The organism is Microbacterium testaceum StLB037 (genome assembly GCF_008763945.1).
Classification (GTDB): domain Bacteria; phylum Actinomycetota; class Actinomycetes; order Actinomycetales; family Microbacteriaceae; genus Microbacterium; species Microbacterium testaceum_G.
Genome location: NZ_VTQH01000001.1, coordinates 1741139 through 1798639 on the forward strand (window position 1 = coordinate 1741139; position 57501 = coordinate 1798639).

At 71.3% G+C, this 57501-nt stretch carries 49 protein-coding genes (1 of these 49 running past the window's edge); 27 read left to right on the plus strand and 22 right to left on the minus strand.

Annotated elements, in window-relative coordinates; translation table 11 throughout:
- The 6 genes from F9B98_RS16135 to F9B98_RS08145 all read right to left on the minus strand — a co-directional run.
- Positions 1-194, minus strand: a 194-nt coding sequence (locus tag F9B98_RS16135) for a hypothetical protein (protein ID WP_225310262.1), incomplete at its 3' end; no start/stop codon positions are given.
- A gap of 181 nt (positions 195-375) precedes the next feature.
- Positions 376-1383, minus strand: a complete 1008-nt coding sequence (locus F9B98_RS08125; RefSeq protein ID WP_150955394.1) for a S24/S26 family peptidase — start codon at positions 1381-1383, stop codon at positions 376-378.
- A gap of 4 nt (positions 1384-1387) precedes the next feature.
- Positions 1388-1978, minus strand: coding sequence for a TasA family protein (locus F9B98_RS08130; protein ID WP_150955397.1), 591 nt, complete (start codon positions 1976-1978; stop codon positions 1388-1390).
- Between the two features lie 131 nt (positions 1979-2109).
- The gene (locus tag F9B98_RS08135) at positions 2110-3711 is read right to left on the minus strand and encodes an MFS transporter (RefSeq protein ID WP_150955400.1); all 1602 of its coding nucleotides are present in this window, start codon (positions 3709-3711) and stop codon (positions 2110-2112) included.
- Between the two features lie 85 nt (positions 3712-3796).
- Entirely contained in the window at positions 3797-5170 is a 1374-nt protein-coding gene (locus tag F9B98_RS08140; RefSeq protein ID WP_150955403.1) for an MFS transporter, read from the minus strand.
- The gene (locus F9B98_RS08145) at positions 5167-5553 is read right to left on the minus strand and encodes a MarR family winged helix-turn-helix transcriptional regulator (protein WP_225310263.1); all 387 of its coding nucleotides are present in this window, start codon (positions 5551-5553) and stop codon (positions 5167-5169) included. Before F9B98_RS08145 ends, F9B98_RS08140 begins: the two co-directional genes overlap by 4 nt.
- Positions 5554-5715: 162 nt before the next feature.
- Here F9B98_RS08145 and F9B98_RS08150 point away from each other — a divergent pair, with 162 nt between their 5' ends.
- The 7 genes from F9B98_RS08150 (at position 5716) to F9B98_RS08180 (ending at position 15113) form a co-directional block, all read left to right on the plus strand.
- On the plus strand, positions 5716-6564 hold the full coding sequence (locus F9B98_RS08150; protein ID WP_150955409.1) for an alpha/beta fold hydrolase: 849 nt from the start codon (positions 5716-5718) through the stop codon (positions 6562-6564).
- Positions 6565-6854: 290 nt separating this feature from the next.
- Complete coding sequence (locus tag F9B98_RS08155; RefSeq protein WP_150955411.1) at positions 6855-7703, plus strand: carbohydrate ABC transporter permease; 849 nt, start codon at positions 6855-6857, stop codon at positions 7701-7703.
- On the plus strand, positions 7700-8632 hold the full coding sequence (locus tag F9B98_RS08160; protein WP_074694735.1) for a carbohydrate ABC transporter permease: 933 nt from the start codon (positions 7700-7702) through the stop codon (positions 8630-8632). Before F9B98_RS08155 ends, F9B98_RS08160 begins: the two co-directional genes overlap by 4 nt.
- Positions 8633-8674: 42 nt before the next feature.
- Positions 8675-9991 (plus strand): extracellular solute-binding protein, encoded by a 1317-nt coding sequence (locus F9B98_RS08165; RefSeq protein WP_150955414.1) that lies wholly within the window; start codon positions 8675-8677, stop codon positions 9989-9991.
- Position 9992: 1 nt separating this feature from the next.
- Positions 9993-11813 carry a BNR-4 repeat-containing protein gene (locus F9B98_RS08170; RefSeq protein ID WP_150955417.1) on the plus strand — a complete coding sequence of 607 codons (1821 nt, stop codon included), beginning with the start codon at positions 9993-9995 and terminating at the stop codon, positions 11811-11813.
- 65 nt (positions 11814-11878) lie between these two features.
- Complete coding sequence (locus F9B98_RS08175; RefSeq protein ID WP_150955420.1) at positions 11879-14134, plus strand: FAD-dependent oxidoreductase; 2256 nt, start codon at positions 11879-11881, stop codon at positions 14132-14134.
- An 85-nt stretch (positions 14135-14219) separates the two neighbouring features.
- Positions 14220-15113, plus strand: a complete 894-nt coding sequence (locus F9B98_RS08180; protein WP_150955423.1) for a LacI family DNA-binding transcriptional regulator — start codon at positions 14220-14222, stop codon at positions 15111-15113.
- A gap of 44 nt (positions 15114-15157) precedes the next feature.
- On the opposite strand, the gene F9B98_RS08185 is transcribed toward F9B98_RS08180, so the two are convergent.
- On the minus strand, positions 15158-15952 hold the full coding sequence (locus tag F9B98_RS08185; protein WP_150955426.1) for a DeoR/GlpR family DNA-binding transcription regulator: 795 nt from the start codon (positions 15950-15952) through the stop codon (positions 15158-15160).
- Between the two features lie 47 nt (positions 15953-15999).
- On the opposite strand from F9B98_RS08185, the gene F9B98_RS08190 reads away from it, so the two are divergent.
- Together F9B98_RS08190 and F9B98_RS08195 are read left to right on the plus strand one after the other, a co-directional pair.
- Positions 16000-16998 carry an acetylxylan esterase gene (locus tag F9B98_RS08190; protein ID WP_150955429.1) on the plus strand — a complete coding sequence of 333 codons (999 nt, stop codon included), beginning with the start codon at positions 16000-16002 and terminating at the stop codon, positions 16996-16998.
- Positions 16995-17966: an acetylxylan esterase gene (locus F9B98_RS08195; protein WP_150955432.1), complete on the plus strand. Its 972-nt coding sequence runs from the start codon at positions 16995-16997 to the stop codon at positions 17964-17966. The genes F9B98_RS08190 and F9B98_RS08195 overlap by 4 nt, the downstream gene beginning before the upstream one ends.
- Positions 17967-17989: 23 nt before the next feature.
- Here the strand turns inward: F9B98_RS08195 and F9B98_RS08200 are convergent, their stop codons facing one another.
- Positions 17990-18811, minus strand: a complete 822-nt coding sequence (locus tag F9B98_RS08200) for a hypothetical protein (protein ID WP_150955436.1) — start codon at positions 18809-18811, stop codon at positions 17990-17992.
- A gap of 1042 nt (positions 18812-19853) precedes the next feature.
- Between F9B98_RS08200 and F9B98_RS08205 the strand changes: the two genes are divergently transcribed.
- The 6 genes from F9B98_RS08205 to F9B98_RS08230 are packed head-to-tail and all read left to right on the plus strand — an operon-like array spanning position 19854 to position 26849.
- The gene (locus F9B98_RS08205; protein ID WP_150955439.1) at positions 19854-21053 is read left to right on the plus strand and encodes an inositol-3-phosphate synthase; all 1200 of its coding nucleotides are present in this window, start codon (positions 19854-19856) and stop codon (positions 21051-21053) included.
- Positions 21050-21916 (plus strand): SCO3242 family prenyltransferase, encoded by an 867-nt coding sequence (locus F9B98_RS08210; RefSeq protein WP_150955442.1) that lies wholly within the window; start codon positions 21050-21052, stop codon positions 21914-21916. The genes F9B98_RS08205 and F9B98_RS08210 overlap by 4 nt, the downstream gene beginning before the upstream one ends.
- Positions 21913-23418: an EboA domain-containing protein gene (locus F9B98_RS08215; RefSeq protein WP_150955445.1), complete on the plus strand. Its 1506-nt coding sequence runs from the start codon at positions 21913-21915 to the stop codon at positions 23416-23418. Before F9B98_RS08210 ends, F9B98_RS08215 begins: the two co-directional genes overlap by 4 nt.
- Position 23419: 1 nt before the next feature.
- Positions 23420-24304 (plus strand): TatD family hydrolase, encoded by an 885-nt coding sequence (locus F9B98_RS08220; protein WP_150955448.1) that lies wholly within the window; start codon positions 23420-23422, stop codon positions 24302-24304.
- On the plus strand, positions 24301-25470 hold the full coding sequence (eboE, locus tag F9B98_RS08225) for a metabolite traffic protein EboE (protein WP_225310264.1): 1170 nt from the start codon (positions 24301-24303) through the stop codon (positions 25468-25470). The genes F9B98_RS08220 and eboE overlap by 4 nt, the downstream gene beginning before the upstream one ends.
- The gene (locus F9B98_RS08230) at positions 25467-26849 is read left to right on the plus strand and encodes a nucleotide pyrophosphatase/phosphodiesterase family protein (RefSeq protein WP_150955451.1); all 1383 of its coding nucleotides are present in this window, start codon (positions 25467-25469) and stop codon (positions 26847-26849) included. Before eboE ends, F9B98_RS08230 begins: the two co-directional genes overlap by 4 nt.
- A gap of 180 nt (positions 26850-27029) precedes the next feature.
- Here F9B98_RS08230 and F9B98_RS08235 read toward each other — a convergent pair whose 3' ends face one another.
- The 3 genes from F9B98_RS08235 to F9B98_RS08245 form a co-directional block, all read right to left on the minus strand.
- Positions 27030-28034 (minus strand): sugar phosphate isomerase/epimerase family protein, encoded by a 1005-nt coding sequence (locus F9B98_RS08235; RefSeq protein WP_150955454.1) that lies wholly within the window; start codon positions 28032-28034, stop codon positions 27030-27032.
- A gap of 38 nt (positions 28035-28072) precedes the next feature.
- Complete coding sequence (locus tag F9B98_RS08240) at positions 28073-29263, minus strand: Gfo/Idh/MocA family protein (RefSeq protein ID WP_150956025.1); 1191 nt, start codon at positions 29261-29263, stop codon at positions 28073-28075.
- Between the two features lie 93 nt (positions 29264-29356).
- Positions 29357-30406 carry a substrate-binding domain-containing protein gene (locus F9B98_RS08245; RefSeq protein WP_150955457.1) on the minus strand — a complete coding sequence of 350 codons (1050 nt, stop codon included), beginning with the start codon at positions 30404-30406 and terminating at the stop codon, positions 29357-29359.
- 287 nt (positions 30407-30693) lie between these two features.
- Here F9B98_RS08245 and F9B98_RS08250 point away from each other — a divergent pair, with 287 nt between their 5' ends.
- The 3 genes from F9B98_RS08250 to F9B98_RS08260 all read left to right on the plus strand — a co-directional run bounded on the left by F9B98_RS08250 (position 30694) and on the right by F9B98_RS08260 (position 34500).
- Positions 30694-32169 (plus strand): sugar ABC transporter ATP-binding protein, encoded by a 1476-nt coding sequence (locus F9B98_RS08250; protein WP_150955461.1) that lies wholly within the window; start codon positions 30694-30696, stop codon positions 32167-32169.
- Positions 32166-33218, plus strand: a complete 1053-nt coding sequence (locus F9B98_RS08255) for an ABC transporter permease (protein WP_150955464.1) — start codon at positions 32166-32168, stop codon at positions 33216-33218. Before F9B98_RS08250 ends, F9B98_RS08255 begins: the two co-directional genes overlap by 4 nt.
- Positions 33219-33318: 100 nt before the next feature.
- Positions 33319-34500, plus strand: a complete 1182-nt coding sequence (locus F9B98_RS08260) for an ROK family transcriptional regulator (protein WP_150955467.1) — start codon at positions 33319-33321, stop codon at positions 34498-34500.
- Positions 34501-35381: 881 nt separating this feature from the next.
- Here F9B98_RS08260 and F9B98_RS08265 read toward each other — a convergent pair.
- From F9B98_RS08265 to F9B98_RS08280, 4 genes are all read right to left on the minus strand, one after another.
- Positions 35382-36584, minus strand: coding sequence for a hypothetical protein (locus F9B98_RS08265; protein WP_150955470.1), 1203 nt, complete (start codon positions 36582-36584; stop codon positions 35382-35384).
- Between the two features lie 74 nt (positions 36585-36658).
- A complete protein-coding gene (locus F9B98_RS08270) occupies positions 36659-37930 on the minus strand; it encodes a hypothetical protein (protein WP_150955472.1) in 1272 nt (423 codons plus the stop codon).
- Between the two features lie 17 nt (positions 37931-37947).
- Complete coding sequence (locus tag F9B98_RS08275) at positions 37948-38928, minus strand: sugar phosphate isomerase/epimerase family protein (protein ID WP_150955475.1); 981 nt, start codon at positions 38926-38928, stop codon at positions 37948-37950.
- A 135-nt stretch (positions 38929-39063) separates the two neighbouring features.
- The gene (locus F9B98_RS08280) at positions 39064-42597 is read right to left on the minus strand and encodes a PQQ-dependent sugar dehydrogenase (protein ID WP_150955477.1); all 3534 of its coding nucleotides are present in this window, start codon (positions 42595-42597) and stop codon (positions 39064-39066) included.
- A gap of 417 nt (positions 42598-43014) precedes the next feature.
- Here F9B98_RS08280 and tatA point away from each other — a divergent pair, with 417 nt between their 5' ends.
- Positions 43015-43254, plus strand: coding sequence for a Sec-independent protein translocase subunit TatA (tatA, locus tag F9B98_RS08285; RefSeq protein ID WP_150955480.1), 240 nt, complete (start codon positions 43015-43017; stop codon positions 43252-43254).
- Positions 43255-43309: 55 nt separating this feature from the next.
- Complete coding sequence (locus F9B98_RS08290) at positions 43310-43882, plus strand: twin-arginine translocase TatA/TatE family subunit (protein ID WP_150955483.1); 573 nt, start codon at positions 43310-43312, stop codon at positions 43880-43882.
- Here the strand turns inward: F9B98_RS08290 and F9B98_RS08295 are convergent.
- A complete protein-coding gene (locus tag F9B98_RS08295; protein WP_150955486.1) occupies positions 43783-44718 on the minus strand; it encodes a LysR family transcriptional regulator in 936 nt (311 codons plus the stop codon). The two genes, F9B98_RS08290 and F9B98_RS08295, sit on opposite strands and share 100 nt — an antisense overlap.
- A 71-nt stretch (positions 44719-44789) precedes the next feature.
- Between F9B98_RS08295 and F9B98_RS08300 the strand changes: the two genes are divergently transcribed.
- The 3 genes from F9B98_RS08300 (at position 44790) to F9B98_RS08310 (ending at position 47927) form a co-directional block, all read left to right on the plus strand.
- Positions 44790-45776 (plus strand): DMT family transporter, encoded by a 987-nt coding sequence (locus tag F9B98_RS08300; protein ID WP_150955489.1) that lies wholly within the window; start codon positions 44790-44792, stop codon positions 45774-45776.
- A 151-nt stretch (positions 45777-45927) separates the two neighbouring features.
- Complete coding sequence (locus F9B98_RS08305) at positions 45928-46977, plus strand: biotin/lipoate A/B protein ligase family protein (protein WP_150955492.1); 1050 nt, start codon at positions 45928-45930, stop codon at positions 46975-46977.
- 11 nt (positions 46978-46988) lie between these two features.
- Positions 46989-47927, plus strand: coding sequence for a DNA-methyltransferase (locus F9B98_RS08310; RefSeq protein ID WP_225310265.1), 939 nt, complete (start codon positions 46989-46991; stop codon positions 47925-47927).
- Positions 47928-47960: 33 nt separating this feature from the next.
- On the opposite strand, the gene F9B98_RS08315 is transcribed toward F9B98_RS08310, so the two are convergent.
- Positions 47961-48935 (minus strand): MauE/DoxX family redox-associated membrane protein, encoded by a 975-nt coding sequence (locus F9B98_RS08315; protein WP_150955496.1) that lies wholly within the window; start codon positions 48933-48935, stop codon positions 47961-47963.
- Positions 48936-49141: 206 nt separating this feature from the next.
- On the opposite strand from F9B98_RS08315, the gene F9B98_RS08320 reads away from it, so the two are divergent.
- Complete coding sequence (locus tag F9B98_RS08320) at positions 49142-50125, plus strand: LLM class F420-dependent oxidoreductase (RefSeq protein ID WP_150955498.1); 984 nt, start codon at positions 49142-49144, stop codon at positions 50123-50125.
- A gap of 136 nt (positions 50126-50261) precedes the next feature.
- On the opposite strand, the gene F9B98_RS08325 is transcribed toward F9B98_RS08320, so the two are convergent.
- From F9B98_RS08325 to galT, 3 genes are all read right to left on the minus strand, one after another.
- Entirely contained in the window at positions 50262-51722 is a 1461-nt protein-coding gene (locus F9B98_RS08325; RefSeq protein WP_150955501.1) for a carboxylesterase/lipase family protein, read from the minus strand.
- A gap of 122 nt (positions 51723-51844) precedes the next feature.
- Complete coding sequence (galK, locus tag F9B98_RS08330) at positions 51845-53008, minus strand: galactokinase (RefSeq protein ID WP_150955505.1); 1164 nt, start codon at positions 53006-53008, stop codon at positions 51845-51847.
- Positions 53005-54180: a galactose-1-phosphate uridylyltransferase gene (gene galT / locus F9B98_RS08335; protein ID WP_191966714.1), complete on the minus strand. Its 1176-nt coding sequence runs from the start codon at positions 54178-54180 to the stop codon at positions 53005-53007. Before galT ends, galK begins: the two co-directional genes overlap by 4 nt.
- Positions 54181-54229: 49 nt before the next feature.
- Here galT and F9B98_RS08340 point away from each other — a divergent pair, with 49 nt between their 5' ends.
- Entirely contained in the window at positions 54230-55195 is a 966-nt protein-coding gene (locus tag F9B98_RS08340; protein WP_150955511.1) for a LacI family DNA-binding transcriptional regulator, read from the plus strand.
- Positions 55196-55204: 9 nt separating this feature from the next.
- Entirely contained in the window at positions 55205-55495 is a 291-nt protein-coding gene (locus F9B98_RS08345; protein WP_150955514.1) for a hypothetical protein, read from the plus strand.
- 131 nt (positions 55496-55626) lie between these two features.
- Here F9B98_RS08345 and F9B98_RS08350 read toward each other — a convergent pair whose 3' ends face one another.
- Positions 55627-56043, minus strand: a complete 417-nt coding sequence (locus F9B98_RS08350; protein ID WP_150955517.1) for a VOC family protein — start codon at positions 56041-56043, stop codon at positions 55627-55629.
- 96 nt (positions 56044-56139) lie between these two features.
- On the opposite strand from F9B98_RS08350, the gene F9B98_RS08355 reads away from it, so the two are divergent.
- On the plus strand, positions 56140-57105 hold the full coding sequence (locus F9B98_RS08355) for a helix-turn-helix transcriptional regulator (protein WP_150955520.1): 966 nt from the start codon (positions 56140-56142) through the stop codon (positions 57103-57105).
- A 272-nt stretch (positions 57106-57377) separates the two neighbouring features.
- Here F9B98_RS08355 and F9B98_RS08360 read toward each other — a convergent pair whose 3' ends face one another.
- Positions 57378-57501 carry the final stretch of an ABC transporter substrate-binding protein gene (locus F9B98_RS08360; RefSeq protein ID WP_150955523.1) on the minus strand. 1211 nt of this gene lie beyond the right edge of the window, so only the last 124 of its 1335 coding nucleotides appear in the window; the start codon falls outside the window, past its right edge; it ends in the stop codon at positions 57378-57380.

Genomic DNA, 57501 nt, shown 5'->3' on the forward strand with positions numbered 1-57501 from the left:
CGCGCATCCTCAGGCGGGAGGGGGCGGATGCCGCTGAGTTTGTGCAGATTGCTGAGCTTGTGCCGCGGTTTCACAATCTCAGCGATTCGCGCAACCTCAGGCGAGAGCGGGCGGATGCCGCTGAGTTTGTGCAGATTGCTGAGCTTGTGCCGTGGCTGGACGCGCGGCAGCCGCAACCTCAGCGATTCGCGCATCCTCAGGCGGGAGGGGGCGGATGCCGCTGAGTCTGTGCAAATCGCTGAGGATGCGCGAGGGCGCGGGCGCGAGCGGGTTTTCACAACCTCAGTGATTCGCGGACTCTCAGCCACATCGGGGCGGATGCCACTGAGCTTGTGCAGATCCCCGAGGATGCGCACCCGGCGCACCGCCCCCGGGTCACCGGCAGTACGGCCGGCCGAACCCGAAGAGCACGCCGCCGACGGGCGCGCTCTCGCCCGACTCGGCCGACCACTGTTCGCCGATATTCGTGCGCACGGTCACCCGGTCGGTGCGGAACAGCGAGTACGAACCGTCGTTCGGGACGCGAGCGGCGCGGGCCCACGGGGGGATGCCGCTGGCCACGACGCGGCCGTTGACGAGCAGATCGAAGCTCCGGGGCTCCCACCCCTCGTACGCCCAGGTCACCACGGCCCCGCCGTCGTTGTAGCAGCCCAGCGCCCGGGGAGGGGACACGCGGCCGGCGGCGACGGTTCCGGATGCCGAGGAGGGATCGCTGAACGAGGCCGAGGCTGGAGTGCTCACGGTGACGCCCGCGATCGCGAACGCGACCGCGAACCCGAGCGCGCGCCCCACCCGACGCGACCGGGAGGCCCGGGCGCGGAGGGCACGGCGGGTGAGCGGCTGGGCGTGGGCGGCGTCGTCGTGCGGCGGGGTCGGTTCGTCGGGGTCGTCGTCTACGCCCCGGCGCAGCGCGACGGCGAGGCACAGGGCGAAGCCGGCGACGGTGGCGGCGAGCGGCACGGCATCGCCGGTGCGGAGCCACGTGATGGGCAGACCGATCCACGGCACCCGGAGCACCCCGACGCCGAGGACGGCGTCGGGGTGCAGCGGTGTGGAATCGACGCCCGGATTGGCGTCGCCCTTCGTGACGAGGGCGCCCTGATCATCGAGGTGGTCGATGCGATGCAGGCGCAGGCGGTCGACCCAGTCGGGGTCGGTCGCGAGCACGACGCGTCCGGGGAGGAGGGCCTCACGCGGAACGGGTCGCGACACGACGACGTCTCCCACCTGGATAGCGGGCGTCATCGACGCCGTCATCACGGTGGTCGGCAGCCACCCCAGGGCGACGGGAGCCGCCGCCCAGAAGGCCAGTGCGAGCACCAGCGTCACGACCGCCCGCGCCGCCGCCACCCCCGCGAGGAGGAGGATGCGACGAGAGCGCATCGGCTCAGCTGTTCTGCGCTTCCCAGACGAACGAGGTCGACGCGGTGCCGCCCTGGACCGTGTTCGGCGCGTCGTCGGCGAGCTTCCACGAGATGCGGAACGTACGCGCCTCGCTTCCCGCGCCGCTCGGGTTCCAGGTCGCGGCTCCCGAGCCGAACGACGAGTGCGCGCCGGCGAAGCCGGAGAGACGGCCGTCGAAGACGGTGCTCTCGCCCGTGAAGCCGTTGCACGTGCCGTAGCCGCCGCCGGTACCCTGCTCGACGCGCAGGATCAGGTGGTCGGCCAGGCCCTCGCTCTGCGTGAAGTCGGCGGCGTAGAGGCGGACCTGCGAGGCCAGGGTTCCGGTCGAGGTGACGGCGATGCAGTTCGTCCCTCCGTCGCCGGGCTTGGCGTTCCCCGCGGTGAACAGGGCACGACCGGCGTCGTCGTCGTTCAGCTGGACGGTCCCCGCCCGCCAGCTGTTCTGTTCGTTCGAGGTGGTGTCGGAGAAGGCGGCGTACGAGCTCGTCGAGACCAGGATGCCCGCTGCGACGACAGCCGCAGGAAGAGCGATCGCGGTGGCAATACGAGAGGAACGGCGAGTGAACTTCGGCATGATGGATCTCCCCACGAGATCGGTGTGCGTATCGGACACACGAAAGATAGGGGAGCGGAGTGGCGGGGGTCGGGTCGGGCCTCTGGCTTGACAAGCCCGCCGCGTCCATGGCATCCATTCTTCTGAATGGACTACGCGGCGTGCGCCTCGCTGCCCTCGCGCCGTCGCGCGCCCGCGCCGAGGGTCAGGGTCGACGCGAGACCCAGCGTGAGGAACGCGGCCGCGGTGAACGCCGCGGCGCGGGTGCCGTCGCTGAAGGCTGCCCGCGCATCGACGGCGAGATCCTGGGTGTCGGGCGAGGCGCCGAGGCCCGCGATCGCGGCTCCCGCGCTGTCGACCACCTGCGAGACCACCTGATCGCGCGCAGCCGCGGGGATCCCGCGATCGTCGAGGGTGGATGCCAACACCCCCGCCGTGGTCGAGAAGAGCACGGTGCCGAGGATCGCGACGCCGAGCGCTGCGCCGAGCTGACGAGAGGTCGACTGCGTGCCGGAGGCCTGGCCGCTCGCGGAGGGCGGCACGTCGGCCAGGACGACCCCGGTGAGCTGCGCGGTCGCCAGGCCCACACCGAGTCCGTAGACGAAGAGGAAGGGGATGAGCGGTCCCCAGGTGGCATCCGGCCCGATGGTGAAGGCGACGCCTGCGACGCCGATGATCTCGGCGAGGAGGCCGCCGCGCACGACCCAGACGGGGGCGACTCGACCGCTGAGGGCGCCCGCGACCCCGCTCGCCACGAACGAGCCGATGGCCAGGGAGAGCAGCAGCAGACCGGTCTGCAGGGCATCGAAGCCGACGACGAACTGCAGCCAGAGGGGAAGCGCGAGGATGATGCCGAACTCGCCGAGCGAGACGACGGCCGCCGCGATGTTGCCGTTGCGGAAGGACGTGATGCGGAAGAGGTTGAACGCGAGCAGCGTCGACAGCCCGGCGCGCTGGCGGCGCAGGCCCCATGCGATGAACGCAGCGAGGGCGATCAGGGCCACGGTGAAAGCGACCGGAACGGGCGAGAGGGAGAAGGGCCAGGTCCAACCCCCGAGCGAGGGGACCTGATCGACGGTCCACCAGCCGTAGGTGCGGCCCTCGATGAGGCCGAAGACGAGCGGGGCCATCGTGAGGACAGAGAGCAGGGCGCCGACCCCGTCGATGCGTTGGACCTTTTCGCTGCGGGATTCCGCGACGGTGAGGGCGACGCCGATCACGATGATGACACCGAGGGGGATGTTGATGCCGAAGGCCCACCGCCACGAGAACGCGGTGGTGAGCCAGCCGCCGAGGAGGGGGCCGACCGCCGCCATGCCACCGATCGTCGAGCCCCACACGGCAAAGGCGATGCCGCGCTCCCGGCCGCGGAAGGTGGCGTTGATGATCGACAGGGTCGTCGGCAGGATCATCGCGCCGCCGACTCCCTGGACCAGTCGCGACGCGATGAGCAGGCCGCCGGTGGGGGCGAGGGCTGCGGCGATCGAGGCCGCGGCGAAGATGACGACGCCCAGCAGCATGAGGCGGCGGCGCCCGAAGCGGTCGGCCAGGCTGCCGAAGACCAGCAGGAACGACGCGAAGACGAGGGTGTAGGCCTCTTGGACCCACTGCACCTCGGTCGACGAGATCTTCAGCTCTTCGACGATCGAGGGCACGGCGACGTTGACGATCGTCGAGTCGACGATGATCAGCGACACGGCGATGCTGATGAAGACGAGCCCCGCCCAGCGGCGCCCGGCCAATTTCTCACTCATGTCGCTAGCTTATCTAGCTATATCGCTGTACGGGAGGGCTTGCGCGCACGCGAAAACACCCCCTCGCGGCGGCGGGCAGAGACGCTCAGGCGCCGTGCCGCGGGCGGGGCGTCGCTCGGGGTGCGCGTTCTCCCGGGGGCAGGGGGATCGGCGTCGTCCCCGCGACCTCGTCGCTGAAGTCCTCGGGCTCGGGCGCGACGGTCGCGATCGGTCGCGTCTCGTCGAGCGTGAGGCGGAACCGCTTGGTCTCGTGGCGGTGCAGGCGACCCGACATCGCCGTCCAGGTCGCGCCGATGCCGCAGGCGGTGAACGCGACGACCGCGGCCAGGGCGATGGCCACGCGCGGGCCGAACTCCGCGGCCACGGCGCCCACGATCGGTGCGCCCACCGGGGTTCCGCCGAGCAGGATCGCCATGTAGAGCGCGAGCACGCGACCGCGCAGCACGGGGTCGGTCGTGGTCTGCACGTATCCGTTCGCGGTCGTCAGGGTCGTGACCACGCAGAATCCGGTCAGCACGAGCGTGGCCGCGTACGCCCCGTAGCTCGGGGCGAAGACCGAGAGGGTGGATGCCACGGCGAAGCCGCCCGAGCCGACGATCACCACCCGCATCCTCGCGCGTTCGCGTCGTGCGGCCAGCAGGGCACCCGCGAGCGAGCCGATCGCGACGAAAGAGCTCAGAAGGCCGAAGCCGTCGGCGCCGCGCCCGAACTCGAGCGCCATGGTCGAGGCGAAGATCGGGAAGTTCATGCCGAAGGCGCCCAAGAGGAAGACCATCACGAAGATGACCACCAGATCGGGGCGCCGCGCGACGTAGCGGAAGCCGTCGGCCAGGCGAGCGGGACCGCCGCGGCGGTGGCGGGCGACGAGCTCGTGTGGACGCATGACGAACAGCGCCGCGAGCATGGCGAGGAAGGTGAACGCGTTGACGAGGAAGACCCACCCCGTCCCGACGAGCACGATCATGACGCCGGCGGCGGCAGGGCCGATCAGGCGGGCCATGTTGAAGGACGCGGCGTTCAGCGCCACGGCGTTGGAGGCGTTCTCCTGCGAGACGAGGTCGGAGACGAAGGCCTGCCGCGCCGGGTTGTCGAACGCCGTGACGACACCCAGGGCCAGCGCGAAACCGAACATCAACGGCAGGGTCATCGCCCCACTGAGCAGCAGGATGCCGAGCGACACGGCGAGCAGCAGCAAGGCACTCTGCGTGCACATGATGAGCTTGCGGCGATCGAATCGGTCGGCGACCCACCCGGTCACGCTCACCAGCAGCAGCGGGGGAGCGAACTGCAGGGCCATGGTGACGCCCATGGCGGCGGCGTCGTTGTCGGTCAACTGGGTGAGGACGACCCAGTTCTGGGCCGTGGACTGCATCCAGGCGCCGACGTTCGAGACGAGTGCTCCGATGAACCAGACGCGGTAGTTGAAGATCGACAGCGACCGGAACATCGACGTGCTCATCTGTCGGCCACCTTCCTCATGATCGTCGTGGCGCGGGCCAGCACCTGTCGTTCCTCGGGGGTGAGATCGGCGAGCGCCTCCTCGACGAAGGCGTCTCGGCGTCGGACCGTCTCGTCGACGATCCGACGCCCCAGGTCGGTGAGGTCGATCGTCACGCGGCGTCGGTCAAGCTCGTCGGGAATGCGGGTGAGGTACCCCGCCTCCTCGAGGAGCGACACCGTGCGGTTCATCGACGGCGCGGTGACGCGCTCACGGTCGGCCAGTTGGCCGAGCGTGTGCGCGCCGTGCACCGTGAGGGCCGCGAGGACGGCGAACTGCCCGTCGCTCATCGTATCGACGGCGCGCTGCGCCCGAAGGCGACGTGCCAGCCGAAACGTGGCCATCCGCAGCTCGGAGGCTGCGGCGCTGTGGTCAGAATTCAGGTCGGGAAGGGGGGATTCGTCGACGCGGTCATTCATGTTCCTGACGGTCAGGGTATCTCATTAGCCTTGCTAACGGAATGGCGGAGCGCCTCTTCACCGAGGCCGCCGCCCTAGACTCCCCCCATGCCCGAGTACGTCGACGCCTACGGCATCCCGATCGTGTACGACGTCTACGAGGCGCCCCAGCCCCGCGCGGTCGTGCAGCTGCTGCACGGCGTGGGCGAGCACGCCGGACGCTACGGCGCATTGATCGACGCGCTCGTCGCGGCCGGGTATTCGGTCTACGCCGACGACCATCGCGGTCACGGGCGCACGGGGCTGCGTCAATGGGGCGGCGACCACGGCAAGCTCGGCCGACTCGGCCCGGGCGGCCTCGGTGCCGCTCGCGATGCCGTCTGGACGCTCACGCAGCGTATCCGCGAGGAGCACCCGGCGCTTCCGCTCGTGCTGCTCGGGCACTCGTGGGGTTCGTTCCTCGCGCAGATGCTGCTCGACCGGCATCCTGAGGCCTTCGATGCCGTCGTGATGACAGGTTCGGCGCTGCGGCTGCCCGGCTCGCTGAACGCGGGTGACCTCAACGCCCCGTGGAAGCACCTCGGCGGCTCCGGGATGCAGTGGCTCTCGAGCGACGAGCAGGTGGGCCGCGACTTCGTCGCCGATCCTCTGACCACGTCGACGCCCCTCGCGCGGCTGTTCGGCCCCCTCGAGACGCTCAAGCTGCTAGGGCGCCCTCGACGCGACCTCGGCCGCGACGTGCCGATGCTGCTGATGGTGGGGCGCGATGACACCGTGGGCGGCCCCCGCAGCGTGCACCGCCTCGCCGACGCGTACCGGCGGCGGTCGGGCCTGACCGACGTGATGACCCTGGTGTATCCCGGGGCGCGGCACGAGATCTTCGCCGAGCGCGAGCAGGCGGCGGTGCGCGCCGATCTGCTGGCGTGGCTCGATGCGCGCATCCCGTGTCGCGTCTGACCGCGCGGGGCTGTTCGTCGACGTGCGCACTCGTTCGAACATGTGAAATAACAAAAATACTCATTACTCACACGTCGTGATCTAAGCGTTACTCGCGCGAATTGACCTCGTCGCGCTGACCGGCGAAGCTGAAGTCGCCGAAAGCGGGATAAACCGCCTCGATCGGGCCACCTGGTCCCTCATCGCCGAGGAAAGCGCACATCGACGTGACGACTCTAGACACACAAAAAAGCACACAAGCAAACAAAAACGCACGTCGGGCCAGTCGGCCCGAGCGTCTCGGAAACGGGATGTTCGCCGTGCTGCTGGTGGTGCCGGGCATGGCGCTCATGGCGGTCGTCGTCGCATACCCCCTCGTCTCGGCGCTGGTCACCGCGTTCTTCAAGCAGAGTCTCGTGCTGCCCGGGCGCGAGTTCGTCGGCTTCCATAACATCGCCGACGTGCTGCAGGACGACTTCCTTCGCCTGCTCGGACAGACGCTCGTCTTCACCCTGGGCACGACCATCGCCCCCTTCGTGATCGGATTCGCCCTCGCGCTCGCGCTGAACACGCAGATTCGCGGGTCGAAGGTGTTCCGCGGCCTGATGCTCATCCCCTGGCTCGTGCCAGGCGTCGTGGTGTCGTTCCTGTGGATGTGGATCTTCAACGCCAACTACGGCGTCATGAACGCGATCCTCGAACCGCTCGGGGTCTCGCCCCAGGCCTGGCTCGCGCAGCCCGGAACCGCGATGTTCGCTGTGATCGTCGCCAAGACCTGGCAGTCCTTCCCTTGGATGATGGTCATGCTCCTTGCGGGCCTGCAGACCGTGCCGCGCGAGCTGCACGAAGCCGCCGAGATGGACGGCGCGGGAACGGTCCGCCGCTTCTTCTCGATCACCGTCCCGCAGATCGGCGGGATCATCGGCCTGGTGCTGCTGCTGGAGTTCATCTGGAACTTCCAGCACTTCGACATCATCTACGTGCTCACCGGCGGCGGCCCCGCCGGCTCCACCGAGACCTTCGCCACCTCGGTGTACGAGACCGCCTTCCACGGCTTCGACCTCGGCCGCGCCGGCGCGCTCGGCCTGCTGTGGCTCGTCCTGCTGATGGCGCTCGTCGTCGTCTACGTCCGATTCTCCGAGAGGAGTGAGAAGCGATGACCAGCACCGCCCTCCCCACCGTCGCCCCCGCCCCCGAGGCCCCGCCCGTCGTCGTCGACGCTCCCGCGCGTCGCCGCCGACGCCAGAGCTCAGGCCTGCGCTCCGATCGTCCGGGCGTGCGCCTCGCGTCATGGGCCGCGCTGATCGTGTGCGGCGGGTTCGCGCTGCTGCCGGTTTACTGGCTGCTCGCGACCTCGCTCACCCCTCGCGATCAGGTGTTCTCGTACCCGCCGAAGCTGTTCCCCACCGAGATCACCTTCGACGCCTACATTTCGCTGACCTCCAACCCGCAGCTGTTCACCTACCTGCAGAACAGCGTGATCGTCTCGGTCATCACGGCCCTGCTCTCGGTGATCGTGTCGGCCTACATGGGCTACTCGTTCTCGAAGTTCCGCTACCGCGGTCGCCGGCAGCTGATGTACTTCGTGCTGGCTTCGCAGATGTTCCCGCAGGCCCTGTTGCTGGTCACCCTCTACAGCGTGTTCAGCGCCTACGGCCTGCTCAACACCTACACCGCTCTCGTGCTGTCGTTCACAACCTTCACGCTGCCGCTGTGCGTCTGGATGCTGAAGGGCTTCTTCGACACCATCCCCGACGAGCTCATCGAGGCCGCCCGCGTCGACGGCGCCTCGCGGCTGCGCACCATCCACTCGATCGTGCTGCCGCTGGCGGCCCCCGGGCTCGTCGCCGCCGGACTGTTCGCCTTCGTCCGCGGCTGGAACGACTTCATCTTCGCCCTGACGCTCGCCGGTCCCGACAAGCAGACGCTCCCGCCCGGACTCGTCAACACCTACGTCGGCGAGGCGGCCACCGCCTGGCCCGAACTCATGGCGGCATCGCTCGTGGTGTCGCTCCCCGTGGCCGTGGCGTTCATGCTGCTGCAGCGGTACCTGGTCAGCGGTATGACGGCCGGCGCCGTCAAGGGCTGACCCCGACTTCTCTCTCTGCTCGCCCTGTCAAGGAGGACACCTATGTCTACGTCTCTGCCCAACCCACTCATCACGCGCCGTCGCGCGCTGCAGTTCCTCGGCATCGGTGCCGCGGCCGCCGCCCTCGCCGGATGCGTCCCCACCGGAAGCAGCGGCCCCGCCGCCGGCGCGGCGGGACTGAACGGCACCGACCCCACCGATTTCGCGTTCGCCTCCTGGTCCCTCACCGAGGAGTCCGCCAAGCCGGCGCTCGAAGGCACGCTCTCGTCGTACGAGAAGGCCAAGGGCATCGCGGTCAAGCGCACCGCCTTCCCGTACAACGAGTACATCAACCAGCTCATGCTGCAGGTGACCGGCGGGCAGTTCACCGGCGCCGCGCACGTCGACGTCGCGTGGCTCGGCAGTCTCGCGGCCACCGGGAAGCTGCAGGACGTCTCGGCGTTGGCATCCGGCCGCGGATACACCTCGTCGGCTCTGCAGGCGGCCACGTTCGACGGCGTGCAATACGCCCTGCCGTGGACCATCGGCGCAATCGGCCTGATCGCCAACTCCGAGACCCTCGGCAAGGCGGGCCTGTCGGCCGACGCGTTCCCGACGACGGTCGACGAGTTCGAGAAGGCCCTCGTCTCGCTGAAGGGGCTCGGCGGGGGACTCATCCCTTACGCCGCGTCGACCAAGGCCGCGCAGCTGAAGGACATCCTCATCTGGATGCAGACCTTCGGCAGCCCACTCGTCGACGGAGACACCATCACGATCGGCGACGACGCCAGCGTCGAGGCCGTCACCTGGTACAAGGGCCTCTACGACCAGGGCCTCATCGCCGCCGACGTCGACCGCTTCGACGCCCGCAGCCTGTTCGCCCAGGGACGTGCCGCGATGTACGACGACGCCCCGGTGGGCCGCGGAGCGGTGACCAAGGAGTCGCCGGATGCGAACCTCGCCACCAAACTCGCGCCGGTGTCGCGTCCCGTGCTGAAGAAGGGCGACACCCCGCGCGCCCTCGTCTGGGGCGGCGCGATCGCGGTCGTCAACGGCACCGGTGCTGCGACCGCGGGCGACTTCGCCCAGTACGCCACGAGCGACCTCGACGCCATCCTCGCCGACTACGCGATGCGCGGTCTGCCGCCCGCGACGACCGAGGCGCTGTCGTCGTCGGAGGTCGCCTCCGACGCTTTCGGCGCTCAGTTCAGCGAGCGCATCACCGCGACCGCAAGCTCGAACCCGCTGTGGAAGTTCACCGCTTACTCGCAGATCGAGTCGGCGATCGCCGATCGCGTGCAGGCCGTCCTGATCGGGTCCGCCTCGCCGAAGGACGCCATGAAGCAGGCCGGCGAGGCCGCGCAGAAGCTGGTCGGTTGAGATGAGGATCTTCCGCGGGGGGAGCGCGGTCGCCGTCGCGGCGCTCGCCCTCGGGCTCATCGTCGCGCCCTCGGCGTCGGCGACCGTGAGCTCTGCGACGACCGTCGAAGAGCTCCCCTTCGCCGTCGACTCATCGAACCAGGCGGCATGGTGGAATCCCCTCGACGTGGTCGGCGAGACGACGTTCTTCGCCTTCAACGCCCCGGCCGCCCAGGCTGCTCGACACGAGGTGCACCTCGCCTCTCGCTCCGCGGATGGTGCGTGGACCGAAGGGTGCCTCCGTGCTTCGGCGCAGACGGCGTGCGTCACCTTCGTGGACGACAACGGTCACAACCAACCGTCCATCGTCGTCGACGGCGACGGGATCATCCACGCCTTCGTCTCGATGCACAACGAGCAGTGGAACTACTTCCGCTCCGACACCGCGGGCGACGTCCGCACGATGGTCGACCGGACCGCGACCATGCCCGACCTCGACGTCGACATCACCTACCCGGTCACGGCGCGCGGAGCAGACGGCGACGCCTGGGTGCTGGTGCGAACCGGTACGGATGCCGACGGGGCACGGGAGGGCGTGCTGTATCGCTACGACCGCGCTGCCGGTGCGTGGACGCGAGAGACGTCGATCGCCGCGGCGAAGGGGTACTCCTTCTACCCCGACGACCTCGAGGTGTCGCCCGACGGTCGGGTCCACGTGCTGTGGGAGTGGGGTCCGTTCCCCGCCGACCCGGCGCGGCATCTCGGCTCGTACGCCGTCTACGACCCCGCGACGGGATCGCTCACGGACGCCGCGGGCGCCACGCTGGTCGCCCCGATCACCCCCGCCACGGCGGGATCGGTCGTCTGGCGCCCCTTCGTGCCCGGCGAAAGCATCCGCAGCTACACCCCCGCGGTGCAGTCGGCCAAGCTCGCCCTCGACGGTTCTGCTCTCGCGGGGGTCGCCTACCGATTCGTCGAGGCGGATCGCTCGGCCTACGACGCGCATTTCGCGCGGTGGGACGGCTCGGGATGGGTCGATGAGAAGGTCCTCGACACCGCGGCCCTCGGCGACGGCGTCGCCACCTCGGCAGCGGTCGACGTGACCCGGGCGGGGACGACGACTCGGCTCTACACCGTCGTCACCGCTCAGGTGTGCGGCGAGGTGCGCAGCCGTGCCGTCGTCGCTGAACGTGATGACGCCGCATCGTCGTGGATCTTCGCCGGCATCGGCGAATCGCGCCTCGGGCAGCAGCGTCTGCGCGTCCAGACGCGGTCGACCGACGACGCCGACGTCGTGTACCTCTCGGTGCCGGCCGCGGCTCCCGCCCGGCTCGCGCGGGCGGTTGTCCCGCGCGACGCCGCAGTGGGGCCCGCCACCTCCCTCTCGGCCCTCGTCACCGACCTCCGCGATGACCCGGGAGGGGTCAATGTGGCTCTCGGTGCCACGGCGACAGCCTCGTCGAGCCTGCGGTCCGACACGGGCCCATCCCTCGCCGTCGACGGCGTCTGCACCGACGCCAGCCGATGGATCTCGGCGGCGGGTGACTCCACTCCGTGGATCTCGGTGGACTTCGCTGCGGCGGCGCTCCACGAGGTGCGCGTGCGGAGCGGATACAGCGCGGACACAGGTTCAGCGGCCGTCCTCCGTTCGTTCGAGGTGCAGGTGCACACCGCGGCGGGCTGGACGAGCATCGGTTCCGTCGCCGGGAACACGCAACGCCTGGTGAGCATCCCGGCCACGGGAGCCGTCGCGGACGGGGTGCGCCTGCTGATCAGCGACCCCTCGGCATCCACCACCGACGTCGCACGGGTCTTCGAGATCGAGGCGATCGCCGTGGACTGAGCCCATCGACCTCCCCTCGCACGACACTCGGACGCCCCCGCGTCCCCAGGAAGGACACCCGCAGTATGCGTTCACACACGGCCGACTACGACGTGGTCGTCGTCGGCGGTGGGCTCTCCGGAGTCGCCGCCGCCATCGCCGCCGCCCGGCTCGACCGACGCGTCGCCCTCATCAACAACCGACCGGTGCTGGGCGGGAACTCCTCGTCGGAGGTCCGGGTCTGGGTGTGCGGGGCGACGGCGCATGGCAATCAACGCTGGGCTCGCGAGAACGGGATCATCGGTGAGCTGTACCTCGAGAACCAGTACCGCAATCCCGACGGGAACCCCATCCACTGGGACGATGTCGTGCTGGATGCCGTGCGCGCCGAGCCGAACATCTCGCTGTACCTCAATACCGATGTCCGCGACGTGGTCGCCACGGGCCCCGAGGGGGCGCGTCGCATCGAGTCGGTGACGGGGTGGACCATGGGAGCCGAGACCGAGACGCGCTTCGTCGCCCCGGTCTTCCTCGACTGCACCGGTGATGGGCTCGTCGGTCACCTCGCCGGGGCGCGGGCGCGGCTCGGCAAGGAATCGCGCGGGGAGTTCGACGAGGACTGGGCGCCGGAAGAGGCCGAGCGCACTTTCCTCGGCTCGACGCTGCTGTTCTACACGAAGGACGTGGGGCACCCGGTGCGCTTCGTCGCCCCCGATTCGGCGAAGTCGATCGTCGAGACCCCGATCCCGTCATCGCGCATCATCCGCAGCGGTGACAGCGGCGCGCACTACTGGTGGATCGAGTGGGGCGGTGAGCTCGACATCGTCCACGACAACGAGCGCATCCGCGACGAGCTGCGCTCGGTGATCCTGGGCATCTGGGACCACATCAAGAACTCGGGCGAGTTCGACGCCGAGAATCTCGATCTCGAGTGGATCGGCAACGTGCCCGGCAAGCGCGAGTACCGCCGCCTCGTCGGCGACTACACGCTGCACCAGCGCGACGTGATCGAACAGACGCGCTTCGACGACGGCGTGGCCTTCGGTGGCTGGTCGATTGACCTGCACCCCAAGGAGGGCATGTACGCGACCGGTGCGGGCGCCGTCCAACGTTTCTCGAACGGGGTCTTCGAGATTCCGTTCCGCTCGCTGTACTCCGCCGACGTCGAGAACCTCCTGATGGCCGGGCGCGACATCTCCGCCACGCACATCGCGTTCGGGGCCGCGCGCGTGATGGCCACCTGCGCGGCGATGGGCGAGGCGGCCGGGACCGCGGCATCCCTCGTCCTCGCCCGTCGCACGACCCCGCGGGGGCTTTACGAGAACCACCGCGAGGAGCTCCGTCAGCTCTTGCTGCGTCAGGACGCCCCGCTGATCGGCGTCGTCGATGCCGATCCGGCGAACCTCTCCCTCTCCGCCCGCGTCTCGGCTTCGGGCGTGCGGGCGGGACTCGGCCCGAGCGACACGGCGGTCGCCCGTCCGCATCCGCTCACCGACGATGTCGGCATCGTCGTTCCCGTTCACCCGCGTCTCGACGGGTTCGAGGTGCGTGTCGCCGCCGAGCGGGACGTGGACCTCGTGGTCGAGGTGTGGTCGACGGGGCTCGCGCAGAACGTCGTGCCCGAACACCTCGAGCATGCCGTCACGGTGACCGTGGCCGCGGGAGAAGCGAGGTGGGTGCACGCTCCGGTGCGCTGGGAACCCGAGACTCCGGCGAACGCCGTCATCGTCGTCCGCGCCCAGCCCGGGGTCACCCTCTTCGTGACGGACGAGCTGCCTCCCGGCGTTCTGACTCTGGTCCACACCTCGGACGCCGACGATCAGAACGTGCAGGTGAGCCTCGACGAGCTGCTGGTGCAGTGGCCGACGAAGCCGCTGCGGGGGCGGTCGGTTCAGTTCCGCGTTCCCACCGCATCGGAGGCGTTGGCACCGGAGCGCGCGGTCGGTGGATACCAGCGCCCCTTCGGCGGACCGAACCTGTGGGCCTCGGCACCGGTGACCGAGGCAGAGGCGTGGCTGCGGCTCGAATGGGACCGGCCCGTCGTTGCGCGCGAGATCGTGCTGGTCTTCGACGACGACCCTGACATCGAGCTGAACACCCTTCACCATCACCGCGATCCGCACCTCGTTATGCCCTCGCTCGTCAACACGTACCGGGTCGAGGTCCAGGTGGCTGGGTCCGGGGAGTGGACCGAGGTCGCGACCGTGGCGGACAACCGTCGCCGCCGGCGCAGCCACCCGCTTTTCACCGGAATGGGCGCGATCGACGCCGCCCGCGTGGTCGTGACGGCGACCCACGGCGCTCCGGAGGCCCGCATCGTGGCCTTCCGTGTCCAGGAGTGACATGCCGCGCGATACCGTAGCCCCCAGAACAGACCGCTCGGCGGCGCGCGCGAGCGCCGCCCGGTCCTCGACGAGGAGTCCCGCCATGACCGACACGCCTTCGGCCACGCGGCGGATCTCGCCGCTCTCGCGCCGACAGCGCACCGGGATCATCGCGCTCGCCGTGCCCAATCTCGAGGAGCCCTACTTCGCCGAGCTCACGACCCTGCTGGCGCGCGGGGCCGAGGCGCGCGGGTTGTCGATCCTCATCCAGCAGACCGAGGGCGACCATCAGCGCGAGATCGACGTCGCGAACGGGGTGGGGCTGCCCGAGACCGACGGCCTCATCCACATCCCGCGGTCTCTGACGGTCGGGGACCTCACCCGGCGTACGGATCCGGGACCGCTCGTGCTCCTCGGTGAGCACATCGCGGTGAGCCCCTTCACGCACGTCTCGATCGACAACCGCCGCACGGCTGACCTGGCGACCGCGCATCTCGCCGACGCCGGGTGCCGCCGGGTCGCGTTCCTCGGACCTCGCGTGTCACGCCCCTCGGATGCCGCCGACCAGCGTTTCGCCGGGTACCGCGACGCCGTGTCGCGCCTGGGCCTGGCCGACGACCCGGAGCTCATCGTCGCGGTCGATGCGTTCACCTCCGAAGAGGGTGCGGCGGCGCTGGGCCGACTCCACTCCTCGGGCGTCGCGTACGACGGCGTGGTGTGCTCCAACGACTCCGTCGCTTTCGGCGTGCTCGCGGCTCTGCACGAGCGCGGGCGGGCGGTGCCGAGCGACGTCGCGGTGATCGGCATCGACAACGTGCACGCCGCGCAGTTCTCCGTCCCTGCGCTCTCGTCGGTAGCACCCGACGATCACGGGATCGTCGAAGCGGCGTTCACCGAGCTCGAGCGTCAGATGGCGGCTCGACCCGGCGCGGACGTTCCGGTGCGACACATCGTGGTGGATGCCACGGTGATCGCGCGAGCGAGTACGGCGCGGTGAGCCCGACTCTCGCCGTCCGTTCCCCGCGCGGGGGCGGGCGGGTCTCAGGCGTCGCTGTGGGCGGCGACCCACAGCTCGGTGACGTGCGCGCGCAGCGTCTCTTCGGCGTCGGGCGCGAGTCCCTCGTCGGTGACCACCAGGTCGACCTCGTGGAGATCAACGATGGTGGTGAGCCCCACGGCTCCCCACTTCGTGTGGTCGGCGAGGACGACCGCTCGGCCCCCCGCCGCGACGAGGGCGCGGTTGGTCTCGGCCTCGAGCAGGTTCGAGGTCGTCAGCCCCGCTGTGAGGTCCAGGCCGCGCACACCGAGAAAGACGATGTCGCAGTGCAGATGCTCGAGGGACGCGACGGCGACCGGACCGACCAGTGCATCGGCGGGAGTGCGGACGCCGCCGGTGAGCACCACCGTCTGCGTGTAGGGCTCGTCCGCCCTGTCGGGGCGGGCGAACACGTCGGCCACGGGCAGGGAGTTCGTGACGATCGTCAGGTCGTCGATGCCGCGCAGCTCGCGCGCGAGAGCCCACGTCGTGGAGCCTCCGCTCAGTCCCACCGACATGCCCGGCTCGACGAGCCCGGCCGCGCGGCGGGCGATGGCCCTCTTGCCGTCTCCGTTGCGGCGGGACTGCGTGGCGAAGTCACGGGATGCCGCGACTCCGGGCTGCGGCGTGCGAGCGCCCCCACGGACTTTGTCGACGTGGCCGTCGGCCGCCAGCACGTCGAGATCGCGCCGGATGGTCATCTCGCTGACGCCGAGGGTCTCGGCCAGATCGGGAACCGCGGCGGCTCCCTGTCGGCGAACCTCGGCCAGGAGGCGGGATCGGCGTTCGGCGGCGAGCACGATCGCTCCTCTCGTTCGGGCCTCCAGTCTTCCACGGCGGCCCGCTCGTGAACGGCGTCATCGCCGATCCCGCGGGGGAGGGCGATTACGGCTTCGAGCTGCCGGCCCTTCGCGCGGTGCCCCCGGTCGCTCCGCCCGTCGGTTTCGCCGAGCGCTGGGAAGCCTGGGCGGCGGCGGCGGCCGAGGTCGACCCCGATCCGAGGATGACGCCCCTCGGGCGCGTGGACGGGCGATCGCTCTTCCTCGTCGATCACACCGTCGCCGACGGTCTGCGCGTGCGCGGGTGGTTCGCGACGCCGGTGGGCGGGATGCCGCCGCGGGTGGGGATCGTCCACGGTCACGGCTACGGCGGGCGCGAGGTTCCCGAGTTCGATCGCGTCCCGGACGATGCGGCGGTCTTCTTCCCCGTCGCGAGAGGGCAAGGGTCGCTCAACGCCGGACTCGGCGCACCGACGCCCGCCGACGGGCACGTGCTCCACGGCATCCACTCGATCGACGAGTACGTTCTCGGCCGATGCGCCGTCGATCTCTGGCATGCCGGGTCGGCGCTGGGAGCTCTGGCCGGACCGATCCCGTTGTACTACGTGGGCGAGAGCTTCGGCGGCGGGATCGGGGCGCTCGCTCTTCCCTGGGATGACCGTTTCGTGGGGGCGACGTTGATCGTGCCGAGTTTCGGCCAGTACGACCTGCGCCTGCGCCTGCCGTGCGAAGGCAGCGGCGAGCGTGTGCGGGCTCACGTCGGGGTCCACCCTGAGTCCCGCGAGGTCCTGCGCTTCTTCGACGCGTCCACGGCGGCGACCTTCGTCCGCGTGCCGGTGCGGGTGGAATGCGCCTTACGCGACCGTCACGTTCCCCCGCCCGGGCAGTTCGCCGTCGCCAACGCGATCGACGAGGCGCCGGGTGCCGAGTTGGAGCTCGACGTGCAGCCCTACGGCCACCGCGAGTACCGCGGACTCGACGCCGTCCGCTCGCGGGCATTCGCCGCGACCCACGCGCACATCGACCGGGTGCTCTCGCGAGCGTCCGCGGAGGGGGAGAACCCGTGACCCAGTTCGACCTGCCGCTCGCCGACCTCGAGGCCTTCCGCCCGCCGCGAGAGGAGCCCGCCGACTTCGACGCCTTCTGGGCCGAGACGCTCGGCGAGGCAAGGGCGGCGTCGTGGCCCGCGCGCTTCACCCCGCTCGACACCGCCGACACCGGTGTGACCGGTGTCGAGGTCGACGATGTCGTCTTCGCGGGGTTCGCGGGGCACGAGGTGCGCGCGTGGCTCCTGCGCCCGCGCGGGGCTTCGGGGCCTCTGCCGTGCGTCGTGCAGTACATCGGCTACAACTCCGGTCGCGGCCTCGCCCACCAGCACACGCTGCTGCCCTCCGCGGGGTTCGCGGTGATGGTCATGGACACGCGGGGGCAGAGCAGCGGCGCGCTGCCCGGGGCGACCTCCGACCCCGTGGGCGGAGCGCCGCATGTCGCCGGTCGCGTGACCGAGGGCCTCGACGACCCGTCCCACTCCTATTACCGCCGAGTCTTCTGCGATGCGGTGCTCGCGATCGATGCGGTCCGGTCGCACCCGGCGATCGACGCGACGCGCGTCAGCGTGTGGGGCGGGAGCCAGGGCGGGGGCATCGCGCTCGCCGCGGCGGCGTTGAGCGAGGGGCTCAGGTTCGCCGCGATCGACTTCCCGTTCCTCAGCGCGATGCGTCGGGCGGTCGCCATCACCGACGCCGCCCCCTACAGCGAGATCGTCGCGTACCTGCAGACTCGGCGCGGCGACGAAGAGGCGGTGTTCCGCTCTCTCTCGTACCTCGACGGCGTCAACTTCGCCGCGCGAGCGAGGGTTCCCGCCCTCTTCTCGGTGGGACTCCGCGATGCCGTGTGCCCACCGTCGACCGTCTATGCGGCGTACAACCATTACATGGGTGAGAAGAGCATTCGCGTCTACCCGTGGAACGGACACGAAGGAGGCGGCCCGGTGCACCAGCTCGAGGTGCTGCGGGCTCTCGCCGCGCGCGGCTGAGCCGGCGCGCCGTGCGTCGGGCGCTACGGCGCCGTGTAGAGAACGACGCTCGCCGACAGCCGTTCCGATGTGAGGCCCGCGGGAACGGATCCATCCGCGCTGGCGTCAGCGTTTCCGGCGGAGACCCACATGTCGTCTCTGAGGTGAGTCGTCACGTCCTTCTCGCCGCACGACACCGACGCCGTGCCGCCCGAGGACGAGAAGACCGCCGCGACGCACACGTCCGTCGTCCCCTGGCGGTGGCCGAGATAGAGCAGCACCTCATCGAGTGAAGCGATCAGACGGATCGACGTCGGTTCGAGGCCGATGTTGGGGTCGCTCCCTTCCTCGTAGATCGCGATCCTGTCCTCGTTCGTCTGAACCCAGTCGAATTCCGGGATGCTCGGCTCTCGCATCGAACCTGAACCGATGCTGCCGGTGAGCGCGCCCACGGCGAAGATCGCGATGCCGACCCCGCCCATGATGACGAGTCGTCGCCGATTCCGTCTCGGGCGCTGCGCAGGGGGAGACGTGTCAGCTCTCGCGTCCTCGCTGAGCGGCGCCTCCGCATCGGACGTCGCATCGGAGTGGCTTAAGGGTGAAGCCTGTCCGCGTTTCTGCTCGAGCGTGGCGAGACGATCCATCTCCGCGGGGGTCGCTCTGCCCCGCGCACTCCACGCTCGTTCCCGTAGGGCGGTCAGCTCTGCCTGCTCCTGCTCGTCCAGCATTCGGTATCTCTCAATGGTGCGGGCCGATAAACGGGATGCGCGAGGGCGCCCGATGCCGCACTTCCTGCTTATGGCTGCCTCGCCAGAGCTGATCGAAAATGCGGACAGTTTTAGGGGAAGAAAAGGAGGGGCATTCACTGTCGTGGTGTGAATACCCCTCCTCGAGGACTCGAGGCAACTAACGCCGCCGAATAGCTCGTACTCCCAGGAAGACCCACACGACTGTCATAGCGCCAAGACCCACCGCCCATACTGAGCCGCTCAGTCCAACCCAGATGGCAAGAGCCAGGAACAGAGCGGCGATGACGAAGGGTGTGATGGTGCCGGAGCCCATTCGGGCGCCCGGAGTTGGCTGGCTCATGATGAGCACCCCCAGACAGAAACGGCTACTCCGAGGACCGTAACACCAACGGGACCCCCGGTCACGGCTCCCAGCCATGTGACTCCAAGTGACGCGGCACATTTCGCGGCGGCCTCGGCTTGTGCGCGCGTCGCGCTATATCCGACATACCTATAGTTCTTGCCCTTCCAGGGGAAGCACCCCACTGATGCTGCGCAATATTGACCCGCGGGTACCTCTTGGTACAGCTGGCGAGAGCATGACGATCCCGGCTGGCAGTACTGAGTGGTGGTCACACATCTGCCGTTCGGTGCGCAGACGCGCGTAGCCGCAGCCGCGTGAGCGGTACTTGGGGCGACGCCAAGGGTGAGGATCAGCATCGCGAGGACGCTGAAGACGAGACCCGCGAGTCGGTGGCGAGAGGTTCGATCGGTGAATGTTGGCGCTCTGAGGCGCTGGGCGAGTTCCATGCCCGGACAATATTTGGCTCTGGCGATGCCGTTTCGACTGGTTCGCTTTCATCACCCGCGGATGCGGGAAATCCACCCGCGCTGACACCCAGGAAGAGGCTCGGCCTGCGGTCCAGCGGTCGAGAGTGCCGCCCTGTCGCCGAGTCAACGACGAATATTGCTCTTTAATCCGACATCTTTTGGTTGCCATACCGCAAAAGCCGCACTACTGTCGGAAGGGCCAGGACACCTCGACGACGAGTCCCCCACCACCCCCGGGTCGCCCTCCATCCCCCTCGGAGCGCCCCTCTCGAACGCCTCCGACCCCACGGAGACGTGCCGTCGTGCGTACCCGGTATTCGACGTCCCTCAACGAAGAACGGACCCCCGCGTGAACACTTCGGACACCCGCCGCACCGCCGACGTCGGCGCCTGGTTCATCGGCGCTCGCGGCTCGCTCGCGACCACGGCCACCCTCGGCATCCACGCCCTCGCCCTGGGCGTCGCGACGCCCATCGGGCTCACGAGCGAGACCGACGCGGTGCGCGTCGACGAGTTCCCCGCGATCGCCGACATCGTCGTCGGCGGCCACGACATCTCGACCACTCCGCTCGAGGAGCGGGCGCGTCAGCTCGCCGCCGGGGGGATGTTCCCCGCACCCCTCGTCGACGCGGTGGCCGAGCGCCTGCGCGAGACCGAGCACAACCTGCGGACCGTTCCCACCCTGACCGCGACGCAGCAGGAGGAGATCGACCTGCTCGCCGCCGACATCGTCGACTTCCGCGAGCGGTACGACCTGCGCGAGGTCGTCGTCATCGACGTCTCGTCCACCGAGCCCCTCCCTCCGTACCACCCGGGCTTCGAGGACGACGAGCTGCTGCAGGCGGCCCTGACGACGCCGGGCGTTCGGGTGCTCCCGCCCAGCTCGCGCGCCGCCCTCGCCGCGATCGCCGCCGGAGCCGCCTACGCGGCGTTCACCCCCTCGGCATCCCTCAACCTTCCCGTCCTGCGCGAGCGCGCCGAGCGCGCGGGAATCGCCTACGCCGGTCAGGACGGCAAGACCGGTGAGACCTTGCTGCGGACGGTCCTGGCGCCGATGTTCGCCGCCCGCGGGTTCCGCGTGCAGTCGTGGGCCGGAACGAACCTGCTCGGCGGCGGCGACGGGGCGACCCTCGCCGACCCCGAAGCGGTGCGCTCCAAGCTCGTGTCGAAGAACCGCGGACTGCACGCCCTCGTCGGCGACGATGTCGTGGCACCGCTGCACATCGACAACGTCCCCGATCTCGGCGACGTCAAGACGGCGTGGGATCACGTCAGCGCCACCGGCTTCCTCGGCAGCCGCGTGACGCTGCAGACGACGTGGAGCGCGTACGACTCGGCTCTCGCCGCGCCCCTGGTCATCGACCTCGTCCGCTCCCTCTCGCTCGCCACCCGCGCCGGCCACGCCGGCGTCGTCACCGCGCTCGGCTGCTTCTTCAAGGACCCGTGGGGCAGCGACATCCACGGCTTCGGCGAGCAGACCGCCGAGTTCGTCTCGTGGGTGCACGAGACCGCCGCCGCCGTGTCGGTAGCTCGGGTCGCCGCACCGTGACCCGGGTCGCGGACTACCTCGACCTCGTCCGCGCCCCCGCCTCGCTCACCGTCCTCGGCGACGCCCTCGTCGGGGCGCTGAGCGCGCGCGGGCCGGGGGCGGACGGCCCCTGGCGCGTCGGCGCCCTCGCGGCCTCGTCGGTCTGCCTGTACAGCGCCGGCATGGCGCTGAACGACTGGGCGGATGCCGACCTCGACGCGCTCGAACGCCCGGAGCGCCCCCTCCCGTCAGGGCGGATCAGCCGCGACCGCGCGCTCGCGGTGGGCGTCGGGCTCACCGTCGTGGGGGTCGGCACGGCGTTCGCCGCCGGTCGCGCCTCGGGCCTGGTCTCCCTTGCGCTCGCCGGAGCGCTCTGGAGCTACGACACCGTGTTCAAGGCGACCGCTGCCGGTCCCGTGGTCATGGCCGCGTGTCGCGGACTCGATGTGCTGATGGGGGCGGCGGGTGCGGGCTGGCGCTCCGCGCTGGTCCCAGCGGGCGCCGTCGCGGCGCACACCGTGGCGGTCACCGCGATCTCGCGCGGCGAGGTCGACGGGTCGACGGCGACCACCGGTCGCGCCGCCGTGGCCGCGAGCGTCGCCGTCGCGGCATCCGGTCTGCTCGGTCGGGGGAACCGGCCCGCCGCCGCGCTCGGGGGAGCGCGCTACCTCGCCGCCGTACTGCCCGGCCAGCTGGCGGTCGCCCGCCGCCCCGGAGCCGCCGAGGCCCGCGACGCGACGCGTTCCGGCATCCGCGCGGTCGTGCCCCTGCAATCTGCGCTCGCCGCGCGCGCGGGGTCGCCCCTCGCCACCGCCGCCCTGCTCGGCATCGAGACCCTCGGCCGGATGCTCGGCCGCCGCCGATCGACGGGAGACATCACATGAGCTGGACCTGGGGTTACGGCACCAACGGCTTCACCGATCACCCCCTCGCCTCCGCCCTCGACGTGCTGCAGCACCACGGGTACGGCGCCGTCGCGCTGACCCTCGGTCATCCGCACCTCGACCCCTTCGCTGCCGACTGGCGTGCGCAGACCGAGGCGCTCGCCGCCGACCTGCGCCACCGCGGCCTGCGCGTGGTCGTCGAGACGGGCGCGCGCTATCTGCTCGACCCCCTGCGCAAGCACCGGCCGACCCTCGTCGATCGCGAGGCCGCACCGCGCATGGCGTTCCTGAAGCGCGCCGTCGAGATCGCCGCGATCCTCGATGCCGAGTGCGTGTCGCTGTGGAGCGGGGTCGTGCCCGACGACGTCTCGGCCGATCAGGCGCGCGTGCTGCTCGACGAGCGTCTGCTCGAGCTCACCGCCTTCGCCGCCGACGCGGGGGTCGTCCTCGCGCTCGAACCCGAACCCGGGATGCTGATCGAGACCGTCGCCGACGCCCTCGCGCTCCGGGCCCGCCTCGGTCACCCGGCGAACCTGGGCCTCACCGTCGACCTCGGTCACTGCGTGGTCGTGGAGCCCGCGGGGGTGGTCGGAGCCCTCCGCGCCGCCGGGCCCCTGCTGCGCAACGTGCAGGCCGACGACATGCGGGCCGAGGCGCACGAGCACCTGCCCTTCGGGGAGGGGGAGCTCGACCTGGATGCCGCCCTCCAGGCGCTGCGCGAGATCGACTACCGCGGTGTCGTCGCCGTCGAACTGCCCCGGCACGCGCACGCGGCACCCGAGCTGGCCGGCGCGAGCATGACCGCCCTGGTGGCGTCGGCGAAGCGCGCGGGGGCCGAGGTGAGAGAGGGCTCCGCCAGCGGAGGACTCCGCACCCCCGCAGCGCCCTCCGTATCCGGGGCGGTCGCGCCCGCCGAGGGCCCCGCGATGCACCCCTGGACCGCCCGGGCGCTCGAGCAGGTGCGAACGGATGCCGCCCGCGCGGCCCGCCTCTTCGCTTCGGCGGGGCGCGAGGTGGGGCGTGACCCCCTCTCCGCCGAACCTTTCGCGGCGACCGCGGATGACGCCGCCCGCGCGGCGATCATTGCGGCCCTGGCCGACAGCGGGGCCGACCCCGCGGTGGCGGTCGCGCTGTACCGCCGCGGCGACGACGCCGAGCGCCGGGGCGTGCTGCGCGGCCTCGACGCGCTCGCCGCGCCCACCCCCGCGTGGCGCGAGGCCGGGCTCGAACTCGTCGTCGACGCCCTCCGCGCGAACGACACCCGGCTCGTCGCTGCGGCTCTCGGGCGCTTCGCCGCGGATCACCTCGACGACCACGCGTGGCGCCACGGCGTCTTGAAGTGCGTGTTCCTCGGCATCCCGCTCTCGGTCGTCTCGGCCCTCGACGCCCGTGCCGACGAGGAGCTCGCCGCGATGGCGGAGCGATTCGCCGCCGAGCGTCGCGCCGCCGGCCGCCCGGTTCCCGCCGACCTCTCCCTCCTCCGTGCTCGCGAAAGGGCCTGACATGCGCATCTTCGACCCCCACATCCACATGTCGGCGCGCACCACCGACGACTACGAGGCCATGTACGACGCGGGCGTGCGCGCCCTGGTGGAGCCGGCCTTCTGGCTCGGCCAGCCGCGCACGAGCGTGGGGTCGTTCCTCGACTACTTCGACGCGCTGATCGGGTGGGAGAGGTTCCGCGCGGCGCAGTTCGGCATCCGCTACCACTGCACGATCGCGCTCAACCCTAAAGAGGCGAACGACGCGCGCTGCCGCGAGGTCATGGCCGAGCTGCCGACGTATCTCGCCAAGGACGGGGTCGTCGCGGTCGGTGAGACCGGTTACGACTCGATGACCCCCGACGAAGACGAGATCCTCCGCCAGCACCTCGCGCTCGGCATCGAGTTCGACCTCCCCGTGCTCGTCCACACCCCGCACCGCGACAAGACCGTGGGCACTCAGCGCACGCTCGACGTGGTGGCCGAGTCCGGCATCCCGATGGAGCGCGTGCTCGTCGACCACCTCAACGAGACCTGCGTCGACGCGGTCGCCGACAGCGGCGCCTGGATGGGCTTCTCGATCTATCCCGACACCAAGATGGACGAGCAGCGCGTCGTCGCGATCATGCAGCGCATCGGGCTCGACCGCGTCATCGTGAACTCCGCGGCCGACTGGGGCCGTTCCGACCCGCTCAAGACCGCGAAGACGGGCCTGGCGATGCTCGCCGCCGGGTTCAGCGACGACGACGTCGATCGGATCCTCTGGCGCAACCCGCGCGAGTTCTACGCGCAGAGCGGCCGGGTCAACACCGACCCGATCGAGGGGTTCGCCCCCGCGAGCCAGGGCCCCGACCTGTTCGAGGGCAACTCCGTGCTGCGCGGGGTGGCATCCCGCCAGGGGGCGTGAGGGTGGAGCTGTCGTACTGCACCAACGTCCACCCCGCCGAAGACCTGCCCGGCATCGTCCGCCAGCTCGACGAGCACGCCGGTCCGATCCGGCGGGCGGCGGGCCTCGACCACCTCGGCGTCGGACTGTGGATGCCGGTGGGCGTGGCATCCCTCCTCTCCGACGACCCGCGGGCCCGTGCCGTCCTCGCCGACGCCCTCGAACGCAACGGCCTCGAGCTGCGCACGGTCAACGCCTTCCCCTATCGCGGGTTCCACGACGACGTCGTCAAGCTCGCGGTGTACCGCCCCGACTGGACGACGCGCGAGCGCCTGGAGTACACGCTCGACTGCGCGCGCGCCCTCGCGGCGCTCCTGCCCGCCGGGGCCGAGGGCAGCATCTCGACGCTCCCGCTGGGGTGGAGAGCGGGGTGGGATGCCACGGCCGACCGCGCCGCGGAAGACAACCTCGTCCGGCTGGTCGAGGGCCTTCTCGCCCTCGAGCGCGAGACGGGGCGGACCGTGCGCGTGGCGATCGAGCCGGAGCCCGGCTGCATCCTCGACGACGTCGCCGACGTGGTGGCCTGGCTCGGCGCCCGCCCGCAGCTGACCGCCGGGGGCCGCCTCGGGCTGTGCCTGGACACCTGCCACCTCGCGGTGTCGTTCGCCGACCCCGCCGGAGCGGTCGCTGCGGCCACCGCCGCCGGCATCCGCATCGTCAAGGTGCAGGCCTCGGTCGCCCTCGAGGTGCCCGACCCCGCCGACCCCCGCACGGCGGAGGCGCTCCGGCCCTTCGCCGAGGAACGCTACGTGCACCAGGTGCGCGAGGCCGGCGGTCGGCGCTCGGCCGACGACCTGCCCGAGGTGCTCGACGCGGCCGATCCTTGGCCCACCGACCGCGCGTGGCGCGTGCACGTCCACATCCCCCTTCACGCCCGACCCGCGGCTCCCCTCCGCGCCACCACCGAGGTGCTGCGCGCCGCGGTCGACGCGGTCCTCGACGCCCCCGGCGGCGGCGACGCCCACCTCGACGTCGAGACCTACACCTGGTCGGTGCTGCCCGACGCGCTGCAGCCCGACACGCTCGTGAGCGGCATCGTCGCCGAGCTGCGCTGGGTGCACGCGCACCTGCCGCATGCCCTCGCCGGGGTCCCGGCATCCGGAATCGACGAACGGAGTCTCGTATGAGCAAGGTGCTGCTGCTCGACATCGTGGGGCTCACCCCGCGCGCGCTCGCCTCGATGCCCGGACTCACCGCCCTCGGTCGCGCCGGCGGGCACCTGGGGCTCGACACGATCCTCCCGGCCGTCACGTGCAGCGTGCAGTCGACCATGCTCACCGGCACCATGCCGCGCGAGCACGGGATCGTCGGCAACGGCTGGCACTTCCGCGGTCTCGGCGACCCGCTGCTGTGGCGCCAGCACAACAAGCTCGTCGCCGGCGAGAAGGTGTGGGAGACCGCGCGGCGCTCGCGCCCCGAGCTGACCACCGCCAACCTCGGCTGGTGGTTCGCGATGGGGGCGACGACCGACATCACCGTGACCCCGCGGCCGATCTACCACGCCGACGGGCGCAAGAGCCCCGACGCGTACGTGCGTCCCTCGGCTCTGCACGACCAGCTGGTCGGGGCGCTGGGCGAGTTCCCGCTGTTCCAGTACTGGGGACCGACCGCGACGATCCAGAGCAGCGCATGGCTCGCCGAGGCGACCCAGGGCGTCATCACCGAGCGGTGGGGCCCGGCGCCCGACCTGGCGATGGCGTACCTCCCGCACCTCGACTACGACCTGCAGCGCTTCGGGCCGAACGGTCCCGAGGCCGATCGCGCGGCCCGCGAACTCGACGACGCGATCGCACCCCTGCTGACCGATGCCCTCGACCGCGGGTACACGGTCGTCGCGGTGTCGGAGTACGGCATCGAAGAGGCCTCGCGCCCCGTCGACGTCAACCGCGCCCTGCGCCGCGAGGGCCTGCTCGAGGTGTACGTGCAGGACGGCCGCGAACAGCTCGACCCGTGGACCTCGCGCGCTTTCGCCGTCGCCGACCATCAGGTCGCTCACGTCTACGTTCCGGATGCCGCCGACCTCCCCCGCGTCACGGCACTGCTGCGCGGACTCGAGGGCGTCGACGAGGTGCTCGACCGCGAGGCGCAGGCGCGGTACGGCCTGGATCACGAGCGCTCGGGGGAGCTGGTCGTGGTGGCCGAGCCCGGCGCCTGGTTCACCTACTACTTCTGGCTCGATGACGAGCGCGCGCCCGAGTACGCCCGCGGTGTCGATATCCACCGCAAGCCCGGGTACGACCCCGCCGAGCTGTTCTTCGACCCCGCCGACCGCCTGGCGAAGGCCAAGGCCGGCGCCAACCTGGTGAAGAAGAAGCTGGGCCTGCGCTACGCGATGAGCACGGTGCCGCTCGACCCCTCGTGCGTCCGCGGGACGCACGGGCGCCTGTCGTCGTCGCGCCGCGACGGACCGATGCTCGTCACGAGCGACGCCGGTCTGCTGCCCGACGCCGAGTCGCTGCCCGCCGCGGGCGTGCGCGACCTGGTGCTGCGCGGTCTCGGCGTCTGACGGGGCGCCGGCGCGGGTAGCTGCGACGAGGACAGGGGATGGCCAGGGAACAGGCCGTTCTCGGTGGTTTCGCCCTGTTCCGGTGGCGTCTCCTGTCCTCGTGACGGCGCCGAACACGCGAAGAGGGCCGGATGCCATGGCATCCGGCCCTCTCTATCGCTTCCGACCGATCCCCCCGGATCAGCGCTGGCTGAACGCCGCGTCGAACGCCGCCCCCGAGGGTTCGTACGACGACAGCTTCCGCACGAACCCGAGCGCCTCGGGCGCTCCGACCAGGCGGTCCATGCCCGCGTCCTCCCACTCGACCGACAGCGGACCGTCGTAGCCGATCGCGTTCAGCATGCGGAACGCGTCCTCCCACGGCACGTCCCCGTGGCCGGTCGAGATGAAGTCCCACCCGCGGCGCGGGTCGGCCCACGGCAGGTGCGACGACAGGCGCCCGTTGCGGCCGTTGCCGAGGCGCTTCTTCGTGTCTTTGCAGTGCACGTGGAAGATCTTGTCCTGGAAGTCCCACAGGAACGCCACGGGGTCGATGTCCTGCCACACCATGTGCGACGGGTCCCAGTTCAGCCCGAACGCCTCGCGGTGACCGATGGCCTCGAGCGCCCGCTTCGTCGTCCAGTAGTCGTAGGCGATCTCCGAGGGGTGCACCTCGTGGGCGAATCGCACGCCGACCTCGTCGAACACGTCGAGGATCGGGTTCCAGCGGTCCGCGAAGTCCTGGTAGCCAGCATCCACCATCTGCTCGGTCGCGGGCGGGAACATCGCGACGTACTTCCAGATGCTCGACCCGGTGAACCCCGTGACGGTCTTCACGCCGAGCTTGGCGGCGAGGCGCGCGGTGTTCTTCAGCTCCTCGGCTGCGCGCTGGCGCACGCCCTCGGGGTCGCCGTCGCCCCACACGCGGTCCGACACGATGTCGCGGTGACGCTGGTCGATGGGGTCGTCGCAGACCACCTGGCCCTTGAGGTGGTTCGAGATGGTCCAGACCTTCAGGCCGTTGCGCTCGAGCACGTCGAGCTTGCCCTGCACGTAGGCCTCGTCGTCCCAGCGCCACGGGTCGAGGTGGTCTCCCCAGCAGGCGATCTCGAGGCCGTCGTAGCCCCACTCGCCGGCGAGGCGGGCCACCTCCTCGAAGGGCAGGTCGGCCCACTGGCCGGTGAAGAGCGTGATCGGGCGCGTCATCGCGTCGTCCTTTCGTCGGTGCGGATGCGGGATCGGATTCAGGATGCCGCGAACGCGCGGGCCCCGGGAGCGGCGGCGGCGAGGTCGGTGTCGACGCCGGTCCAGGCGCCCTCCGCCTCGGAGCTGCGCGCGACGGCGTCGAGCACTTCCTGCACGTGCAGACCGTCGGCGAACGAGGGGCGCGGATCGGCCCCGGCCGCGACCGCCTCGACGAAGTCCTTCGCCTGGTGCGAGAAGCCGTGTTCGTAGCCGAGCATGTGGCCGGTGGGCCACCACGCCGCGACGTAGGGGTGCTCGGCCTCGGTCACGAGGATCCGGCGGAAGCCCAGCTCGGTCGCGGGGGCAGTGGCGTCGTAGTACTGCAGTTCGTTGGGGCTCTCGAGGTCGAACGACAGCGAGCCGAGGGAGCCGGAGATCTCGATGCGCAGGGCGTTCTTACGGCCCAGGCGGAAGCGCGAGGCCTCGAACGAGGCGAGACCGCCGCCGTCGAGGCGGCCCGTGAAGAGGGCGAGGTCGTCGACGGTGACGGCGCCGCGCTCGGTACCCGCCGAGCCGGAGAGGCCGGAGGCGGAGGCGAGGACGGGGCGCTCGGCGACGATCGTCTCGAGGGTGCCGGCGACCCGGGTCACGCGCTGGCCGGTCATGAACTCCGTCAGGTCGACGGCGTGCGCGCCGATGTCGCCGAGAGCGCCGGAGCCCGCGCGGTCCTTCTGCAGGCGCCAGGTGAGCGGGGCTTCGGCGTCGCTCAGCCAGTCCTGCAGGTATTCGGCCCGCACCTGGCGGATCTCGCCGAGGCGGACCTCGGCGATGAGGTCGCGGGCGAAGGTCGTGGCCGGAAGGCGGCGGTAGGTGAAGCCGACCATCGAACTGATGCCGTCGGCCCCGGCGGTCGCGGCGGCTGCGGCCATGCGGCGAGCCTCGTCGACGGTGTTGGCCAGGGGCTTCTCGCACAGCACGTGCTTGCCGGCGGCGAGGGCTGCGAGGGCGATCTCGGCGTGCGAGTCGCCCGGGGTCACGATGTCGACGACGTCGATGTCGGAACGGTGGATGACCTCGCGCCAGTCCGTCGCGCTCTCGTGCCAGCCCCAGGTGTCGGCGGCCGCCTGGGTGCGGGCGGCGTCGCGCCCGACGAGCACGCTCATCTCGGGGGCGAGGGGGAGATCGAAGAATCGAGGGGCGACGCGCCATCCCTGGGAATGCGCGGCGCCCATGAATCCCGCACCGATCATGGCGATGCGAAGGGGCTGGGTCACGATGGAGGTCTTTCTGTCGGGGGGACGGGGGACGGGGCGCCCGCGGTCATCGCGGACGCCCCGTTCCGATCAGGACTGGAACGAGAGGTCGATGAAGGACGCGACGTTGTCCTTCGTCACCACGGGAGCGTCCAACACGATGCGGTTGGGGACGCTCGGCGTGATGAGGTCTCCCGCGGTCTTGCCCTGAGCGATCAGTCGGGCCAGCGCGATGCCGTCGGCGGCCTGCGTGGACGGGTAGATGACCGTCGCCTTCAGGACGCTGTCGTCGGCCTGGATGGCCTCCATGGCGTTGCGGCTGCCGGCGCCGCCGACCATGAAGAAGTCGTCGCGGCCGGACGCCGTGACGGCGGCGAGGACGCCGATGCCCTGGTCGTCGTCGTGGTTCCAGATGGCGTCGATCTTCGGGTTGGCCGACAGCAGCTGCGAGGTCGCGGACTCGCCGCCCTGGACGGTGAAGTCCGCGGCGACGCGGGGGCCGACCTCGAGGCCGCAGTCCGAGAGGGCGTCGGCGAAGCCCGCCGAGCGGTCCTGCGTCAGCGGCAACGAGTCGATGCCGGCGATCTCACCGACGATGGCGTTGCTGTTGCCCTCGAGCTGCTCGCAGATGTAGGTGCCGGCGCTGACACCCATGCCGTAGTTGTCGCCGAGAACCGTCGAGCGGGCGGCGAAGGGGCTCGAGAACTCGCGGTCGACGTTGATGACCGGGATGCCGGCGTTCATGGCCTTGATCGCGACCTCGGTCAGGGCGGCGCCGTCGCTGGGCAGCAGCACGATGGCATCCACGCCCTGGTTGATGAAGGTCTCGACGGCGGCGATCTGCGCGTTGACGTCGTTCGTGCCTTCGGCGACGCGCAGGTCGACATCGGAGTACTTCTCGCCCGCGGCGAGAGCGCCGGAGTTGATCGCGCCGAGCCAGCCGTGGTCAGCGGCGGGGCCCGAGAAGCCGATGACGACGGTGTCGCCCGCGGCGGCGTTCTCTTCGGTGGTGGTGCCCTGGTTGACGGCATCGCTGCTGTCGTTGTTCCCGCCGGTGCAGCCGGCGAGCAGGCTGACCGAGGCGAGAACGGCCATACCGGTCAGGGCGAGTCGCGAACGCGACTTCCAGTTCGAGCGCATGTGCTTCCTCCTTGAATGTGATGCAGCAGGGGTCAGGCGGCCCCGGGCATTCCCGAAGGAAGAGTCCACTCTGACGCGGCTCACGCTAGCAGAAGTGTTGGACGATTGCGCATCTTTTGTTTTTTGCAGCGCATAAGTCGGGAAGCGCGGAATTTCCCGTGCCCCCGCAGGAGGGAGTGCGCGCAGTGAGTTTGCTCTGATCAGGGTCGCGCGCCGACGAGGTGGCGTGTTATGTTCGCCGCGTGATCAAAGTTGACCATCAGCCGTCATTACTCACCGTTCGAGGCGTGACCAAGTCCTTCTCCGGCGTGCGGGCCCTCCGCGGCGTCGACCTCGACATCGTCGCCGGCGAGGTGCACTGCGTCCTGGGGCAGAACGGCGCGGGCAAGTCGACCCTGATCAAGACGCTGGCCGGGGTCCACCGCCCCGACGAGGGCGAGATCCGCTGGCTCGGCGAGAGCGTCGAGATCGCCGATCCCGACGCCGCTATCGAGCTGGGCATCGCCACGATGTACCAGGAGCTCGACGTCGTCGACGGCCTGACGATCGCCGAGAACATCTTCCTCGGCCACGAGATCTCGCGCGGGGGCTTCACCCACCGCTCCGAGGCGGCGCGACAGACGCGCGAGCTGCTGAAGCGCCTGGGGCACGGGGGGCTGTCGCCGCACACCGAGGTCGGCACGCTGAGCGCCGCCAACAAGCAGATCGTGAGCATGGCGCGAGCCCTGTCTCACGACATCAAGCTCATCATCATGGACGAGCCCTCCGCCGTCCTGGACTCCCAAGAGGTGAGAAACCTCTTCGCGGTCGTGCGCGAACTGACCGCGGCCGGGATCGCCGTGGTCTACATCACGCACCGCCTCGAGGAGATCCGCGAGATCGGTGACCGCATCACCGTCATCAAGGACGGCGCGACGACGGCCAGCGGCCTCGCGGCATCCGACACCCCTACCCCCGAGCTGATCCGGTTGATGACCGGCCGCGAGGTCACCAACGTCTTCCCCGAGCGCGCTCCGATCGACCCCGAGGCTCCCGTGGTCCTCGACGTCGAAGGACTGGCCCTCAACGGGGTCTTCTCCGACGTCTCGTTCTCGGTGCGGGCGGGGGAGGTCGTCGGACTCGCGGGTCTCGTCGGCTCGGGCCGTTCGGAAATCCTCGAGACGGTCTACGGCGCGCGCAAGGCCTCGGCCGGCCGGGTCCGCGTCCGTGACCGGGAGCTTCCCCGCGGGTCGGTCCGCGCCGCCGTGCACGCCGGTATGGGGCTGTCGCCGGAGGAGCGCAAGAGCCAGGGCCTCGTGCTGGACGAGCCGATCTTCGTCAATATCGCGCTCGCCTCGATGAAGCGATTCGCCAAGGGCGGCTTCCTCGACGACCGTGCTGCGCGCAAAGTGGCGCGCGAGCAGATCGACGCCTTCGAGCTGCGTCCCGCCGACCCCGATCGCCCCGCCCGTACGCTCTCGGGCGGTAACCAGCAGAAGATCCTGCTCGCCCGCTGGCTGGTCCACGGCACGAACGTGCTGTTGCTGGACGAACCCACCCGCGGCGTCGATGTCGGGGCCCGCGCCGAGATCTACTCCCTCATCCGCGATCTCGCCGCCGCCGGCAACGCCGTCGTCGTCGTCTCCAGCGAGATCGAGGAGGTGCTCGGCCTCGCGGACGTCGTCCTCGTCGTCGCCGACGGGCGCATCCTGAGCACCCTCCCCTCCCACCAGATCGACGAGCACGGCGTGCTCGATCTCGTCATGAAAGGATCCGCCGCGTGAGCGAGCCGACCACCCCGACCCGTGCGCGCACGGTTCCCGCCCAGGCCGGCCTGGCGCCGGCCACCCCGTCATCGGCGTCGCCGCTGAAGACCTTCTTCTCCGGTTCCGCCGGACGCAACATCGGTCTGGTCATCGCGCTGATCGTGCTGATGATCGTCGGCGCGATCAGCGCGCCGGGGACCTTCCTCACCGTCGACAACATCTTCGTCATCCTGCGCCAGGCCTCCATCACCGGGGTGGTGGCGATCGCGATGACCCTCGTCATCATCGCCGGCGGCATCGACCTGTCGGTGGGGTCGGTGGCCGGCCTCACCTCGGTGGTCGGCTCCCTCGCGGTCGTCCAAGACCTCGCCGACTCGATGCACTGGGTCGTCCTGATCCTGTTCGCCCTCGGAGTCGGCGCCCTGGCTGGACTGATCAACGGCATCGTGATCGCGTACGGCAACGTCGTGGCGTTCATGGCCACGCTCGCCATGCTGGTGGGTGCGCGCGGCCTCGCGGAGATCCTGGCCGAGCGCCGGACGCTCGTCGTCAGCGACCGCGGCTTCATCACCTTCATGAACGCCGACATCCTCGGCGTGAACATGCTCATCTGGATCTTCGCGATCGTCGCCGCCCTCGGCTGGGTGCTGTTGAACCGCACGACCTTCGGCCGTCGTACCGTCGCCATCGGCGGCAACCGCGAGGCCGCGCGCCTAGCCGGCATCAACGTCAAGCGTCACGTGATGTGGCTGTACGTGCTCGTCGGACTCGCGTCCGGAATCGCCGGCGTCATGTACCTGGGCCGCACCACCGCGGGAAGTTCCACGAACGGTCAGTTGCTCGAGCTCGACGTCATCGCGGCGGTCGTCGTCGGCGGCACCCTGCTCGTCGGTGGTCGGGGCACGATCACCGGCACCGTGTTCGGCGTCCTCATCTTCGCGACGTTGACCAACGTCTTCATCCAGAACAATCTCTCGTCTTCGGTCCAGGCGGTCGCGAAAGGTGTCATCATCGTGGTCGCGGTGCTCCTGCAGCAGCGCTTCTCCCGTCCCCCAGGACGGGGCTGACGACCCCTTGTGCCGACGGCGGCTGCGTGATTCGCGTAGCCGCCGTCGGTATGTGGATGGAATGCATGGCTAGTGATGGTGTACTGAGGGCGTGAAGACGATGACGACAGATTCCGTGCAGTCGGTCAACGGTGTGAGCCAGTTGTTCCAGCTGCTGCGCGACGGCGTTCCGCGGACGCGAGCGGAGCTGGCCAAATCGACCGGCCTCGCCCGATCGACGGTCGCCGTGCGCGTCGACGAGCTCATGCGCATGGGCCTCATCACCCCCGTCGCCGACGCGGTGTCCACCGGTGGTCGGCCGCCCTCGCAGTTCGCGATCAACCCCGCCGCGAAGGTCGTCGTCGCCGTCGACCTCGGCGCCTCGCACGCGACGGTCGCGATCGCCGACCTCACCGGAAAGGTGCTGAGCGAGCGCACCGGCGACATCGACATCGCGACGGGCCCCGAGCCCGTGCTGACGTGGCTGGTCGAGACCGCGAAGGCCCTGCTCTCGGAGTCCGCCCGCTCCTCCTCCGACGTCGCCGCGATGGGCATCGGCGTCCCCGGCCCCGTCGAGCACTCCACGGGCCAGCCGGTGAATCCGCCGATCATGCCCGGCTGGGACCGCTTCGACATCCCCGGCTGGATCAACCAGCACATGTCCGTGCCGGTCCTCGTCGACAACGACGTCAACATCATGGCCCTGGGCGAGCGCAGCGTCGCGTGGCCCGCCGTCGACCACTTCATGTTCGTGAAGGTCGCCACCGGCATCGGCACCGGCATCATCTCCGACGGCCGTCTGCAGCGCGGGGCCCAAGGCATCGCCGGAGACATCGGCCACGTCCAGGTCGCGCGCGGCGCCGACATCCCGTGCCAGTGCGGCAACCGCGGATGCCTCGAGGCCCTGGCATCCGGCCCCGCCATCGCCCGAGCCCTGCGCGCGCAGGGGATCGAGGCGCACACCGGCTCCGACGTGGTCGACCTCGTCAAGCGCGGCAACATCGATGCGATCCAGGCCGTGCGTCAGGCGGGCCGCGACATCGGCGAGGTGCTGACCACCTGCGTGAGCCTCATGAACCCCTCGGTCATCGCCATCGGCGGCTCGATGGCCCGTGTCGGCGAGCACCTCATCGCGGGCGTCCGAGAGGTCGTCTACACCCGCTCGACCCCTCTGGCGACGGAGTATCTCTCGATCGTGCAGTCGGTCGCCGCCGAGAAGGCCGCCGTGATCGGTGCGAGCATGCTCGCCGTCGAGCACGCCCTCGCCCCCGAGTCGCTGAACGCCGCGTTCCTGCGCGCCTGACCCGCGCCGGGTTGCTGCCGCGCGCACCACTCCGGCAGATCGGTGGGTTTTGCGGACCCGAAGGGCCGCGCTCGCGCGATGCGCAGGAATTGTGCGCCCGAGCCGGGGCGCCCGGTTCGGAGGGGCCGCTGCGCCACGCCGGGGCGGCGACGCGTGCACAACTCCTGCAGATGGGCGGGTTCTACGCCCCCGAGGGGTGTCGACCGTGCGTTGTGCAGGAGTTGTGCGCCCGAGCCGCGGCTCCCGCCGGTTCCCGGTGGGGTCGGGCGGCTGCGTCGCGTCGGGCGGTGTCGTGTGCACAACTCCTGCAGACGGGCGGGTTGTGCCGCCCCGAGGGGTGTGGACCGTGCGTTGTGCAGGAGTTGTGCACCCGAGCCGCGGGTTCCCCGGGGGTTCCCGGTTCGGGCGGGCCGCTGCGCCGCGTCGGGGCGGTGACGCGTGCAAAACTCCTGCAGAGGGGCGGGTTTCGCGCCCCCACGGGCCGTCGACCGTGGGGTGTGCAGGAGTTGCGCGCGCGCGCCGGGGTTTCGGGCCGGCGGGCGGGTGGGCAACCGGTCCGGCGTGCACAACGGCGGACGGTTTCGCCGACACACCGGTTCCGGATGCCGTGAGTTCGGCGTGTCGAGAATTCCCCCGCGGCCGTGCCCGGCGCGTCGCCCGTCCCTCCGGTGGCATGACGCAGGATATCTGCGGGCGGTGGGCCTCCGGGGCGGGCGAAGACGCCCCGACCGGGTCGATGTTCCTGCGTTGTAGCCAGGCCGGGGCCGGGGCGAGACGGGAGGTGGGGCCAGCGCACGAGGAACGCCCGCCGTGCCGCAGCACGACGGGCGTCGTCGATCGCCCGCGGTGGGGAGTGTCCCTCTCCCCACCGCGGGCGGGTCTCAGGGCGACCGGCGCGAGGCGCGGGTCGAGGCGCCGCCGGGGGAGTCGGTCGAGCTCTCGGCTTCGGATACGCCCCCGGCCGGCACCGGCTCGCGATCCTCGCCGGTGCCCTCGGCATCCGTCCCCTCGGCATCCGATCCGGATCCCTCGGCATCGGCTCGGGCGGCGGCCACCGCAGCCTCGATCTCGCGCGCGTGCGCGGCCTTGCGGCGTCGGGCGGCGACGATGCGCCACGCGACGAGCAGGGCGAGGGCAGCGATGATCGCGAGGGCCGTCCACGGCACGGCGGCGGTCGCGGCGGCGCCCTGCGAGACGAGCGGGTCGAGGGCCGAGGGCTCGGCGCCGGCGAGCGTTCGCGACACGACCTGCGAGGTCGCCGTCACATCCGCCGACAGCAGCACGAGGGGAACGATCCCGGCGACCTCGACGGTGCGCTCCAGCGAGCTGCCCGGGAGCAGTTCCGGGGCGTCGTCGGCCGCGGTCACGCGCGCCCAGCCGAACGGGCCGCCCAGGGCGACCTCGACGTTCGGGTCGAGGCGCGTGTTGCCGGTGTTCGTCAGGGTGTAGCTGACGGTCGCCGACCCGGTCTCCACGGGGTTCGCGGTGCCGTGGTAGTCGACGACCACGTCGCCCACGACGAGGGCGGGGGCGAGGTCTCCTTGGACGCGCAGGTGCACGCGCGAGCCGAGGCGACGCTCGGTGACGGTGCCGTTGTCGGCGGTCACGAGCATGGATGCCACGATGCCGGCGGCGTAGTCACCGGGAGCCGCGCCCGCCGGGACGGCGATGGTGAAGGGGACCTCGGCGCTCGCGCCGCTGTCGAGGGTGAGCTCGGGGGACTCGATCGAGACCCAGCTGCCGAGGTCGGTGGATTCCACGCCTCCGGCGAGGATGTCGAGGGCCCCGTCTTCGGTGAGGAAGCCGTCGGCGGCGTAGACGCGGAGGGTGATCGGCTCGGGGCTGCGGTTCGCGACGTAGAGGGCGTCGCCGACGGTGCCGCCGGGCAGCAGGTCGTAGGCGTAGTTGGGCCGGTCGCGCCCTTGCGCGGTGTCGGCGGGCTTCACGCTCCACGTCACGGTGGTGTCGGCGGTCGGTGCGGCGGCCGCGGAGGCGCCAAGAGGGGTTCCCAGCAGCAGCGCGAGGCCGGCGAGGAAGGCGAGGAGGAGTCGGAGGGGACGGGGGGAGGTCTGCGCCTGGGACATGGGCGTGGCTTTCGGGTCGGAGGGTCCCGTCGGGGCCGGCTCTCGCGGAGCGCGACCCCGACGGGGTGGGGGGATCAGCTGAGGGCGGTCAGCGTCACGGTCGCGGTGTAGGTGCCGCGGGGGGTCTCGAGCGGGAGCTTGAGATCGAGGTCGGCGCCCACGAGCGACGAACCGCGCTCGTGTCCGTCGTTCGCCTGGGCGAGGGTGCGGGCCACTGACAGGCCGCGGCCCTGGTCGAAGCCGGATGCCACGGGGGCTCCGGCCACGGCGCCACCCTGCGTCTCGATGACCTCGGGCGTCCAGCCGAGGTACTTGCTCGACACCTCCTGGCCGGCGGCGGCGAAGTTCGACACCTGAGCGGTCAGCGACCATCCGGGGTTGCCGGCGCGGGTGTCCTGGATTCGGATCGGCACGATCTCACCCGACGCCGCATAGTGGTCGAGGTTCTCGGTCGCCACCCCCAGGTCGACGAGGCGCGACGTGCCCTCGATCGACCACGTCAGCTCGCCGGAGCCCTGACCGGGCACGGTCACCGCGATCGCCTGATCGCCCGCGGGGGGAGCGGTCGGCGCCTCGCCCGTGTAGTCGCCCGTGGTCGAGCCGGCGCGGACGCCCGCACCGAACGCGGCCGCCGGGGAGTTGCCGTCGAGCGCGAGGGCTCCGTACACCGTGGTGTTCCCCACGCGCAGGTTGGCGGTGTTCCCGGTGAGCGAGAGCCCGCCGCCGATCGAGTTGGCGAAGGCGTCGGAGCCGCCGTCGGCGGTGGCGCCGATGAGCACGTCGCGCGAGCTACCGCTCACCGTGACGTCGCCCTTGACGACCGCGCCGGTCAACGACACGCCCCAGCCCGAGCCGTCGATCGACACGTCGGCGCCCACCGAGGTGCGCACGACGTCGACGTAGTTCGCCTGCTGCGTGAGCAGCGAGCCCGAGATCGCGCTGTCGACGACCTCCACGTCGATGCCGCCGGCCTCCACCGAGCCGCCGACCTTCAGGTCGTTGACGTAGAGGAAGCCCACGGTGGTGTCGGCGGAGTACGCGCTGATGTCGCCCGCGACGCTGGTGCCGTCGAGCGAGACGCCGTACGCGTCGGTGGCGACGACGTCTCCCGTGACGGTGACCGAGGTGGCATCCAGCCATCCGCCCGCCTCCACGACGATGTCGCCCTCGACGGTCGCACCGCCGAGGACGCAGTCCGCACCTCCCGGGACGATCAGGTTGCCCGAGACGGTCTGGCTGCCCAGGTCGTCGGTGCAGGTGAGGTCGGCCGCGTACGCGGGGACGGCGACGACGCTGCCCCCGATGACGAGGAGGCCGACGGTGGTCAGTTTCGTGATTCTGTTCATCAGTTCTTCCTCGTCGCTCAGCCGCGCAGGGCCGCGATGTTGTCGTAGCTGCGGTCGGCGTTGGCGAGCGAGTCCCCGGGGTTGACCGGCACCGTGGAGGCGTTGTCCTGCTCGAACATGCCGAAGCGCTGGCCGCGGTCGCGCAGCTGCGACAGGAACGCCGTGTAGTCGATGTTTCCGGCGCCGAACTCGACGATGTCGTAGCCGTTGGCGCTGTTCGGGTTGATCTTGCCGTCCTTGAGATGCAGGATCGGGAACCGCCGGGGGTCGCGCTTGATGTAGTCGATCGGCTCGAACCCGGGGTACAGGTGCTTTCCGACGTGCGCCCAGTAGACGTCCATCTCGAAGAACACCGTCTCGGGGTTCAGGTTCGCCCAGTACAGGTCGTAGATGCGCTCGTTCGTGTCGGTGGTGAAGCCCCACTCCTGGGCGTGGTTGTGCAGGTAGAGCTTGATGCCCGCGGCGCGTCCCTTCTCGCCCATCTGATTCCACGTGCCGATGGCCTGCATCCAGGCGTCCTTCGCGAGGGGGCCGCCGTAGCCGCCCGCGATCGGGCCGCCCTGGCCGAGGTGCGGCATGCCCAGCACATGTGCGATCTCGAGCTGCTGGTCGATGTTGGCCGGGGTGAGGTTGACGTGGGCGCCGGTCGCGCGCAGGCCGTTGTCGTCGAGCAGCTGGCGGATCTGCTGCGGAGTGATCGCGCCGACGTTGCCTTGGGTGTAGCCCGCGAACTCGATCTCCGAGTAGCCGATGCGGGCCAGTTCCTCGAACACCGCGCGGAAGCCCAGCGAGCTGACCTTGTCGCGGACGGTGTAGAGCTGGATGCCGATGCGGTTGACGGGAACGAGACGCTTGCCGGCACTGACGGGCGGGGCGGCCGCCGCGGCGCGCGCGCCGAAGGCGGTGGATGCCGAGGCCGCGGCGGGCATGGCGGCGGCGCCGATGCCGACGGCGACGGACGACGCCGCCAGGGCCTTGAGCAGGGTGCGCCGGCTCATGGGCCGATCCGGCACCGTGGGGTGCGCGTGGTCGTGGTGGTGACTCATGACTCTCCTTCGAGGTGGGTCCGCCCCGGGGCCGGGGACGACCGGTGAGGGTGGTGGGGGCCGCGGGATGCGACCCCCACCGGGGTGTTACTTCTTGACGGTCAGGCTCGCGCTGCCGCTGCTCTTCGCGATCCCCGTCGAACCGGTGTACGACGCCTGCACCTGGTAGGCGCCCTCCGCGCTGAGCTTGGGCAGGGTCACCTGGACCGTGCCGTCCGCGCCGAGCGTGCCGGTGAGGGTGGCGACGACCGCGTTGTTGCGACGGATCGTCACCGTGGCGTCGCCGGTCGGGACGATGCCCGTCGACGAGGCCACCTGTACCGTGGCGGTGGCCGCCACGGCGGGCTTGACCGGCGTCGGCGAGACGGCGACCGAGGTCGTCGACTTCGCCTGCGAGACCGTGAGGCGACCGATGCCGGCCGAACCCTTGAACGTCTCGTCGGCCCCGTAGGTGGCCCGCAGGGTGTGCGTGCCGACCGGGAGGTCCGCCGGGAGGGCGACGACGGCGTTGCCGTCGCCGTCGAGCGTCGCCCGACCGAGCTCGGTCTCGCCGACCGTGAGCACGACCTCACCCGTGGGGGCGCCGCCGTCGCCGCGCACCGACACCGTCACGTCGCCGGGGGCGCCGTAGGTGACGCGCGGGGAGCCGAGCGTGACGAGCGTGCGGGTGTCGACGGTCGGCTCGTTCGGAGCGTCGAGGTCGATCGTGAACGACACCGAGCCCAGCTCCGACACGTTGCCGCCGGTGTCGGTGGCGCGGTAGCGGAGGTCGTACGTGCCGTTCTGGTCGAAGGTCACGCCGTACTGCTGGTTGGCCGCGAGGTTCGTCCAGGTCGCGCCGTTGTCACGCGAGTACTGGACGCTCGCGAGTGTGCCGTTGTCGGCGGCCTGCACCGAGAAGCGGACCGGCTCATTGAACACGCCGCCGACACCCGTGGGGGTGGCGGGGGCCAGCGTGTGCGCCACGGTGGGGGGCGTGACGTCTCCGACGCCGTCGCCGACCATGGTCAGCGCGTCGACCGCGAGGTCGTCGGCGGAGGTGACGTAGAGCGCTCCGGTACCCTCGGGGGCGTCGAAGGCGATCTCGACGTCCTTCCAGCCGTTGCCGCCGGGGATGGTGGCGGTCGCGAAGGGCTCGGCGTCGGCCGCTCCCCAGCGCAGCTGGACCTCGCCCGCGCCGCTGGCGCGGACCACGGCTCCATCGATGCCGGCGAAGTTCACCGGGTCGAAGGCGAGGTAGTCCCCCGAACCGAGACCGCGGATGGCATTGCCGCCCGAGGCGGTCTCGTCGGCGTAGACCACGACGCCCTCGCGACGGATCGCGTGCTCGGCCTGCTGCAGCTTCGGGTTCAGGCGAACGGTGGCCTCACCCGTGGCCGGCGGCAGTCCGTTGGCACCCGCGTCGGTGTAGGTGACCACGACCGCGCCGTAGAGCAGGGCGCCGGGGCCGTGCTCGGGCGAGTTCGGGTCGGTGCGGAAGACGCCGGTGCAGCCCGTGCCCGAGACCTCGGGGTGGGCGTGCTCGTCGTGGCCGAGACCGTAGGTCCAGCTGACGCGCGAGCATTCCGTGGCGTCGCCGTCCTCGGCATCCGTCGTCGTGACCTGGAAGGGGATCGCCTGACCCCAGTCGAAGAACGCGCCGTTACCGGGGAAGGCCACCGTCACCTCGGGGGCCTGGTTGCCCACCGAGATGGTGCGGGAGGTGAGGCCGAAGCGGCCACCCGGGTCGGAGACGCGAAGACGCGCGGTGTAGTTCGCGATCTCGGTGTACGTGTACGACGCCGTCACGCCGGTCGCGTCGTAGGTGCCGTCGCCGTCGAAGTCCCACTCGTAGGTGAGTGCGTCCCCGTCGGGGTCGGTCGAGGTCGACGCGTCGAACTCCACGGTCAGGGGCGCCTGCGACGACGAGGTGGGCGTCGCGGTGAAGCGCGCCTGGGGCGACTTGTTCCCGGCGACGTAATCGATGCGGTACAGGCCCGCGTCGGGGTTCGCGCGGAAGAAGCCGTCACCGTAGTCGAGGACGTACATCGAGCCGTCGGGCCCGATCTCCATGTCCATGGGGTTGTCGTGCGGGGGCTGACCGAGGGTGCTCAGCGCCGCATTGGGCAGGAAGTCCTCGATGTCGCTGACCTCGAACGTGTCCCAGTCGAGGGTGAACGCGGCGATGTAGTCCTGCGAGAACTCGCCCATGAAGGCCTTGCGGTCCCAGTGCTGGGGGAGCTTCGTGGGGGAGGGGTTGGTCTCGTCGTAGTGGTAGACGGGTCCGCCCATGGGACCCTGGCCGGTGCCGGCGCCGAAGTTGACCAGCTCGTCCCACGGCTGGTCGCCGGGGTTGTCGCCGTACCAGAGGGTGGCGGGCTGCGCCGGGGGCAGGTCGACGAGACCGGTGTTCCAGCGCGACTCGTTCTTGAGGTTCTGCGGGTCGAAGAACGCGCCCGGCGTCGCCGTGGCGAAGTCCCAGTCGTTGTACGCCTGGTTGTCGGCGTGGACGTAGGGCCATCCGGCGTTCTGCGGCTCGTCGAGGCTGATGGCGTTCCACTCCACCAGGCCCATGGGGCCGCGACCCGCGGTCTCGGCGACGGCCTTCGTCGCGTCGGGGCCGTAGTCGCCCCACGACAGCGAGTTGGTCTCGATATCGACCTCGATGCGGAACGGGTTGCGCACGCCCATCACGAAGATCTCGGGGCGGGTCAGCTCGGTCCCGGGGGCGAACAGGTTGCCCTCGGGGATCGTGTACGACCCGTCGTCTTCGACGTGGATACGCAGGATCTTGCCGCGCAGGTCGTTCGTGTTGCCGGCGCCGCGACGCGAGTCGAACCCGGGGTTCATGCCGGGGGCGTCGTTGGTGGGGGTGAACCCGTTCGCGCCCGGAGTGGATGCCGGGGTGTTGTCACCCGTGCTCAGGTACAGGTTGCCGTCGCCGTCGAAGCCGATGTCGGCGCCGACGTGGCAGCACTGACCGCGCTGGACCTCGACGTCGAGGATCACCTGCTCGCTCGCGAGGTCGAGGGCGTCGCCGTTCCACTGGAAGCGGGCGAGACGGTTCACGCCGACCCACTGGTCCCAATAGGACTCGTCGGCTCCCGCGGGCAGGCTGTTCGGCGCGTTGCCGGTGGGGGTGTCGGCCACGCCGTCGCCGTCGGCGTCGCGCGGGGAGTAGACGAGATAGACCCAGTTGTTGTTCTCGAAGTCGGGATCGATCGCGACGGTCTGCAGCCCGTCCTCCGAGTTGGCGTACACGTCGAGGGTGTTGATGATGCGGGTCACGCCGGTGGCCGGATCGGTCAGGCGGACGTCGCCGTTGCGCGCGGTGTGCAGGACGCGCTTGTCGGGGAGGACCGCGAGGTCGATGGGCTCGCCGACGTCCTTCGTCAGCAGCACGCGCTCGTAGTTGCTCCAGTCGAGGGCACCGCCGTCCTCGCCGGTGTCACCGGGGTCGGGCGTGCCCGGGTCGGTGGGATCGCCGTGATCGCCCCCGGGGTCTGCCGTGCCGTGGTCGTGTCCGTCGTGCGCGAAGGCGGGGACGGGGGTGGCGGCGAGGGCGCCCAGACCCAGCACGGTGGCCGCGAGGGCCGCCGTCAACCGGGTCCGGACGACCGGATGCCGAGAAGTAGAGTTCATCGTGAAACAGCTCCTGTGAATGCGTTCGAGTTGTTTTCACCGGGTCGCCACACAGTCGGTCTCAACGACTGATCGTGGCGGCCCGGGCTCTTCCTGCGGTGGCGGTCGGCCACACGCGTGTCTGCTCCTTTACTCTTCGTCGAGTCGGAAGGGGTCGCCGATCACCGCTTCTCAGGCGGCAAGTACGGCGAGCCTCGGGGGGATGAGGGTCCAGTTGTGGGGGACCGTGCTCGTCGTCATCCTGACGGATGTTTTTCCATAGGTCAATCAAAAGTTGCGTAATCCGCACACAACAAAAGTGCGTCTAACGCGAACCTTGTGAATTTCACCCGTCGCGGGCTAGCATCGCCGCACGGTGCGTCCTGCGCCGATCCCCCCACCCGTCGGCGAAGAGGCCGACACGGCCGAGGAGGCCTCATGCTCCATGGACTGACCGGATGGCACCTGCTGATCGTCCTCGCGGTGGTCGTGCTCCTGTTCGGAGCGGCCAAACTCCCCGCACTCGCACAAAGCGTCGGGAAGTCGGCCCGCCTGTTCAAGGGCGAGCTGAAGGCGATGAAGGACGACGACGCGGCGCCGGTCGCCGAGGCGTCCACTCCGGTGCCCCCGCAGCCCCGGGGTGCGGCCACCGTCGCCGACCCGCCGCCCACCCACTGACCGGCCCCGGGTCGATGAGCGACGCCGGCAGCGTGACGACGTACGGGAGCGCGCCGTGTTCTTCGGTCTGACGATCGAGAAGCTCATCCTGATCGGTGTGATCGCCGCGGTGCTCATCGGTCCGGAGCGCCTGCCCGCAGCGGCCGAATCGCTCCGGCGGGCGATCGTGCACGTCCGCGGTCTCGCGAGGTCTGCGCAGGAGCGCGTGCGTGAGGAGCTCGGCCCCGAGATCACCGACGTCGACTGGCAACGACTCGACCCCCGCCGCTACGACCCGCGCCGCATCGTGCGCGAAGCCCTGCTCGCCGACCCCTCCCCGATGGGCGAGCCGGCGCCGGTTGCCGGCCCTTCACCGGTGGTCCCGCCCGCGCCGACGGAGCCGGTCGCGTCCGCCCCGGCGCCGGTCGTCCCGCCGGCGCCGACGGAGCCGGTCGCGTCCGCCCCGGCGCCCGACGCGTCCGCCCCGGAGCGTGTCGCCTCCACCCCGGCGCGGGTTGCGTCCTCTCCGGCTCCCGCCTCGCCGGCCGATCAGGTCGAGGGTGCGCCCGAGTCCGCTTCCGACGCCTCTCGCGAGGCGCGCCCCGACACCGTCCGCAGCGCCGACACCACCCGCCGCACGGCCGCATAGGCCAGGGCGTCGGGTCGGACGAGGGCGTCCACGTGACGCACCAGCGACAGGTCGGCGAGGGGGCGTAAGACGAGGCCGTCGACGGCGAGGGGCGTCGTCGTGATCCGCGGCATGACGGCGACCGCCGCTCCCGAGCGCACCACCTCGGCCGTCACCGAGAACTCGTTGATGCGGTGGGCGACGTCGAGGGGGCGGCCCACGTGCGCGGCGAGGTGGTCGAGCACTCCCGCGAGCGGGAAGCCGGCGTGCACCGACACCCACCTCTCGTCGGCGAGGTCGGATGCGCGCAGCTCCCCGCTTCGGGCGAGCGGGTGGTCGGCGGGAAGGGCGATGTCGAGCGGCTCTTCGAGCAGTGACACCGCCACGACCCGGTCCTCGGGCCAGGGCTCGTCGTGCGCGAGTCGGTGCGCCACGACGATGTCGTGGTCGGCGGTGAGACCGGGGAAGTCCCGGTGCGCGACGTCGGCGTCGGACAGGTGCAGGGGCGGGGCGCCGTCGAGCAGGCGCAATAGCGGGCCGAAAAGAGCGAGGCCGGCGCTGTGGAAGGCGGAGACGCGCACCGGGCGGTCGCTCGCGTCGAGGAACGCGCCCACGGCCTCCCGCGCCGCCACGATCGCCTCGTCCACCCGGGTGCCGGCCGCGGCCAGGGCCTCCCCGGCGGGCGTGAGCGCGAGGGTGCGTCCGCGACGCGTGGTGAGGGCGACGGGGGCATGCGCCTGCAGAGCCGCCAACTGCTGCGAGACGGCCGACGCCGAGACGTGCATCGCTTCGGCCACGGCGGCGACGCTTCCGCGGTCGCGCAGCTCGCGCAGAAGACGGAGGTGAGCGGCATCCATAAGTCCGAACTTACGGGACGGTGAAGAAGAATGCCGTTGTTCTTCTCTGTCCGTCCCGCGAAGGTGGACGCATGACCCGCCGCGCGCCCGAACTCGTCGTCGACGTCCTCCTCATCGCCGTCGCCGCGGTGTGGGGAGCGAGCTTCCTCGCCGCGAAGGAACTCGTCGCCGAGACGGGGGTCGCCTCCGGCGTGGCCCTCCGCTTCCTCGTCGCCGCGATCGCCCTCGGCATCCTGTGTCTTCTCCGGCGGGAACGGATGCCGCGCGGCCGGGGTCTCGCGATGGCCGCTCTGCTCGGCTGCTCGCAGGCGGCGGTGATCGGGCTCGAGACCGCGGGCGTGCACCTGACCTCGGCGACGAACGCGGGTCTGCTGATCAGTCTCGCCCTCGTCTTCACCCCCGTGCTCGAGAGCGTCGCGGCGCGCTCGTGGCTGCCGCGGTCGTACTTCGTCGCGGCCGTGGCGGCGGTGGTCGGGGTCGCCCTGCTCGTCTCGGGCGGGGGCCTTCGCGCACCGAACCCGGGAGATGCGCTCGTCATCGCCGCCGCGGTCGTCCGCGCCTTCCACGTCACCGCCAGCGGACACCTCACCCGCGGCCGGCGGGACAGCACCCTCGCCGTCGTCTTCATTCAGCTGCTCGTGTGCGCCCTGGCCTCGTCGGCCGTGGCCGGCGCCGACCTGCCCCGCGCGGTGGTGGGGCTCTCGGCATCCGGGTGGGTGGACGTGTTCTTCCTCGGGCTGCTGTGCTCGGTATTCGCTTTCGTGGTGCAGCTGTGGGCGGTGCGGCGCACGTCGGCGACCCGCGCGAGCATCCTCATGGGGACCGAGCCCGTGTGGGCGCTCGCCGTGGGGGTCGCGATCGGCGGCGAGGCCGTCGGCGCCCCCGGGCTGGTCGGCGCCGCGCTCATCATCGCCGCCTCGTACGCGGGTCAGGCGATCGAGCGTCGGCACCGCCGCGCGGTCGGGGCTCCCGTCCCCACCCCCGCGGCCCCGTCTCGCGCGGCCCCGTCTCCCGCCGCCGCGCGGCCGGCCTCGACCCCCGAGACTGCATCTCGCTGACATCCCCGCGTCACCCTGACTCCTCTTCGTCAGCACGATGCACTCTCGCGCTCCCACGTGCCGCGGCGCCCGCCCCCGCCCGGACGGCGACGCGCCCCGACCCGACGCCCCCGCCGCCGCGCGCGCCGCCGCGCGGCCGTAGGCTGGAGGCATGCACGGCGAGTACAAGGTCCCCGGCGGGAAGCTGGTCGTCGTCGACCTCGAAGAGCGCGAGGGGCGCATCCACGGGTTCCACCTCGCGGGCGACTTCTTCCTCGAGCCCGACGACGCCCTCGACGACATCGACGCGGCCGTGAACGGCCTGCCGGTGGAGTCCGACGTCCCGACCATCGCCGCGGCCATCCGCGCGGCTCTGCCCGAGGGGGCGCAACTGCTCGGCTTCACGCCCGAGTCGGTGGCGACCGCGATCCGCCGGGCGCTGGTCACCGCTCCGGGCTGGGCGGACTTCGAGTGGGAGGTCGTGCACGACGGCCCCGTCTCTCCCCGCATGAACCTCGCTCTCGACGAGGTGCTCACCACGCGCGTGGGCGCGGGGCTGCGAAAGCCCACGCTGCGACTGTGGGAGTGGGACGAGAGCGCGGTCGTGATCGGCTCGTTCCAGTCGCTGCGCAACGAGGTCGACCCGGCGGGTGCCGAGAAGCACGGCTTCGACGTCGTCCGCCGCATCTCGGGCGGGGGCGCCATGCTCATGGCCGCCAACTCGATCGTGACCTACTCGCTCTACGTCCCGGCATCCCTCGTCGCGGGAATGACCTTCGCCGACTCGTACGCCTTCCTCGACGACTGGGTGCTCCAGGCCCTGCGTTCGCTCGGCATCGACGCGGTGTACCAGCCGCTCAACGACATCGCCGGCCCCCACGGCAAGATCGGCGGGGCCGCGCAGAAGCGTCTCGCCAACGGTGGCGTGCTGCACCATGCCACCCTCAGCTACGACATGGACGGCCAGGTGCTCACCGAGGTCTTGCGCATCGGGCGGGAGAAGCTCAGCGACAAGGGCACCGTGTCGGCGGCGAAGCGCGTCGACCCCCTCCGCAGCCAGACGGGTCTGCCCCGCGCCGAGGTGATCGAGCGCTTCATCCAGACGTTCACGACGCTGTACGGCGCGACGCCCGGCCACATCACCGACGACGAGTACGCCGAGGCCCAGGCCCTCGTCGACTCGAAGTTCGCCACCGACGCGTGGCTGCAGCGCGTCCCGTGAGCGTCGAGGTCGTGACCTCCGCCCCCGAACCCGGCCGCGTCGAGATCCACCACGCCGACAATCTCCGCGTGACCCCGTCCTACCCCGACGGGTCGTTCGCGCTCGTCTACCTCGACCCGCCCTTCAACACCGGGCGCACCCGCTCGAAGGCCGTGGAGTCCGCGACGCGCAGAGCGCCGGTGGAAGAGGCACCGGATGCCGAGGAGCCCGAGGTCGCGGCATCCCTCGACGATCCGAACATGCTCGACTTCCCCGAGGAGGAGCCGCCTCCGCCGCCCGTGGTGCAGCGCGGGTTCCACGGTCGCGAGTACGCGCGCCTGCGCGGCGACCTGCGCACCTACGACGACCGTTTCGACGACTACTGGGGCTTTCTCGAACCGCGGCTGGTCGAGGCGTGGCGGCTGCTCGCCGACGACGGCACGCTCTATCTGCACCTCGATTACCGCGAGGTGCACTACGCCAAGGTCATGTGCGACGCGCTCTTCGGCCGCGACCACTTCTTGAACGAGCTGATCTGGGCCTACGACTACGGCGCCAAGACGAAGCGACGTTGGCCGACCAAGCACGAGACGATTCTCGTGTACGTCAAGAACCCGTCGTCGTACTTCTTCGACTCCGACGCCGTCGACCGCGAGCCCTACATGGCCCCGGGGCTGGTGACGGCCGAGAAGGCCGCGCGCGGCAAGATGCCCACCGACGTGTGGTGGCACACGATCGTGCCGACCACCGGGCGTGAGAAGACCGGCTACCCGACGCAGAAGCCCGAGGGGGTGCTGCGCCGCATGGTGCAGGCCTCGAGCCGGCCGGGTGACCGCGTGCTCGACATGTTCGCCGGAAGCGGCACGCTCGGGGCGGTGGCCGCCCCGCTCGGGCGGCATTCGGTGCTGATCGACGACAACGCCGACGCGGTGGCCGTCATGACCACCCGCTTGGAGCCCTTCGTCGGCTGACGCTCGTGGCGGCTCGCCCTCCGGGGCCCGACGTCAGACGCGCGAGGCCACGAGCGCGTCGACGAGCTGCGCGATCTCGGTCTCACCGACCGCGTACGGCGGCACCGGGCGCCCGCTCGTCGCGATGAGGACTGCGACCGGTCGCTCCGAGCCGATGTCGAGGGCCTGGGCGAGCTGTCCACCGAGGTCGAGTGCCGACGGGGTGCGCGGGCCGTCGGCCGTGCGCGCGGGAGCGTTCCAGTCGACGCCCGGGCCCACGGCGTAGACGACGCGGACATCGAGGAAGGCTCCGAGGGCGTCGGCGTTCTGGTCGAGCAGGTCGACCGCCCGTTCGCACCGTCCGCACAGGGGCTGTCCGAAGAGCAGCAACTGACCGCGCCCGCGCACGGCCTCGGTGACCACGTCGAAGACGAGGCCGTCTTCGCGGATGAGCGGCGGCCGACGGTGCAGGATGTCGGCCGCGGGCAGCGCGCCGCGGACCCCGGCTCGCGCCGCGAACGCACCAACTAGGAGCAGACCCCATCCGGTCGCGACGGCGAGGGCCACCTCGACGGGGTCGCTCACGAGCACGGCGACGGCGGCGGGCTCGTGAGCAGTCGACGACGCGGCGCTCGCCGTGGTGAGGATCAGCGCGCCGAGCGCGAGCAGGCTGTTGCGCCGCACCAGCGCCCCCGAGACGGGCGTGCGGTTCCACCGGCCGAAGCACCCGCACTCCTCGACCGAGCCGCGAGCGACGGCACGCGCGGTGAGGACGGTGAAGCCGGCGAGCAGCAGGGCGGTGGCGGTCGCGGCGAGCAGGCGCGCCTGGCCGTCGAGGGTGAGCAGGGCGAGGCCGAGAGCGATCTCGGTGAGCGAGACGGCTGCGACCACCGTCCGCGCCGGACGCACCGGAACCCGCAGGGCCGACAGGGTGCGCGGTGCATCGTCGAGCGCGACGAGCTTCGCGACGCCGCTCGAGACGAGGAAGGGGGCCGCGACGACCAGAAGGCAGAGAGTGAGGGGGTTCATAAGCAGAGGGGCGCGGGGGCGCGCCGAATCAGCATGCCGCGCGGTCTACCCGCCAGGCGCGCACGCCGGCCCGGTTTCACCCCGTTCGGGCCCCGACCTCGCCCGCACCCGGCCGCCGAGCGTCGCGGGTGCCGCTCCGGGCGTCTCGCCGTCTCGTGTTCCGTCCCTCGGCCCCGCGCGGGGCTCGACGCGCCTAGGGTGAGGCCATGGACTTCGGCATCTTCGTACCGCAGGGCTGGCGCTTCGACCTCGTGGGAATCGACCCCTCCGAGCACTGGCGGGTGATGAACTCCCTCGCCCAGAGCGCCGATGACGGGCCCTGGACCTCGATCTGGGTCTACGATCACTTCCACACCACCCCCGTGCCGAGCACCGAGGCCACCCACGAGGCGTGGACGCTCATGGCCGCTTTCGCCGCCGCGACCGATCGCGTGCGCCTCGGCCAGATGTGCACCTGCATGGGGTACCGCAACCCCGCGTATCTCGCCAAGGTCGCCGCCACGGTCGACGCGATCTCGGGCGGTCGCGCCGAGATGGGCATCGGCGGCGGCTGGTACGAGCACGAGTGGAAGGCCTACGGTTACGGCTTCCCTCCCATCGCCGAGCGCCTCGGGCGCCTGCGCGAGGGCGTCGAGATCATGCACCAGGCCTGGACGACCGGAGAGGCCACCCTCTCGGGCAAGTACTACGAGGTCGACGGTGCGATCGTGCAGCCGAAGCCGCTGCAGCCCGGCGGCATTCCGCTGTGGATCGCCGGCGGCGGCGAGAAGGTCACGCTCAAGATCGCGGCGAAGTACGCCTCGTACACGAACTTCGGCGGTTCACTCGAGGAGTTCGACCACAAGTCCGAGGTGCTGCGCGGGCACTGCGAGACCCTCGGCCGCGACGCGAGCGAGATCACCCGCTCGACGAACTTCAACACGATCGTCGCCGAGACCGAGGCCGAGGCGTCCGACCGCCTGGCCGCCGTGGTCGCGCGCCTTCGTCCGCACGTCGGCGACGAGCGGGCGGATGCCATCGAGGCCGACTACCGCTCCTCCGACGCGTTCGGCACCCCCGAGCAGATCGTCGAGCGCCTGCGCGAGCGCGCCGCCCACGGCCTCGGCTACGCGATCCACTACTTCCCCGAGGCCGCGTACGACACCTCCGGCATCTCCCTCTTCGAGCGCGAGGTCGTCCCGCACCTCTGATCGGCGGCGCGGCGGCCCCGCGCGCATCACGCGTGAGTCGCCAGGATGTGTCGCTTCTCCCGCTCGTGAAGCGACAATTCTTGGCGACTCACGCGAGCGCGTGCGCGTTCGCGGGCGTGCGCGGGCGCCGCAGGGCTCAGACCAGCGGGGCGACGTCGGCGTAGGCGTCCGATTCGACGACGGGGGCGGATGCCGCGGCGCCGAACACCCGCGCGTCTCGGGTCGTGGCATCCCACGTCGGCCATCCCGGGTCTTGATCCCGCGCGAAGGCGACCGCGGCGCCGTGCATCTGCGTCGCGAGGTCGAGCGACGGGGTGCCCGCGATCGCGGCCACCCCGTCGGCGTCGAGATGGTCGAACCAGAACGGCACGTCGAGGCAGTGGCAGGCCACGCCGATCGACGGCACGGGCGACTCCCACGCGAAGCGGTAGAGCCAGGTCGGGGCCGTGCCGCGCGCCCGGGCGGCTTTCAGCACGGTCGAGCGGATGACGCGGTCGGTCGCGTACCCGCCGAGCACCGCCGCAGCTCCTCGCCGGCGGGAGCGCTCGAGGTACGCCCGCCGGCGCGAGCGTCGCAGGCCCAGCACGGCCAGGGCGAGAGGCACCGGGACCGCGCGGAGCACGGCGGCGTACGGCGCGGTCAGCGCCGTGAACTCGTCGTCGGTCGACCCGATGATCAGCGGCACGTCGGCCGAGGCGCCGTCGGCGAGAGCGTCGAGCGGATGCCGCGGCAGCACGTCGCCGTCGATGACGGGCCCGAGGGGCAAGCCGTCGTCGAGCAGCGTCGCGAGCGACGACAGCGCCCGGACGAGATGCGGCGCGAGGGCGCTCCTCTGCGCGGCGAGCACGCGCTCCTCGGGGACGGACGCGAAGCCCTCTCGGTCGGAGCGCACGCCCGCCCGAGCGGCGACGCGATCGGCGAACGCCCGTGCAGCGTCGGGGGCGACCGCGCCGATCGCGGGCGAGATCGCCATCGCGGCGGAGAAGAGACCGGATGCCGCGGGGCTCGACATCAGTGCGAGCACCGACCCGCCGCCCGCCGACTGCCCCGCCACCGTCACCCGTGCGGGGTCCCCGCCGAAGGCGCGGATCTCGTCGCGCACCCACTCCAGGGCCGCGATCTGATCGCGCAGGCCCCGATTGTCCGGGGCCCCGTCGATGTGACCGAAACCATCGAAGCCGATCCGGTACGAGATCACCACGGTGATCACCCCGTCGCGCGCGAACGCATCGCCGTCGTACCAGCGGCTCGCGGGGGAGCCCGAGGTGAAACCGCCCCCGTGGATCCACACGAGCACCGGGAGGGCGGCATCCGGATCCGTATCCGCCGGGGCGAAGACGTTGACGTTCAGCGTGGCCCCGCCGGGCACGCTGGGCTCGGGGATGAGCGTGATGCCGGCATCGCCGCGCTGGGTCGTCGCGCCGTACGCCGTGGCCTCGCGCACGCCCTCCCACGCCTCGACCGGCACGGGGGAGGCGAAGCGCAGCGCCCCCACCGGCGCCTGAGCGAACGGGATGCCGAGGAACACGGCGGTCCCGCCGCGCCGGAACCCGCGGACGAAGCCCTTCGAGGTCACGGCGAGGGGAGCGGCATCCATCCCCTCATCCTGCCGCGCAACCCCGCGTGAGGGGGCTCATCCGGTGATAAACGCGCGCTGCACCGACAAACGCTCTCGGCGAGCGTTTCCCGGTGCAGCGGGCGTTTATCGGGGAAGAGCGGTCACGCGTCGCGGCGCGCGCCCTCGGACGGGGCCACCGTGAAGATGTTCGGAGCGCGGAATCCGGATGCCGCGAACGCGGCGCGCACGGCGGCGGTCGCTGCCGGCACGAGTCCGGTGGGGATCAGCGCGATGGCCGCCCCGCCGAAGCCTCCGCCGGTCATGCGCGCGCCCAGGGCGCCGTGCGCCAGGGTCGTCTCGACGGCCAGGTCGAGCTCGGGGACCGAGATCTCGAAGTCGTCGCGCATCGAGACGTGCGAGGCGACGAGCAGCTCGCCGATCGCGGAGGGGCCGTCGGCGTCGAGGGCGGACACGGTGTCGAGTACGCGCTGGTTCTCGGTGATCACGTGCCGGACGCGGCGGAAGGTCACGTCGTCGAGGATCTCCTCGGCGCGCGGCAGATCGTCGACGCCGAGGTCGCGCAGCGAGGAGACGCCGAACGCCGCGGCCCCGCGCTCGCACGCCTCGCGGCGCTCGCGGTATCCGCCGGTGGAGTGCGCGTGCTCGACGAGCGTGTCGGTGACGAGGATCGACAGGCCGGCGTCGGCGAAGCCGAGGGGCACCGCGCGCGTCTCGAGGGTGCGGCAGTCGAGGAAGGTCGCCGCATCCGCGACGCCCAGCATCGAGGCCATCTGGTCCATGATCCCGGTCGGGGCGCCCACGGCGTCGTTCTCGGCGGTGCGGCCGACCCGGGCGAGGGCGACCTTGTCGAGACCGGCGCTCCACACGTCGTTGAGGGCGGAGGCCACGGCCCCCTCGATCGCGGCCGACGACGACAGACCGGCACCCACCGGCACGTCCGAGGCCAGAGCGATGTCGACGCCTCGTGTCACGGCATCCGGAGCCGCCCGACGCAGCGCCCACGCCACGCCCAGCGGGTAGCCCGCCCAGTCGAGGCCCCCCGCGGCGATGCGGGCGTCGAGGTCGGCGAGCGACACCTCCACGGCGTCGGGGGAGAAGGTCGAGCGCACCCGGATCACGTCGTCGTCGCGCAGGGCCACGGCGGCGGCGGTGCGCTGCGCGATCGCGAAGGGGAAGACGAAGCCCTCGTTGTAGTCGGTGTGCTCGCCGATGAGGTTGGCACGGCCGGGGGCCGACCAGACTCCGACCTCGGGCGCGTCGGTCAGGGTGGCGAGTAGGGCGCGGGCGTCGTCGACGGCGGTCATGCCGTCACCTCCGGAACGGTGTCGAGGGCGGCGCGCAGGCGCTCGGCCTGCGACTCGGGGGTCACGTCGCCGATCCAGGCGCCCATGGCGGCCTCGGACCCGGCGAGGTACTTCAGCTTGTCGGCGGCGCGGCGCGGCGAGGTGATCTGCAGGTTGAGGCGTACCGCCTCGCGTCCGCGCCCGACCGGAGCCTGATGCCAGGCCGCGATGTAGGGCGTGGGAGTGTCATACAGCGCGTCGATCCCCCGCAGCAGGCGCAGGTAGAAGGGAGCGAGCTCGTCGCGCTCGGCGTCGGTCGTCTCGGCGAGGTCGGCGACGTGACGGTGCGGCAGCACGTGCACCTCGATGGGCCAGCGGGCGGCGAAGGGCACGAACGCCGTCCAGTGCTCGCCCCGCAGCACGACGCGGTCGCCGGCCTGCTCGAAGGCGAGGATGCGGGCGAACAGGTCGTCGGAGGTGCGCGAGATCGTGTCGAGCAGGCGGTGCGTGCGCGGCGTCACGTACGGGTAGGCGTAGATCTGGCCGTGCGGGTGGGGGAGGGTGACGCCGATCTCCTGCCCGCGGTTCTCGAAGGGGAACACCTGACGGATGCCGGGCAGAGCCGACAGCGCCGCGGTCCGGTCGGCCCACGCCTCGATGACGGTGCGCGCGCGCGTGCGCGAGAGCGACCCGAACGAGCCCTCGTGCTGGGGGCTGAAGCACACGACCTCGCAGCGGCCCACCGAGGTGCGCGTGCGGCCGAGGCCGAGGTGCTCGAGGTCGTCGTCGCCGCGGGGCGGATCGACGGCCGCGGGGGCGTCGCCGATCGCCGCGTCGAGGGCGGGGCCGAACGACGGTGACTTGTTCTCGAAGACGGCGACGTCGTAGAGCGAGGGGATCTCGGACGGGTTGGTCGGCGTCTGCGGCGAGAGCGGGTCGAGGTGCGCCGGCGGCAGGAACGCGCGGTTCTGCCGATTGGATGCCACGGTGATCCAGTCGCCGGTCAGCACGTCCTGACGCATGGTGGCGGTGGCCGGCCGGGGGTCGAGTGTGCGGGCGTCGACCGAGCGCTCGGCGCCGAGCGAGGTGTCGGGATCGTCGAAGTAGATGAGCTCGCGACCGTCGGCGAGGCGCGTCGGGCGCTTGACGACGCCGGCGCCCAGGGGCTGCGCGGAGGGGGTGTCCGTGTTCACGATAACACGGTACAACTGGCGCGTGCTATCGTCAACATGAGGGGGCGTGATGCGCGTATCGATGGCGGATGTGGCCGCGAAGGCCGGGGTCTCGGCGCAGACGGTGTCTCGCGTGGCCAACGGCAGCCCCCGGGTCGACCCCGCGACGCGGGTGCGCGTCGAGAAGGCCATGGCCGATCTCGGCTACCGCATGCACCGGGCCGCGCGTGCCCTGCGCACCGGCCAGACCTCCACGATCGGCCTGGTCGTGTCGACCCTCGCCTCGGTCGGCAATTCGCGCATGCTCCAGGCGATCTCCGAGGCCGCGGCCGCCCGCGACTACGCCCTGGCGGTCGTGACCGTCGGAGAGCGCGGCATCCGCGAGGCGTTCGCCCGGCTCCGCTCGCAGGGCGTCGACGGCGCCGTCGTGCTGAACGAGGCGACCGAGCTCGCGCGCGACGCCGAACCACCCGCCGACTTGCACCTCGTCGTGGTGGATTCCCCACCCGACGCGCGCTTCTCGATCGTGCAGACCGATCACGCCGGGGGCGCCCGCGCCGCGACGGAGCACCTCCTCTCGCGGGGGCATGCCACGGTGCATCACCTCGCCGGGCCCGTCCGCTCCTTCGCCGCCGCCGAGCGCGAGCGCGGCTGGCGCGCGGCTCTCGCCGACGCCGGTGCCGTCGTCCCGGAGCCTGTCCGGGGTGACTGGACCTCGGCATCCGGTCACTCGGCGGCCTCCGGCCTTGCGGACGCCACCGCGCTCTTCGTCGCCAACGACCAGATGGCTCTGGGTGCCCTGCGCGCCCTCGCCGACGCGGGTCGGCGGGTTCCCGAGGACGTCGCCGTGGTGGGTTTCGACGACATCGTGGATGCCGCGGAGTACCGCCCGCCGCTGACCACCGTGCGGCAGGACTTCGACGCCCTCGGTCGCCGAGTCGTCGCTGCCCTGGTCGCGGCGATCGAGGGTGGGGAGTCGGCCGCCGAGTCGGTGCCGGCCGCGCTGGTGGTGCGCGCGAGCAGCGGTGTGGCCTGACGAGTAGAGGTGTTGCACCGTACGAGTCGGGCCGAGACCCTGGTCGCCGCCGCGCGCGTCGGGCGCGAGGAGGAGCTGTGGGGCGCCCTCCGCGACCTCGGGGTGCAGGTCGCGGAGCTGGGTCCCGACGAGCCTCTGCTGCTCGGTCGGCTACGAGCCGCTGACGAGCTGGAAATGCCCGACACGTGCGTCCTCGCGGCGGCCGCGCATCTGCGCGCACCGGTCGCCACGTCCGACGCACGGCTTGCCGCCGCGGCCGGGCAGATGTCGCTCCGCCTCGCCGCTTCCGCCCCCGACTGACCGGCGTCACGACTCCCGCCCCGGTTACGCCAGGAGCGTCGAGCGGGTCCGGGGTGGTGGTCGTGCACCGGGGCGCTCGGCGCCCGCCCCGATGCGCGACGCGCCCCGAAACGCCGTGTGACTCCGGCCGCTCAGCCGTTCCAGGGGGCGATCACGTCGATGATCCAGACCACGCCGAAGCGGTCGACGAGCTTGCCGTACAGGGGCGAGAACGCCGACGGTCCGAAGGGCGCGAGGATCTCGGCATCCCGACTCAATCCGTCCCACGCGGCGCGCACCTCGTCGGCATCGTGTCCGCGCAGGGCGAGGTAGAAGGGGTTGGCTCCGCGGTCGTAAGCGAGCGAGCGCTGGATGTCGTACGCCATCACGTGCACGCCGCTGGGCGCGACCATCTCGCCCCACACGATCTGCTCGCGTTGCTCCGGCACCTCCGCGATGTCGCCGTAGGGGACGGCGGTGACGGTGCCGCCGAAGACCTCGGCGTAGAACGCGAGGGCGTCGGCCGCCTGGCCGTCGAAGTTGACGTGGAGAGTGGTGGTGAGGCTCATGTCGATTCCTGTCTGACGCCGGGAGGTTCCGGATGCCATGACTCTCTCGCCCATTGCGGTCAGGGATCGTCCGCAATGAAGCGCAGAATGGATGCCATGCCGGAGAGTTCCGCACCCTCGACGTCGCGTCGGCTGCTGTCGCTGCTGACCGTGCTGCAGTCGCGCCGCGACTGGTCGGCCGCTGCGCTCGCCGGGCGTCTCGCCGTCAGCGAGCGCACGGTCCGCCGCGACGTCGACCGCCTCCGAGAGCTCGGGTACGAGATCGACTCGACACGCGGACCCGCGGGCGGATATCGCCTGCGTGCCGGAGCTCAGCTACCACCCGTGGCCTTCGATGCGGAGCAGGCCGTGACGGTCGCCATCGCCCTCCGGCTCGCCGCGGCGATGGGCGGGCCGTTGGCGGATGCCGCCGACGAAGCGCTGAGCGTCCTTTCGCGTCTGCTGCCCGAGCCGCTCGGACGTCGGGCGCGGCGATTCGCCGTCCAGGCCGTGGCGCCGGCGGGGGCCGTGGGCGTGGATCCGGCCGTCCTCGGTGCGATCGAGGACGCCATCGACGCGGGCGAAGAGGTGCGCTTCGACTACTCCGGCTCGGAAGGGCCCGCGCGGGTGACCGCGCCGCATCATCTGCTGTGGTCCGGTGGACGGTGGTACCTGATCGGCTTCACCCCCGAGCGCGCGGACTGGCGCGTCTATCGCGTCGACCGGATGGCGCTCAAGAGTCACCGCGGGCGCGCCTTCACGCGGCGCGAGGTGCCCGGGGGCGATCCGGTGCGCTACCTCGAGGGGCGCTTCCGCGGAGGGGACGAGACGGGACGATGGCCGTGCCGCGGCGAGGTGGTCGTCGCTGCGTCGCTCGCCGAGCTCGAGCCGTACGTGGTCGACGGCATCCTCGCCGACACCGACGACGGCCGCACCCGCGTGTCGCTGGGGTCGTGGTCGTGGGGTGCTCTCGCTGCGGAATGCCTGCGGTTCGACCGGCCGATCGCCGACGCCCGACCTGCGGCTCTGCGTCAAGCGCTCGCCGAAGTCGCGCGGCGAGCCGCGGCCGCCGCGGCGGGCTGAGGGCCGCGCCGCCATCCGCGCCCCGCTTCTCCCGGTTTGGGGCGCATTCTGGCGTTCGGGGCGTGGAAATCCCGCCCCAAGCGACGAAATCCGCCCCAAACCCCGGGCACCGGACCCGCGGCCCCCAGACCGCGCGGGCCCCCAACCCCGCGGCCCAGAGACCCCGCGAGCCCCTGAGCCCGCGGCCGCCCAGCCCCCCCCCCGGCATCCGGAAACGAAGAACGCCCGCGGATGCTGGAGCATCCGCGGGCGCCTCTCGTGGGGAGAGTCTGTTACTTCTTCACGGGGATCGACTGCGACTCGAGCGCGCCGATCGTGGCATCCTGCCCCTTCTGGAGGGCGTCGGCGAGGGTGCCGCTGCCGCTGACCGCCGCCTTGAAGCCGTCGGAGACGTCC

Excerpts from the sequence above, each read along its gene's own strand:
- F9B98_RS08125 (WP_150955394.1), bottom strand. The coding sequence starts at position 1,383 with ATGCGCTCTCGTCGCATCCTCCTCCTCGCGGGGGTGGCGGCGGCGCGG.
- F9B98_RS08130 (WP_150955397.1), bottom strand. The coding sequence starts at position 1,978 with ATGCCGAAGTTCACTCGCCGTTCCTCTCGTATTGCCACCGCGATCGCT.
- F9B98_RS08135 (WP_150955400.1), bottom strand. The coding sequence starts at position 3,711 with ATGAGTGAGAAATTGGCCGGGCGCCGCTGGGCGGGGCTCGTCTTCATC.
- F9B98_RS08140 (WP_150955403.1), bottom strand. The coding sequence starts at position 5,170 with ATGAGCACGTCGATGTTCCGGTCGCTGTCGATCTTCAACTACCGCGTC.
- F9B98_RS08145 (WP_225310263.1), bottom strand. The coding sequence starts at position 5,553 with ATGGCCACGTTTCGGCTGGCACGTCGCCTTCGGGCGCAGCGCGCCGTC.
- F9B98_RS08150 (WP_150955409.1), top strand. The coding sequence starts at position 5,716 with ATGCCCGAGTACGTCGACGCCTACGGCATCCCGATCGTGTACGACGTC.
- F9B98_RS08155 (WP_150955411.1), top strand. The coding sequence starts at position 6,855 with ATGTTCGCCGTGCTGCTGGTGGTGCCGGGCATGGCGCTCATGGCGGTC.
- F9B98_RS08160 (WP_074694735.1), top strand. The coding sequence starts at position 7,700 with ATGACCAGCACCGCCCTCCCCACCGTCGCCCCCGCCCCCGAGGCCCCG.
- F9B98_RS08165 (WP_150955414.1), top strand. The coding sequence starts at position 8,675 with ATGTCTACGTCTCTGCCCAACCCACTCATCACGCGCCGTCGCGCGCTG.
- F9B98_RS08170 (WP_150955417.1), top strand. The coding sequence starts at position 9,993 with ATGAGGATCTTCCGCGGGGGGAGCGCGGTCGCCGTCGCGGCGCTCGCC.
- F9B98_RS08175 (WP_150955420.1), top strand. The coding sequence starts at position 11,879 with ATGCGTTCACACACGGCCGACTACGACGTGGTCGTCGTCGGCGGTGGG.
- F9B98_RS08180 (WP_150955423.1), top strand. The coding sequence starts at position 14,220 with ATGACCGACACGCCTTCGGCCACGCGGCGGATCTCGCCGCTCTCGCGC.
- F9B98_RS08215 (WP_150955445.1), top strand. The coding sequence starts at position 21,913 with ATGAGCTGGACCTGGGGTTACGGCACCAACGGCTTCACCGATCACCCC.
- F9B98_RS08220 (WP_150955448.1), top strand. The coding sequence starts at position 23,420 with ATGCGCATCTTCGACCCCCACATCCACATGTCGGCGCGCACCACCGAC.
- F9B98_RS08230 (WP_150955451.1), top strand. The coding sequence starts at position 25,467 with ATGAGCAAGGTGCTGCTGCTCGACATCGTGGGGCTCACCCCGCGCGCG.
- F9B98_RS08235 (WP_150955454.1), bottom strand. The coding sequence starts at position 28,034 with ATGACGCGCCCGATCACGCTCTTCACCGGCCAGTGGGCCGACCTGCCC.
- F9B98_RS08240 (WP_150956025.1), bottom strand. The coding sequence starts at position 29,263 with ATGATCGGTGCGGGATTCATGGGCGCCGCGCATTCCCAGGGATGGCGC.
- F9B98_RS08245 (WP_150955457.1), bottom strand. The coding sequence starts at position 30,406 with ATGCGCTCGAACTGGAAGTCGCGTTCGCGACTCGCCCTGACCGGTATG.
- F9B98_RS08260 (WP_150955467.1), top strand. The coding sequence starts at position 33,319 with ATGACGACAGATTCCGTGCAGTCGGTCAACGGTGTGAGCCAGTTGTTC.
- F9B98_RS08265 (WP_150955470.1), bottom strand. The coding sequence starts at position 36,584 with ATGTCCCAGGCGCAGACCTCCCCCCGTCCCCTCCGACTCCTCCTCGCC.
- F9B98_RS08270 (WP_150955472.1), bottom strand. The coding sequence starts at position 37,930 with ATGAACAGAATCACGAAACTGACCACCGTCGGCCTCCTCGTCATCGGG.
- F9B98_RS08275 (WP_150955475.1), bottom strand. The coding sequence starts at position 38,928 with ATGAGCCGGCGCACCCTGCTCAAGGCCCTGGCGGCGTCGTCCGTCGCC.
- F9B98_RS08280 (WP_150955477.1), bottom strand. The coding sequence starts at position 42,597 with ATGAACTCTACTTCTCGGCATCCGGTCGTCCGGACCCGGTTGACGGCG.
- tatA (WP_150955480.1), top strand. The coding sequence starts at position 43,015 with ATGCTCCATGGACTGACCGGATGGCACCTGCTGATCGTCCTCGCGGTG.
- F9B98_RS08295 (WP_150955486.1), bottom strand. The coding sequence starts at position 44,718 with ATGGATGCCGCTCACCTCCGTCTTCTGCGCGAGCTGCGCGACCGCGGA.
- F9B98_RS08300 (WP_150955489.1), top strand. The coding sequence starts at position 44,790 with ATGACCCGCCGCGCGCCCGAACTCGTCGTCGACGTCCTCCTCATCGCC.
- F9B98_RS08305 (WP_150955492.1), top strand. The coding sequence starts at position 45,928 with ATGCACGGCGAGTACAAGGTCCCCGGCGGGAAGCTGGTCGTCGTCGAC.
- F9B98_RS08315 (WP_150955496.1), bottom strand. The coding sequence starts at position 48,935 with ATGAACCCCCTCACTCTCTGCCTTCTGGTCGTCGCGGCCCCCTTCCTC.
- F9B98_RS08320 (WP_150955498.1), top strand. The coding sequence starts at position 49,142 with ATGGACTTCGGCATCTTCGTACCGCAGGGCTGGCGCTTCGACCTCGTG.
- F9B98_RS08325 (WP_150955501.1), bottom strand. The coding sequence starts at position 51,722 with ATGGATGCCGCTCCCCTCGCCGTGACCTCGAAGGGCTTCGTCCGCGGG.
- galK (WP_150955505.1), bottom strand. The coding sequence starts at position 53,008 with ATGACCGCCGTCGACGACGCCCGCGCCCTACTCGCCACCCTGACCGAC.
- F9B98_RS08340 (WP_150955511.1), top strand. The coding sequence starts at position 54,230 with ATGCGCGTATCGATGGCGGATGTGGCCGCGAAGGCCGGGGTCTCGGCG.
- F9B98_RS08350 (WP_150955517.1), bottom strand. The coding sequence starts at position 56,043 with ATGAGCCTCACCACCACTCTCCACGTCAACTTCGACGGCCAGGCGGCC.
- F9B98_RS08355 (WP_150955520.1), top strand. The coding sequence starts at position 56,140 with ATGCCGGAGAGTTCCGCACCCTCGACGTCGCGTCGGCTGCTGTCGCTG.